This is a genomic window from Stutzerimonas stutzeri (assembly GCF_024448935.1).
GTDB classification, from domain to species: Bacteria; Pseudomonadota; Gammaproteobacteria; order Pseudomonadales; family Pseudomonadaceae; genus Stutzerimonas; species Stutzerimonas stutzeri_AO.
Map to the genome: position 1 here is coordinate 1 of NZ_JAMOIE010000016.1, position 56595 is coordinate 56595.

Annotated in this window: 52 protein-coding genes, 6 pseudogenes and 1 riboswitch (1 of these 59 only partly in view); of the genes and pseudogenes, 23 read left to right on the forward strand and 35 right to left on the reverse strand. The window is 60.8% G+C overall.

Features of this window, described 5'->3' with window-relative positions:
* Positions 1-93: 93 nt before the first annotated feature.
* The 4 genes from NA637_RS06785 to NA637_RS06800 form a co-directional block, all read right to left on the reverse strand.
* On the reverse strand, positions 94-870 hold the full coding sequence (locus NA637_RS06785) for an amino acid ABC transporter ATP-binding protein (protein ID WP_256071564.1): 777 nt from the start codon (positions 868-870) through the stop codon (positions 94-96).
* Between the two features lie 10 nt (positions 871-880).
* Positions 881-1978 carry an amino acid ABC transporter permease gene (locus tag NA637_RS06790; RefSeq protein WP_256071565.1) on the reverse strand — a complete coding sequence of 366 codons (1098 nt, stop codon included), beginning with the start codon at positions 1976-1978 and terminating at the stop codon, positions 881-883.
* A 10-nt stretch (positions 1979-1988) separates the two neighbouring features.
* The gene (locus NA637_RS06795; protein ID WP_256071566.1) at positions 1989-3173 is read right to left on the reverse strand and encodes an amino acid ABC transporter permease; all 1185 of its coding nucleotides are present in this window, start codon (positions 3171-3173) and stop codon (positions 1989-1991) included.
* An 88-nt stretch (positions 3174-3261) separates the two neighbouring features.
* Entirely contained in the window at positions 3262-4290 is a 1029-nt protein-coding gene (locus NA637_RS06800; RefSeq protein WP_256071567.1) for an amino acid ABC transporter substrate-binding protein, read from the reverse strand.
* 343 nt (positions 4291-4633) lie between these two features.
* On the opposite strand from NA637_RS06800, the gene NA637_RS06805 reads away from it, so the two are divergent.
* Both NA637_RS06805 and rhlB read left to right on the forward strand, forming a co-directional pair.
* Positions 4634-5290 carry an alpha/beta hydrolase gene (locus NA637_RS06805; RefSeq protein WP_256071568.1) on the forward strand — a complete coding sequence of 219 codons (657 nt, stop codon included), beginning with the start codon at positions 4634-4636 and terminating at the stop codon, positions 5288-5290.
* Between the two features lie 140 nt (positions 5291-5430).
* Positions 5431-6849, forward strand: a complete 1419-nt coding sequence (gene rhlB, locus NA637_RS06810) for an ATP-dependent RNA helicase RhlB (protein WP_256071569.1) — start codon at positions 5431-5433, stop codon at positions 6847-6849.
* A 48-nt stretch (positions 6850-6897) separates the two neighbouring features.
* On the opposite strand, the gene moaE is transcribed toward rhlB, so the two are convergent.
* The 5 genes and pseudogenes from moaE to NA637_RS06835 all read right to left on the reverse strand — a co-directional run.
* Positions 6898-7398, reverse strand: coding sequence for a molybdopterin synthase catalytic subunit MoaE (gene moaE / locus NA637_RS06815; protein ID WP_256071570.1), 501 nt, complete (start codon positions 7396-7398; stop codon positions 6898-6900).
* A 2-nt stretch (positions 7399-7400) separates the two neighbouring features.
* Positions 7401-7649 carry a MoaD/ThiS family protein gene (locus tag NA637_RS06820; protein ID WP_256071571.1) on the reverse strand — a complete coding sequence of 83 codons (249 nt, stop codon included), beginning with the start codon at positions 7647-7649 and terminating at the stop codon, positions 7401-7403.
* Positions 7646-8116 carry a cyclic pyranopterin monophosphate synthase MoaC gene (gene moaC, locus NA637_RS06825; protein WP_256071572.1) on the reverse strand — a complete coding sequence of 157 codons (471 nt, stop codon included), beginning with the start codon at positions 8114-8116 and terminating at the stop codon, positions 7646-7648. The genes NA637_RS06820 and moaC overlap by 4 nt, the downstream gene beginning before the upstream one ends.
* A gap of 173 nt (positions 8117-8289) precedes the next feature.
* Positions 8290-9678 carry a PhoH family protein gene (locus NA637_RS06830; RefSeq protein WP_256071573.1) on the reverse strand — a complete coding sequence of 463 codons (1389 nt, stop codon included), beginning with the start codon at positions 9676-9678 and terminating at the stop codon, positions 8290-8292.
* 419 nt (positions 9679-10097) lie between these two features.
* Positions 10098-10251, reverse strand: a pseudogene (locus tag NA637_RS06835) (cation transporter); the annotation flags it as partial.
* A 133-nt stretch (positions 10252-10384) separates the two neighbouring features.
* On the opposite strand from NA637_RS06835, the gene yaaA reads away from it, so the two are divergent.
* The 3 genes from yaaA (at position 10385) to NA637_RS06850 (ending at position 13908) form a co-directional block, all read left to right on the forward strand.
* Positions 10385-11161 (forward strand): peroxide stress protein YaaA, encoded by a 777-nt coding sequence (yaaA, locus tag NA637_RS06840; protein WP_256071574.1) that lies wholly within the window; start codon positions 10385-10387, stop codon positions 11159-11161.
* Between the two features lie 720 nt (positions 11162-11881).
* Complete coding sequence (locus NA637_RS06845) at positions 11882-13327, forward strand: mannose-1-phosphate guanylyltransferase/mannose-6-phosphate isomerase (RefSeq protein WP_256071575.1); 1446 nt, start codon at positions 11882-11884, stop codon at positions 13325-13327.
* A 371-nt stretch (positions 13328-13698) separates the two neighbouring features.
* Positions 13699-13908: a hypothetical protein gene (locus NA637_RS06850; protein WP_128121065.1), complete on the forward strand. Its 210-nt coding sequence runs from the start codon at positions 13699-13701 to the stop codon at positions 13906-13908.
* 250 nt (positions 13909-14158) lie between these two features.
* Here NA637_RS06850 and NA637_RS25650 read toward each other — a convergent pair.
* From NA637_RS25650 to purU, 3 genes and pseudogenes are all read right to left on the reverse strand, one after another.
* Positions 14159-14254: pseudogene (locus NA637_RS25650) on the reverse strand (helicase HerA-like domain-containing protein); the annotation flags it as partial.
* Positions 14255-14321: 67 nt separating this feature from the next.
* Positions 14322-14540: a hypothetical protein gene (locus NA637_RS06860; RefSeq protein ID WP_256071576.1), complete on the reverse strand. Its 219-nt coding sequence runs from the start codon at positions 14538-14540 to the stop codon at positions 14322-14324.
* Positions 14541-14567: 27 nt separating this feature from the next.
* Positions 14568-15419: a formyltetrahydrofolate deformylase gene (purU, locus tag NA637_RS06865; protein ID WP_256071577.1), complete on the reverse strand. Its 852-nt coding sequence runs from the start codon at positions 15417-15419 to the stop codon at positions 14568-14570.
* Between the two features lie 365 nt (positions 15420-15784).
* Here purU and mvaT point away from each other — a divergent pair, with 365 nt between their 5' ends.
* A complete protein-coding gene (gene mvaT / locus NA637_RS06870) occupies positions 15785-16162 on the forward strand; it encodes a histone-like nucleoid-structuring protein MvaT (RefSeq protein ID WP_256071578.1) in 378 nt (125 codons plus the stop codon).
* 75 nt (positions 16163-16237) lie between these two features.
* On the opposite strand, the gene sbcB is transcribed toward mvaT, so the two are convergent.
* Positions 16238-17662, reverse strand: a complete 1425-nt coding sequence (gene sbcB, locus NA637_RS06875) for an exodeoxyribonuclease I (RefSeq protein ID WP_256071579.1) — start codon at positions 17660-17662, stop codon at positions 16238-16240.
* Here sbcB and NA637_RS06880 point away from each other — a divergent pair.
* The gene (locus NA637_RS06880; protein WP_256071580.1) at positions 17649-17936 is read left to right on the forward strand and encodes a hypothetical protein; all 288 of its coding nucleotides are present in this window, start codon (positions 17649-17651) and stop codon (positions 17934-17936) included. The two genes, sbcB and NA637_RS06880, sit on opposite strands and share 14 nt — an antisense overlap.
* A gap of 222 nt (positions 17937-18158) precedes the next feature.
* Here the strand turns inward: NA637_RS06880 and NA637_RS06885 are convergent, their stop codons facing one another.
* Genes NA637_RS06885 through NA637_RS06895 form a run of 3 tightly spaced genes read right to left on the reverse strand, consistent with a single transcriptional unit; the run spans position 18159 to position 19484 of the window.
* The gene (locus tag NA637_RS06885; protein WP_256071581.1) at positions 18159-18593 is read right to left on the reverse strand and encodes a PilZ domain-containing protein; all 435 of its coding nucleotides are present in this window, start codon (positions 18591-18593) and stop codon (positions 18159-18161) included.
* A gap of 50 nt (positions 18594-18643) precedes the next feature.
* On the reverse strand, positions 18644-19069 hold the full coding sequence (locus tag NA637_RS06890) for a DUF4124 domain-containing protein (protein ID WP_256071582.1): 426 nt from the start codon (positions 19067-19069) through the stop codon (positions 18644-18646).
* A 37-nt stretch (positions 19070-19106) separates the two neighbouring features.
* On the reverse strand, positions 19107-19484 hold the full coding sequence (locus NA637_RS06895; RefSeq protein WP_256071583.1) for a tetratricopeptide repeat protein: 378 nt from the start codon (positions 19482-19484) through the stop codon (positions 19107-19109).
* A gap of 178 nt (positions 19485-19662) precedes the next feature.
* On the opposite strand from NA637_RS06895, the gene pyk reads away from it, so the two are divergent.
* Positions 19663-21114 carry a pyruvate kinase gene (gene pyk, locus NA637_RS06900; RefSeq protein WP_256071584.1) on the forward strand — a complete coding sequence of 484 codons (1452 nt, stop codon included), beginning with the start codon at positions 19663-19665 and terminating at the stop codon, positions 21112-21114.
* 509 nt (positions 21115-21623) lie between these two features.
* Here the strand turns inward: pyk and NA637_RS06905 are convergent.
* Positions 21624-22820 carry a GGDEF domain-containing protein gene (locus NA637_RS06905; RefSeq protein ID WP_256071585.1) on the reverse strand — a complete coding sequence of 399 codons (1197 nt, stop codon included), beginning with the start codon at positions 22818-22820 and terminating at the stop codon, positions 21624-21626.
* Between the two features lie 326 nt (positions 22821-23146).
* Between NA637_RS06905 and NA637_RS06910 the strand changes: the two genes are divergently transcribed.
* Positions 23147-24670: a fumarate hydratase gene (locus NA637_RS06910; RefSeq protein WP_256071586.1), complete on the forward strand. Its 1524-nt coding sequence runs from the start codon at positions 23147-23149 to the stop codon at positions 24668-24670.
* Positions 24671-24731: 61 nt separating this feature from the next.
* Here NA637_RS06910 and NA637_RS06915 read toward each other — a convergent pair whose 3' ends face one another.
* The 6 genes and pseudogenes from NA637_RS06915 to NA637_RS06940 form a co-directional block, all read right to left on the reverse strand.
* A complete protein-coding gene (locus NA637_RS06915) occupies positions 24732-26297 on the reverse strand; it encodes a methyl-accepting chemotaxis protein (RefSeq protein WP_256071587.1) in 1566 nt (521 codons plus the stop codon).
* A 158-nt stretch (positions 26298-26455) separates the two neighbouring features.
* Positions 26456-26677 (reverse strand): VF530 family DNA-binding protein, encoded by a 222-nt coding sequence (locus NA637_RS06920; protein WP_256071588.1) that lies wholly within the window; start codon positions 26675-26677, stop codon positions 26456-26458.
* An 82-nt stretch (positions 26678-26759) separates the two neighbouring features.
* Positions 26760-26931 (reverse strand): annotated as a pseudogene (locus tag NA637_RS06925) (protease); the annotation flags it as partial.
* Positions 26932-27026: 95 nt separating this feature from the next.
* Positions 27027-28187, reverse strand: a complete 1161-nt coding sequence (locus NA637_RS06930; RefSeq protein WP_256071624.1) for a phospholipase D-like domain-containing protein — start codon at positions 28185-28187, stop codon at positions 27027-27029.
* A 204-nt stretch (positions 28188-28391) separates the two neighbouring features.
* A complete protein-coding gene (locus NA637_RS06935) occupies positions 28392-28658 on the reverse strand; it encodes a hypothetical protein (protein WP_256071589.1) in 267 nt (88 codons plus the stop codon).
* The gene (locus NA637_RS06940; RefSeq protein ID WP_256071590.1) at positions 28655-28879 is read right to left on the reverse strand and encodes a hypothetical protein; all 225 of its coding nucleotides are present in this window, start codon (positions 28877-28879) and stop codon (positions 28655-28657) included. Before NA637_RS06940 ends, NA637_RS06935 begins: the two co-directional genes overlap by 4 nt.
* A 514-nt stretch (positions 28880-29393) precedes the next feature.
* Between NA637_RS06940 and NA637_RS06950 the strand changes: the two genes are divergently transcribed.
* A complete protein-coding gene (locus tag NA637_RS06950; RefSeq protein ID WP_256071591.1) occupies positions 29394-29966 on the forward strand; it encodes an ACP phosphodiesterase in 573 nt (190 codons plus the stop codon).
* Positions 29967-30000: 34 nt separating this feature from the next.
* Here the strand turns inward: NA637_RS06950 and NA637_RS06955 are convergent, their stop codons facing one another.
* A complete protein-coding gene (locus tag NA637_RS06955) occupies positions 30001-30453 on the reverse strand; it encodes a flavodoxin (protein ID WP_256071592.1) in 453 nt (150 codons plus the stop codon).
* Positions 30454-30655: 202 nt separating this feature from the next.
* Between NA637_RS06955 and NA637_RS06960 the strand changes: the two genes are divergently transcribed.
* The 3 genes from NA637_RS06960 (at position 30656) to folX (ending at position 32545) form a co-directional block, all read left to right on the forward strand.
* Positions 30656-31303, forward strand: coding sequence for a PilZ domain-containing protein (locus tag NA637_RS06960; protein WP_256071593.1), 648 nt, complete (start codon positions 30656-30658; stop codon positions 31301-31303).
* Between the two features lie 140 nt (positions 31304-31443).
* Entirely contained in the window at positions 31444-32154 is a 711-nt protein-coding gene (folM, locus tag NA637_RS06965; protein ID WP_256071594.1) for a dihydromonapterin reductase, read from the forward strand.
* Between the two features lie 16 nt (positions 32155-32170).
* The gene (gene folX / locus NA637_RS06970; protein ID WP_128121041.1) at positions 32171-32545 is read left to right on the forward strand and encodes a dihydroneopterin triphosphate 2'-epimerase; all 375 of its coding nucleotides are present in this window, start codon (positions 32171-32173) and stop codon (positions 32543-32545) included.
* Between the two features lie 11 nt (positions 32546-32556).
* Here the strand turns inward: folX and NA637_RS25655 are convergent.
* Positions 32557-33016, reverse strand: a pseudogene (locus NA637_RS25655) (sensory rhodopsin transducer).
* A 63-nt stretch (positions 33017-33079) separates the two neighbouring features.
* On the opposite strand from NA637_RS25655, the gene NA637_RS06980 reads away from it, so the two are divergent.
* The 4 genes from NA637_RS06980 to NA637_RS06995 all read left to right on the forward strand — a co-directional run bounded on the left by NA637_RS06980 (position 33080) and on the right by NA637_RS06995 (position 35365).
* Positions 33080-33373, forward strand: coding sequence for a DUF1244 domain-containing protein (locus tag NA637_RS06980; protein ID WP_256071625.1), 294 nt, complete (start codon positions 33080-33082; stop codon positions 33371-33373).
* Positions 33370-33729, forward strand: a complete 360-nt coding sequence (locus NA637_RS06985) for a HopJ type III effector protein (RefSeq protein WP_045429560.1) — start codon at positions 33370-33372, stop codon at positions 33727-33729. The genes NA637_RS06980 and NA637_RS06985 overlap by 4 nt, the downstream gene beginning before the upstream one ends.
* A gap of 211 nt (positions 33730-33940) precedes the next feature.
* Positions 33941-34699: a sulfate transporter CysZ gene (gene cysZ / locus NA637_RS06990; RefSeq protein WP_256071596.1), complete on the forward strand. Its 759-nt coding sequence runs from the start codon at positions 33941-33943 to the stop codon at positions 34697-34699.
* Positions 34700-34753: 54 nt separating this feature from the next.
* Positions 34754-35365: a flavodoxin family protein gene (locus tag NA637_RS06995; RefSeq protein WP_256071597.1), complete on the forward strand. Its 612-nt coding sequence runs from the start codon at positions 34754-34756 to the stop codon at positions 35363-35365.
* A gap of 62 nt (positions 35366-35427) precedes the next feature.
* Here NA637_RS06995 and NA637_RS07000 read toward each other — a convergent pair whose 3' ends face one another.
* The 4 genes from NA637_RS07000 to NA637_RS07015 all read right to left on the reverse strand — a co-directional run bounded on the left by NA637_RS07000 (position 35428) and on the right by NA637_RS07015 (position 37867).
* A complete protein-coding gene (locus NA637_RS07000; protein ID WP_256071598.1) occupies positions 35428-36537 on the reverse strand; it encodes an NADH:flavin oxidoreductase in 1110 nt (369 codons plus the stop codon).
* A gap of 60 nt (positions 36538-36597) precedes the next feature.
* Complete coding sequence (locus tag NA637_RS07005) at positions 36598-36738, reverse strand: hypothetical protein (protein WP_423836704.1); 141 nt, start codon at positions 36736-36738, stop codon at positions 36598-36600.
* Between the two features lie 62 nt (positions 36739-36800).
* Positions 36801-37283: a glutathione peroxidase gene (locus NA637_RS07010; protein WP_256071599.1), complete on the reverse strand. Its 483-nt coding sequence runs from the start codon at positions 37281-37283 to the stop codon at positions 36801-36803.
* 98 nt (positions 37284-37381) lie between these two features.
* Positions 37382-37867 carry an FKBP-type peptidyl-prolyl cis-trans isomerase gene (locus NA637_RS07015; protein WP_256071600.1) on the reverse strand — a complete coding sequence of 162 codons (486 nt, stop codon included), beginning with the start codon at positions 37865-37867 and terminating at the stop codon, positions 37382-37384.
* Between the two features lie 239 nt (positions 37868-38106).
* On the opposite strand from NA637_RS07015, the gene NA637_RS07020 reads away from it, so the two are divergent.
* From NA637_RS07020 to NA637_RS07030, 3 genes are all read left to right on the forward strand, one after another.
* Positions 38107-39294 carry an acetate kinase gene (locus tag NA637_RS07020; RefSeq protein ID WP_256071601.1) on the forward strand — a complete coding sequence of 396 codons (1188 nt, stop codon included), beginning with the start codon at positions 38107-38109 and terminating at the stop codon, positions 39292-39294.
* A gap of 99 nt (positions 39295-39393) precedes the next feature.
* Positions 39394-41496, forward strand: coding sequence for a phosphate acetyltransferase (pta, locus tag NA637_RS07025; protein ID WP_256071602.1), 2103 nt, complete (start codon positions 39394-39396; stop codon positions 41494-41496).
* 123 nt (positions 41497-41619) lie between these two features.
* The gene (locus NA637_RS07030) at positions 41620-42540 is read left to right on the forward strand and encodes an acyltransferase (protein ID WP_256071603.1); all 921 of its coding nucleotides are present in this window, start codon (positions 41620-41622) and stop codon (positions 42538-42540) included.
* Between the two features lie 15 nt (positions 42541-42555).
* On the opposite strand, the gene NA637_RS07035 is transcribed toward NA637_RS07030, so the two are convergent.
* The 4 genes and pseudogenes from NA637_RS07035 to NA637_RS07050 form a co-directional block, all read right to left on the reverse strand.
* Positions 42556-44697, reverse strand: a complete 2142-nt coding sequence (locus NA637_RS07035) for a putative bifunctional diguanylate cyclase/phosphodiesterase (protein ID WP_256071604.1) — start codon at positions 44695-44697, stop codon at positions 42556-42558.
* 93 nt (positions 44698-44790) lie between these two features.
* A pseudogene (locus NA637_RS07040) lies at positions 44791-48495 on the reverse strand (CHASE domain-containing protein).
* Between the two features lie 152 nt (positions 48496-48647).
* Entirely contained in the window at positions 48648-49304 is a 657-nt protein-coding gene (locus NA637_RS07045) for an OmpA family protein (RefSeq protein ID WP_256071605.1), read from the reverse strand.
* Between the two features lie 121 nt (positions 49305-49425).
* Positions 49426-49656: pseudogene (locus NA637_RS07050) on the reverse strand (MBL fold metallo-hydrolase); the annotation flags it as partial.
* Positions 49657-49677: 21 nt separating this feature from the next.
* On the opposite strand from NA637_RS07050, the gene NA637_RS07055 reads away from it, so the two are divergent.
* The gene (locus tag NA637_RS07055) at positions 49678-51768 is read left to right on the forward strand and encodes an ATP-binding protein (protein WP_256071606.1); all 2091 of its coding nucleotides are present in this window, start codon (positions 49678-49680) and stop codon (positions 51766-51768) included.
* A gap of 200 nt (positions 51769-51968) precedes the next feature.
* Here NA637_RS07055 and NA637_RS07060 read toward each other — a convergent pair whose 3' ends face one another.
* Together NA637_RS07060 and NA637_RS07065 are read right to left on the reverse strand one after the other, a co-directional pair.
* Entirely contained in the window at positions 51969-53651 is a 1683-nt protein-coding gene (locus tag NA637_RS07060; protein ID WP_256071607.1) for a fatty acid--CoA ligase, read from the reverse strand.
* A gap of 154 nt (positions 53652-53805) precedes the next feature.
* Complete coding sequence (locus tag NA637_RS07065; protein WP_256071608.1) at positions 53806-54435, reverse strand: LysE family transporter; 630 nt, start codon at positions 54433-54435, stop codon at positions 53806-53808.
* A gap of 62 nt (positions 54436-54497) precedes the next feature.
* On the opposite strand from NA637_RS07065, the gene NA637_RS07070 reads away from it, so the two are divergent.
* Positions 54498-55460: a 2-hydroxyacid dehydrogenase gene (locus NA637_RS07070; RefSeq protein ID WP_256071609.1), complete on the forward strand. Its 963-nt coding sequence runs from the start codon at positions 54498-54500 to the stop codon at positions 55458-55460.
* A gap of 57 nt (positions 55461-55517) precedes the next feature.
* A complete protein-coding gene (locus NA637_RS07075; RefSeq protein WP_256071610.1) occupies positions 55518-56516 on the forward strand; it encodes a class I SAM-dependent methyltransferase in 999 nt (332 codons plus the stop codon).
* Between the two features lie 35 nt (positions 56517-56551).
* A riboswitch (yybP-ykoY riboswitch) is annotated at positions 56552-56595 on the forward strand (it continues 56 nt past the right edge of the window).

A 56595-nucleotide genomic window follows, 5' to 3' on the forward strand; every position in this document is an offset into this window, starting at 1 on the left:
GAGGCTTGAGGCGTTATCAGGGTGGGTGGTACGGAAAACCCGTCAAGTGTTCTTGCGGCCGCTCTGCGCTTTACTTGTCGCTTGCAGCTGCTTTTAATGCAGGATCTGGCTGAGGAACAGCTTGGTGCGCTCGTTGATCGGATTGGTGAAGAAGATCTCGGGTTCAGCTTCCTCAACGATCTCCCCCTTGTCCATGAAGATCACCCGGTCAGCGACGGTGCGTGCGAAGCCCATTTCGTGGGTCACGCAAAGCATCGTCATGCCGCTTTCGGCGAGGCCGACCATGGTGTCCAGCACTTCCTTGACCATCTCCGGGTCCAGCGCCGAGGTGGGCTCGTCGAACAGCATGATCTTCGGCTTCATGCACAACGCCCGGGCAATCGCAACGCGCTGTTGCTGGCCCCCGGACAACTGCCCCGGAAACTTGCCGGCCTGCTCCGGAATCCGTACGCGTTCCAGATAGTGCATGGCCACTTCTTCGGCCTGGCGCCGCGGCATCTTGCGCACCCACATGGGCGCCAACGTACAGTTCTGCAGCACGGTGAGATGCGGGAACAGATTGAAATGCTGGAACACCATGCCGACTTCGCTGCGGATCGCTTCGATCTGTTTGAGATCATTGGTCAGCTCTACACCGTTGATCACGATGCGCCCTTGCTGGTGTTCCTCCAGGCGGTTGAGACAACGAATGGTCGTGGACTTGCCTGATCCCGAGGGCCCGCACAGGACGATGCGCTCGCCTTGGGTCACGGTGAGATTGATGTCCTTGAGCACATGGAACTGGCCGAACCATTTGTGTACGCCCTGCATCTGAATGACCGGTTCACCGGCCTGCTCAGGCTGTTCGGGTTGCAGAGATGTGTCGTTCATGTTGCCTCTCCTAATTCCGGTGACCGGTATCGAGCCTGCGTTCCAGGTGCATGGAATAACGCGACATGCCAAAACAGAAAATCCAGTAGACCAGCGCCGCAAATACGTAACCCTCGGTCGACATGCCGAGCCAGGCAGGGTCCGAGGTGGCGCGCTTGATGCTGTTGAGGAAGTCGAACAGGCCGATGATGATCACCAGGCTGGTGTCCTTGAACAGCGCAATGAAGGTATTGACGATGCCCGGTATGACCATCTTCAGCGCTTGCGGCAGAATCACTAGCACCATGCTGCGCCAGTAACCCAGGCCCATCGCCGCGGCCGCCTCGTATTGACCTTTGGGGATCGCCTGCAGGCCTCCGCGAACCACTTCGGCGATATAAGCCGCCTCGAAGAACACCACCATCACCATGGCACGCATCAGCTTGTCGAGGTTCATGCCCTCCGGCAGGAACAACGGCAACATCACCGAGGACATGAACAGCACGGTAATCAGCGGCACGCCGCGCCAGAACTCGATGAAGGTGATGCACAGGACACGGATTGCGGTCATATCCGAACGTCGACCCAGCGCCAGCAGAATCCCGAGCGGCAGCGCGCCGGCAATACCGACTGCGGCAATGACGATGGTCAGCATCAAACCACCCCAGCGGCTGGTCGGAACCGTCTCAAGGCCCAGGAAGCCGCCATGCAGCAGCCAATAGGCAAGTAGTGGATAGATCAGCAGAAAAGCGATGCCGTAGCGAGCTTTGTGTCGCATCTGCCGCAAGAACAGCGGCGCGGCACCAATGATGGCGAGCCAGGCCGTAGCATCCACCCGCCAGCGCAGCTCCGGCGGGTAAAAGCCGTACATGAACTGGCTGAAACGCGTCTGCACAAACACCCAGCACGCACCCTCACGCGAACAGTCCGCCCGGGTTTCGCCAGTCCAGTCGGCCTTGATGATCGCCCAATCGATGATGGGAGGCACTATCAACCAGATCAGATAGAGGCCGACCAGGGTCAGCAACGTATTGATCCAGCTGGAGAACAGATTGGCCCGCATCCAGCCCACCACACCAATATTGGTAGAGGGCGCCGGCAGGTCCGGTTTGAAAGTATGGATCGCCATGCGCTCGTCCTTACCGCTCGATCAGCGCAATGCGCTTGTTGTACCCGTTCATCAGCAGCGAGATGCTGATGCTGATGGCGAGGTACACACTCATGGTGATGGCCATGGTTTCGATCGCCTGACCGGTCTGGTTGAGCACCGTCCCTGCAAACAGCGAAACCATGTCGGGATAACCGATCGCAGCCGCGAGCGAAGAGTTTTTCGCCAGGTTGAGGTATTGGCTGGTGAGTGGCGGAATGATCACCCGCATGGCCTGGGGGATAATCACCAGACGCAACACACGTCCCGGACGAAGGCCCAACGAAGCGGCCGCTTCGGTCTGCCCGTGGCTGACCGACTGGATACCTGCACGGACTGTCTCACCGATGAAAGCTGCGGTGTAGACCGATAATGCAAGCACAATCGACACCAGCTCGGGGATCACAACCCAGCCGCCGCGAATATTGAAACGCTGAAGCTCGGGCACTTCCCAAAGAAAAGGCGCCCCCATCACCAGCGAGCAGAGCGAAGGAATTGCGATAAACAATGCCAGGCTGGCTGAAAAGACCGGAAACGTCTGGCCGGTGGCGTGACGCCGCGCACGTGCCCAGCGATTGAGCATGACGATCGCCACCAGCGCGACGAACAGCGCCACCCAGAACGACCAGAAGCCTTCCCCAGCATTGGGCGCGGGCATCTGTACGCCTCGATTGTTGATGAACACCGCATCCCAAAGACTCAGGCTTTCTCGCGGTCCCGGCAGCGGGCTGAGCACTGCGAAGTAGACGAAGAAAATCTGCAGCAATGGCGGGATGTTGCGAAACGTCTCTATATAGACAGTCGCGATCTTGCGTATCAGCCAATTGGGTGAAAGCCGCGCCACCCCGAGAATGAACCCGATAATAGTGGCCAGGATGATCCCGATGATGCTGACCAGCAGCGTATTGAGCAGGCCAACCCAGAAGACACGACCGTAAGAGTCGCTCTCGCTGTAGTCGATCAGATGCTGGGAAATGCCGAAACCGGCAGCGTTATCGAGAAAACCGAAGCCTGACGTAATGCCTCGGTGGGCGAGGTTGGTCTGGGTGTTGTGAAATAGAAACCAGCCGATCGCTACCACTGTTATTACGGCGATGACCTGAAACAGAAAGGCACGCGCCTGCGGGTCCGTGAGCAACGAGCCGCGGGCGGCTCCTGCTTTGGCAATGGTTCGCATCAAGAAACCTCATACGGCGCTGCCGGTGCACAGGCACCGGCAGCGCTCATCCTTGAAACAAGGTCGGCAGAGCGCCGACCCAGCTCGGTCAACGCACCGGGGGTGCGTACTGCAGACCTCCATTGGTCCAAAGCGCGTTCAGGCCGCGTTCGATCTTCAGCTCGCTACCGGAGCCGATATTACGTTCGAAAATTTCCCCGTAGTTGCCAACCTGCTTGACGATCTGCACCGCCCAGTCCTTCGGCAGTTTCAGATCCTTGCCGTACTCACCTTCGGCACCCAGCAGCCGCGCCACATCAGGGTTCTTGGTATTTTTTGCAGTATCCTCGACATTTGCAGCGGTTACGCCCAGCTCCTCGGCATTGATCATCGCCAGCAACGACCAACGCACGATGTCGAACCATTCCTCGTCGCCCTGGCGCACGGCTGGACCGAGTGGCTCCTTGGAGATGACGTCAGGCAACACGATGTAATCGTCCGGCTTGGCCAGCTTGATGCGCTGCGCGTACAGCTGGGACTGGTCAGAGGTGAGCACGTCGCAACGCCCCGACTCCAGCGATTTCGCGCTTTCGTCGGAGGTGTCGTAAGTGATCGGGGTGTACTTGAGGTTATTGGCGCGGAAGTAGTCGGAGAGGTTCAGTTCGGTGGTGGTGCCCGCCTGGATGCAGACGGTCGCGCCGTCGAGTTCCTTGGCGCTGGAAACACCGACCGCTTTGTTGACCAGAAAACCCTGCCCGTCGTAGTAGGTCACGCCGGTGAAATTCAACCCCATTGCAGCATCACGCGAACTGGTCCAGGTCGTGTTACGCGACAGCATGTCGACTTCACCGGACTGCAGCGCCGTGAAGCGTTCCTTGGCGGTCAGCGGGCTATACTTGACTTTGCTCGCATCGCCAAACAGCGCCGCCGCAACGGCACGGCAGACATCCACGTCGATTCCCTTGTACTCGCCCTTGGCATCGGTGTAGGAAAAGCCCGGCAGCCCGTCGCTGACGCCGCACTGCACGAAACCCTTGCTCTTCACCGCGTCCAGAGTCGCCCCTGCCTGAGCCAAGCCGCTTGCGCTCAAAAGTGTCGCGGCACCAAGCACGGCCAGTGTGGATTTAACCCTTATCATCGAAACCTCCAGTTTGCTTTTATTCTTCAGGTCGGAGTCTTCTGCCTGGATCACAGGTTGCGCCCCGATAGCAATCGAGAGGACAAAGAAGAACCTGACCTGAGTCTAGCCGCCGTTTGGTTATCAGCAACACTTCCCACACGCAGCTTGCAGAAGTGCCGATGACTTCCGGCGCATTGGGCACAACGGACAAAGCAAGCGGCGTACCAGAACCCTGAAAGCCCCTTACGAGCCGCCGTGCGCTTCATTGCCGAGCTCAGTAAAGGTAACCTCGCCACAGATTGCTGCATTTTTTCTCTGCGCCCGCACCAACCTGGCGCGTGCCGCCCGAACGGAGTCCAACATGAGTGACCCACTGATCATCGAACCATCGATTGCCGCCGACGCGTGCGTCATCTGGTTGCATGGCCTCGGCGCCGACCGCTACGACTTCCTGCCGGTCGCCGAAGCCTTACAACAACGTCTGACGACGACACGCTTCGTGCTACCCCAGGCACCGACTCGCGCGGTCACTATTAATGGTGGCTGGGCCATGCCGAGCTGGTATGACATCCTCGCGATGAGCCCCGCTCGCGCCATCGACCAGGCGCAACTGGAACAGTCAGCGCAATGCGTGATCGACCTGATCGAGGCACAGCGCGACAGTGGCATCGATCCGGCTCGCATTTTCCTGGCCGGCTTTTCTCAGGGCGGTGCAGTCGTCTACCACACGGCCTTCCTGCGCTGGCCCGGCCCGCTGGGTGGCGTCCTTGCCCTTTCCACCTACGCACCGACCTTCAATCCCGACCTGAAGCTGTCGCCCTTGCAGGCCGCGCTCCCGGTACTGGCGCTACACGGCACGCGAGATGGCGTTGTGCTGCCGGCGATGGGGCGCGCCGCCTATGACTGCCTGATACAGAACCAGGTCCAGGCACAATGGAAGGACTACCCGATGGCCCACGAGGTGATACCCGAGGAAATTCGCGATATCGGCGAATGGCTGGCCGCTCGGCTGGCTTGATGTCCTCAAAGGAACTGGGCCGGAATCGCGTCTGCAGCTGAAACAGCGCTGCGACCGACCATCCCTGAGCAAGTCTTCGCCGTATCTGCTTCTTGCATTACACTGGCGGGCAAACCTTAGAAGACACAGACGAGAAGACCGTGCTCAAAGCACTAAAGAAGATGTTTGGCAAAGGCTCGAATCAGCCTGCGACCACCGAAGCTGAAAGCAGCACCTCAATACACCAGGGCGCCAGCGACCCGGCGTACTTCGAAAAGACCAAAACGCAACAGGATGATGCCCCCAAGGTCAGCCCCAAGCCGCGCCGTGAACGGGCAAGCAAGCCTGCCGCCCCGCCGGCGCCAGCCTGGAAGCTGGACGATTTCGCAGTCGAGCCAGCCGAAGGCAAGACCCGGTTTCATGACTTCAAGCTCGCCCCCGAGCTTATGCACGCCATTCACGACCTTGGCTTTCCTTATTGCACGCCGATTCAGGCTCAGGTTCTCGGCTTTACCCTCAAAGGCCGCGATGCTATTGGCCGGGCCCAGACCGGCACCGGCAAAACCGCCGCGTTCCTCATTTCGACCATCACTCAGCTGCTACAAACCCCACCACCTGCGGATCGATACATGGGCGAGCCACGTGCCCTGATCATCGCGCCGACTCGTGAGCTGGTCGTGCAAATCGCCAATGACGCGCTGAACCTGACCAAATACACCGGTTTGAACGTCATGAGTTTTGTCGGCGGCATGGACTTCGACAAGCAACTCAAGGCGCTCGAATCCCGCTATTGCGACATCCTGGTAGCAACGCCCGGACGCCTGCTGGACTTCAATCAGCGCGGCGAAGTGCACCTGGATATGGTTGAGGTGCTGGTGCTCGACGAAGCGGATCGCATGCTGGACATGGGCTTCATTCCTCAGGTCCGCCAGATCATTCGCCAGACGCCACCCAAGAGCGAACGCCAGACGTTGCTGTTCTCGGCCACTTTCACCGAAGACGTGATGAATCTGGCCAAGCAGTGGACCACGGACCCGGCCATCGTCGAGATTGAAGCGATCAACGTGGCCAGCGACACAGTCGAACAACACGTGTACGCCGTGGCAGGCAGCGACAAGTACAAGCTGCTCTACAACCTCATTACCCAGAATGACTGGACCCGCGTGATGGTCTTCGCCAACCGCAAGGATGAGGTGCGTCGCATCGAGGAACGCCTTACCCGCGATGGCATCAGCGCTGTTCAAATGTCAGGCGATGTCCCACAACACAAGCGCATCCGAGCCCTGGAAGGCTTCCGCGAAGGCAAGATTCGCGTGATGGTTGCCACCGATGTCGCCGGCCGCGGGATTCATGTCGATGGCATCAGCCACGTGATCAATTTCACCCTGCCGGAAGTCCCCGACGACTACGTCCACCGCATCGGCCGTACCGGCCGGGCGGGGGCCAGCGGCACTTCGATCAGTTTTGCCGGGGAAGACGATGCCTTCGCCCTGCCGGCGATCGAGGCATTGCTGGGCCGAACGATCAGTTGCGAAATGCCGCCTGCCGAGCTGCTGGCAGCCGTCCCACCCAAGCGCTAAGGACAGAAAAAAAAGGCGAAGCAGGATCCGGCTTCGCCTTGTGTACACCTAGAGTCTGGTCTGCGGATCCTGGTTCGCATTCGGCTGGTCGGTCGGACCCTGTTGCCAGCGATCGGCTGCATCCCGGTCGCTGCAGCGACCTTCGACCCAGCGCGTTCCCTCCGGGGTGTCTTCCTTTTTCCAGAAAGGCGCGCGGGTCTTCAGGTAATCCATGACGAATCGACACCCATCAAAAGCGGCCTCGCGGTGAGCGCTGGCGGCACCGACAAACACGATCGGCTCCCCCAGCTCCAAGCGCCCTACCCGGTGCAGAATCTCCAACCTGAGCAGCGGCCAGCGCCCAGCGGCCTCGTCGATGATTTTCTGCAGCGCCTTCTCGGTCATTCCCGGGGCATGCTCGAGGAACATTCCGGCAACATCGCGACCCTCGTTGAAATCTCGTACGTAGCCGACGAAACCGGTGACCGCACCGATACCGAGATTGGCCGCATGCAAGGCATTGAGCTCGACGCCAGGGTCGAATGGACTCTGCTGGACTCGTACACCCATGGTCAGCCTCCCGTCACGGTGGGAAAGAATGCCACTTCATCGCCATCGGCGAGGGGCTCGTCGAGGCTGCACAGCTCCTGATTGCGCGCGCACATCAAGTTCTGTTCGCCAAGCACCGTCCACTCGGCCCCGCGTTCCAGCAACCTCAAGCGCAGGTCGTCGACCTGTTGCCAGGAGGCGTCCCATTCCAACTGTTCGGAATCGCGGCCCAGAGCCTCGCGATAACGCGCAAAAAACTGCACCTGGATCATGCTGGCACCTGCCAGTGGCCACTCTTGCCGCCCAGTTTTTCCAACAGTCGAACACCCTCGATCACCATGCCCTTGTCGACCGCCTTGCACATGTCATAAATCGTCAGCGCTGCGACGCTCGCAGCGGTCAAGGCCTCCATTTCCACACCGGTCTGGCCCGCCAGCTTGCAGCGTGCCTCGATCCTCACGCAATCGTCGCCTTCCGGCTGCAGGTCGAGGCGGATGCTGGTCAACAATAAGGGATGGCAGAGGGGGATCAGTTCGTGAGTCTTTTTTGCTGCTTGAATGCCCGCGATACGGGCGACCGCAAAGACGTCGCCCTTCGGATGCCCGCCTTGCTGGATCATCTGCAGGGTTTCGGGAAGCATGCGAACCCTGGCTTCCGCAACCGCCTCGCGCGCCGTGACGGCCTTGGCAGTAACGTCGACCATGTTGGCCCGCCCTTGGGAATCGAGGTGCGTGAGCATTTCTAATCCTGCTGAGACTGTGAGGTCTCGCAGTTTAGCTCAGCTGGAAGCTGGAAGCTGGAAGCTGGAAGCTGGAAGCTGGAAGCGAATCAGTGTCCGGACCGAGGCCCGGCGCTATCAAGCTTTTGCTTCAGTCTTCCAGCTCATGGCCTACAGCTCCCCGCCCAGCGGGCCTACATATGGGCCTCGGCGTATTCGGCCAGGACCGAACGAGGAACGCCCTGCAAGGTGATGTGCATCCCGTGCGGGAAGTCCTTGAATCGTTCGGTGAGGTAGGTAAGCCCCGAGCTGGTCGCGGACAGGTACGGCGTATCGATCTGAGCCAGGTTACCGAGGCAGACCACCTTCGACCCGCTGCCGGCCCGGGTGATGATGGTCTTCATCTGGTGCGGCGTCAGGTTCTGGCATTCATCAATGAGGATCAGGCTCTGCTGGAAGCTGCGCCCGCGAATGTAGTTGAGGGATTTGAACTGCAACGGCACCTTTTGCAGGATGTAGTCGACGCTGCCGTGGGTGCTCTCGTCGTCCATGTGCAGCGCTTCGAGGTTATCGGTGATCGCACCCAGCCACGGCTCCATCTTTTCCGCCTCGGTGCCTGGAAGGAAGCCGATGTCTTCATCCAGGCCCTGCACGCTGCGCGTGGCGATGATGCGACGGTAACGCTTACTCACCACTGTCTGCTCGATGGCGGCTGCCAGGGCCAGGATTGTCTTGCCGGACCCCGCAGCGCCGGACAGATTGACCAGATGAATATCCGGGTCGAGCAGTGCAAAGAGCGCCAATGCCTGATGGATATCGCGCGGCCGCAGCCCCCAGGCTTCCTGATGCAGCAGGGGCTCCTGATGCATGTCGAGCAATAGCAATTCGTCGGCCTTGATGCCCTTGATCCAGCCAACGAAACCTTGCTCGTCGAGAATGAATTCGTTGACGTGCACGGCGGGCAAGTTGTCGATCAACTGCACCCGATGCCAGGTGCGGCCATGCCCCTGATGGGTATCGACCTTGCTGACCCTGTCCCAGAACGACCCGCTGAGGCTGTGATAGCCGCGGGACAGCTGCCCGACATCGTCGACCAGTTTGTCAGTGTGGTAATCCTCCGAGGCGACGCCGCAGGCACGCGCCTTGAGCCGCATGTTGATGTCGTTGGTAACCAACACCACCGGAGCGCCCGCGCTACGTCGCTGCAGATCGACGACCTGATTGATGATCTTGTTGTCGTTGAGGTCCTCTGGCAGCCCGTTTGAATCGGCGACTTTGCTCATCAGGATCGACAGGCTGCCGCACGGGCCGCTTTTCTCACGCTGAATGGGGACGCCAACTTCGACTTCTTCGGGGGTAGCATCACCCAGCACCTTGTCGATCAGGCGGATCACCTGTCGACACTCTGCAGCCACGCTGTGCTTGCCGGTCTTGAGCTGATCCAGCTCTTCGAGCACGGTCATCGGGATGGCGACCTGATGCTCCTGGAAGTTCAACAGCGCGTTGGGGTCGTGAATCAGGACGTTGGTATCAAGAACGTAAAGGGTGGGCTGAGTTGCGCGGGGTCTGCCGTAGTCATCCATACGCGATCACCTTTTCGGAGCCGGATCGACGGTGCGCCAAAGCGCTCCGCCGCAGAAAGAACCACCGTGCGCAAGGTGAGCGGACTTGGGCGGCAGGGGCTTGGGGCCACCCAGAGGCCGCCACCTGTGAGTGCAGGTTTCGGCGGTCTTGCATCAGGTAATACCGCAAAAAAGATGACAGGAAAAAGTCTTTTTCAAACTGATGACGTTTTTTTATCGGAACGACGAATAGCGCTTGGCGCAGACCGGAACCAGGATTAGTCTCGCTAATCGACCTGTGCGTTTTCGCCGCACCGGTTCACCTCCGCCGTCACCTGTACCAGGTCAGGCCATCCGTCAACACATGGATGAAAGCTGCATGACGGTTCAGGTCCTTTCCTGGCGCCGCGCGCTTGAATGCTCGTGATCGTCGCCATGGCCGCCAGCAAAGCCATCGAGTTGAACCAATAGCCGGCGACGATCTCGGCGACCATGGCCAAGCCCGTCAGCAACACCACAACCCAGGTCTGTTTTTCTGCGCCCTTCAAGAGGACGATAATGGTGCGAGGGTCGCCAGTGCGAGAGGTCGGTCATGTGTCCTCCTTGGTCAAATCACCGATAAGCGTGCCCCTCGCCCCGAGTCAAGCTCAACAACTAATCGAGGCCATAGCTGGAGCGACAACGGTTATACCGCCTAGAATCCGCAGACATCAAAGGAGACCGTTGCATGCTGATGGTGATTTCCCCAGCCAAGACTCTGGACTACGACACCCCACCGACGACCCAACGCTTCACCCAGCCCGAGCACCTGGACCACGCGCAGGCGCTGATCAGCCAGTTGCGCGACATGTCGCCTCAGCAGATTGGCGAATTGATGCACCTATCCGACAAGCTCGCAGCGCTGAACGTCGCCCGCTATGGCAGTTGGGACGCGGCCTTCACACCGGGCAATGCCAAGCAGGCGCTCCTCGCGTTCAAGGGCGATGTCTACACCGGCCTGAACGCCAACGACTTCACTGAAGAGGATTTCGATTTCGCTCAGCGCCACCTGCGCATGTTGTCCGGGCTCTACGGCGTCCTGCGACCGCTGGATCTGATGCAGCCCTATCGCCTGGAAATGGGCACGAAGCTGGCTAACCCACGCGGCAAGGATCTGTACGCCTTCTGGGGCGAACGGATAAGCGAATGGCTCAACGAAACACTGGCCGCACAGGGTGACGACGTCTTGCTCAACCTGGCTTCCAACGAGTACTTCGGCGCCGTGAAACGCAAGGCGCTGAACGCGCGGGTGATCAATGTCGACTTCAAGGATATGAAGAACGGCCAATACAAGATCATCAGCTTCTACGCTAAGAAAGCCCGAGGTTTGATGAGCCGCTATGTGATCAAGGAACGCATCGAAAAACCCGAACATCTGACAAACTTTGACTACGACGGCTATCGCTATTGCCCTGACAGTTCATCGCCTGATCACCTGGTATTTCTGCGAGACGCTCAAGCCTGACCCCATCGGCTTGGCCGTACCCCTTCGCTTTCCAGGCGCCGGAACCCGGCCATCACGCTTCCAAAGCCAGTCTATCCTGCACACCCGCACGGAACCTGCCCGCCAATCAAAGCGTACAGCGCCAGCAGCCCGTCGCATCCTCCGCCCCCGTCAAAAACTCCCCGATCGACGGCACGCCAGCGGGGAACTATCCGAAGGCACCAGCAATCATAAGCGCGTACCGGCATTTCCAGACGGAAAGGGACGTCGCACATGAACGTGCAGTGGAATTCAAAACAAGGCTTTCAGCGTGTCAGCCAAGGCAGACCCGTTTGGTCGCCGAGGGTGTTCAAGCGAGAACAGACGGGCCGGTTCAGTGCAGTATCGGTACTTGTCAAATCAACGACTATCAGGCGCATCAGCCTCAGGCAGATAGAGCGCAGCCGAACGGCATGCCCCTCTGCCTGCTCAAGATTGTTCAGGCGCTCGCAGGCGGCGGTCCCGGAACCGCTATCAGCCCCGCAATATCAAGTGCGGCGCCCACCGACCACCAGGCAGCACCTCCCACGTCCAGGCTCGGAGCACGCAGTTCGCCTGGAAAGCGGTTGTCCTGCAGGACAACTGAACTTGACGGCACGCGGCACCTGAAGGCCGACCAAGAAGCGTATGGCGAGCACAGACCTCTGGCCGCCCACATGGACAAGAAGAACTTCCCCTTCTCAACGATTCAGGAGAAACAACATGATTCCGGTCATCCTCTCAGGCGGCAGCGGTTCTCGACTCTGGCCTCTTTCGCGGAAGGCATTCCCCAAACAGTTTCTCGCCCTTACGGCGGAGCAGACACTGTTTCAACAGACCATCGAGCGCCTGGCCTTCGAAGGCATGCAAGCACCCCTGCTGGTCTGCAACAAGGAACACCGGTTCATCGTCAAAGAACAATTGGCCGCACGCAAGCTTCAAACTCAGGGCCTCATGCTTGAACCGTTCGGCCGTAACACTGCTCCGGCAATTGCCATTGCAGCGATGAAGTTGCTTGCCGATGAGCGAGACGAGTTGCTTCTAGTGCTGCCGGCCGATCACGTCATCGAAGACCATAAAGCCTTCCAGCGCTCCCTCGCCCTGGCGACCAATGCAGCCGAAAATGGCGGCATGGTCCTGTTCGGTATTCCTGCCACCAGTCCGGAAACCGGCTACGGCTACATCAAATGCGATCACGAGGAACGTAACGGGCTGCCAGAAGGCGTCAACCGCGTCACACAGTTCGTCGAAAAGCCGGATCAAGTGCGTGCCCAGGAATACGTCAATTCCGGCGACTACTACTGGAACAGTGGCATGTTCCTGTTCCGTGCCAGCGTTTTCCTAAACGAGCTGAAGAAGCACGATCCGGATATCTACGACACCTGCTGGGTCGCGCTGGAGCGCAGCATCAAGAACGGCGAAGAGCTGCTTATCGATCCCGCCACCTTTGCCTGCTGTCCGGACAACTCCATTGACTACGCGGTCATGGAAAAAACCGAACTGGCATGCGTCGTTCCCCTGTCTGCGGGCTGGAGCGATGTTGGCTCCTGGTCATCGCTTTGGGATGTACTGGAAAAGGACGAAAACGGTAACGTGACCAGAGGCGATGTGATCGTCGAAGACAGCCGCAACTGCCTGGTTCACGGTAACGGCAAGCTGGTAACTGTGGTCGGCCTGGATAACATTGTAGTGGTCGAGACCAAAGACGCGACCATGATCGCTCACAAGGACAAGGTCCAGGACGTCAAGAAGCTGGTGAACAAGCTCGACGCCATGAACCGCTCCGAAACGCAGAACCACTGCGCCGTCTACCGCCCCTGGGGCTGGTACGACTCGGTCGATATGGGGGGTCGCTTCCAGGTCAAGCGGATCTGCGTCAACCCGGGTGCGCAGCTGTCGTTGCAGATGCACCATCATCGCGCCGAGCACTGGATCGTCGTTTCCGGCACCGCCCAGGTGACCTGCAACGACAAGACGTTCCTGCTAACCGAGAACCAGTCCACCTATATCCCGGTGACGTCCATCCACCGTCTGGCCAACCCTGGCAAAATCCCGCTGGAAATCATCGAGGTCCAGTCGGGCAGCTATCTGGGCGAGGACGATATCGAGCGTCTGGACGACGTATATGGCCGTGCGCCGAATGATGTGGCCAGCCAGTCGGCTCGCTGACTGAACTACGATGTGGCAAAAAACCGCGCCCAATGAGGCGCGGTTTTTTCGTAAGCCCCTGCCGGGGATACACACTGCTGAACCAGCTGGCTCCTCAATCAACTACCCCGACCGCAAAACCTGTTCTTGCAGCTCAAACCGCCAGCCCGCCGTTAGCGATAACTTGCGCGGGCATGCTTTATGATATGACTCGATATTGCACTGCTACCGGACAGTGTTACGGGCACGCTTGTTTAGCCTGGCCCGCTTGCAGTAATGTTGCCCCTATCGCACACACCCAACCCGAGCCGGGCCTCATTCGAGCCTGGAGCTCGCACCCTTTAGCGCGCCGCGCTGCAGACAGACCTAACTAAAGAGAGGCAAAACAAGACGTGACAAAAGAAGAACTACGCGCCGAACTGGAGAAGCAAGCCAACCGTTTCCAGGCTGTGTATGGCGGGGAAATAACGACCTATGCCGCGCAGCCCGATCCCGAGCGGAAGCCATGGCGTAAAAAGCCGACCGTTCACGATCAGGTATTCAAGGCGGAGTTGCAGAAAATCGAGAAAGAGTTGTCAGAGCAAGCCGCTCAAGCCAAGTAACCCGCAGCGTTGTAATACGCACTGCACGCCCTGCCGTCAGCAACCGCTTAGCCATCGCAACTGATCGCTTCTGATCACCGCTTAGCGCCCAACCGCCCAACAAAGAGCCCAGAAGCCCCCGTGCCAACGGCCGGCCCAGCTGCATCGCAGCCTGGCGCAATGCGCCCTTGAACACCCGCCCGGCAGCGTCACCTGGCGCATCGGTGACCCCGCTTCTTGGCGTAGCGGCCTTCACTGGCGCTTGGTTACCGGAGGCCGTTTTGCCAGTACCCGTCGCACCGGCGATCAGACCGTGACGATTGGCCAGATGCAGCGGGTGGACGCTGGGTTCGCCCGTCGCGTCCACCTGATACCCAGGCGGCCTGTCTGTTTCACCGCAGCCTCGCGAGCAGTGGATCGGTCTGCAGCCCTCGCTAGCCCGCCGGCGTCGAGCTGCCGGGTTCAGCATCCTCACTCGGGCTGTCACCGTCTGCGTCATCGAGCGCATTCAGATAACGCTTCCAGAGTGTTTCGGCATCCGCAAAGTCAGTCCCCAGCTCAGGGCCCATCCGGTCAGGGTCGTAGCGCTGGGTGCAACCACTACCGATAATCGGTGGCGCCTTCGCGCCAGCCTTGTCCAGTGGGTTGCCCATCTTGCCTCCCGCGCCAGTCGTGATGGATCAGTTGAATACCAGCGTCTTGTTGCGATGCACCAGTACTCGCTCTTCGAGGTGATAGCGCAAACCACGCGACAGCACCATCTTTTCCACGTCCTTGCCCAGCCGAACCATGTCCTCGATGCTGTCACGATGGCTGACGCGCACCACGTCCTGCTCGATGATCGGCCCGGCATCGAGCTCTTCGGTGACGTAGTGGCAAGTCGCACCGATAAGCTTGACACCCCGCAACGAGGCCTGGTGGTAAGGCTTCGCACCAACGAACGATGGCAGAAAGCTGTGATGGATATTGATCACCCGCTGCGTATATTCCTCGCAGAGTTCGGCCGGCAGAATCTGCATGTAGCGCGCCAATACGATGGCGTCGGCGTGGTGCTCACGAACCAGGCGCGACACCTCGGCAAAAGCCTCGTCCTTGCGTCCCGGCTGGACAGGCACATGGAAATACGGAATGCCATGCCACTCGACCATGCTGCGCAGGTCGTCATGATTGGAGATCACACAAGGAATGTCGCAATCCAGTTCCCCACTGTGCCAACGGTGCAACAGATCAGCGAGGCAGTGCGACTCGCGGCTGGCCATCAGCACTACCCGCTTGCGCTGAGCTGAGTCGGTAATGCGCCATTCCATGGAAAACTCGCGCGCGATTGGCGCAAAGGCTTGGCGAAAGCCATCAAGATCGAAAGGCAGCGAGTCGGCCCGAATCTCGTGCCGCATGAAGAACCAACCACTCTGATGATCGGAATGGTGGTTGGCTTCGGTAATCCAGCCATTGTAGGTCGCCAGGAAATTACCAACCTTGGCGACAATGCCGACGCCGTCGGGACAGGCGATAACCAGCCTGAATGTGCGCATTTTTTAAGTTAACTCCGGCTTACCCATAAAGACCGGGCATTCTAGCGCAGCGAAGAAAACCGCCACCATATTATTCGGCCGGACCAAAGCATGGCCCGGACTGCGCCCGCACGCGGATCGCGTCGACCCTGTAGAGCGCAAAGAAACACTGGGCGAGACGGCATATTAAGCGTGACGGGGTCCGTCGCGACCTTCTATTATGTGCAGTACTTCACCGAAGCCAGGTTTAACTAGAGCACTTCGAATCGCCCTGCACCGCGATGAAACAAAGTAAGCAAAACTTTACCCAGGCCGACATTTACTTGTCCGCGGCAGCTGTCTATGATTGCTGTCACTTGCGTTCAACCCTATACCAAGGAAGTGACATGTCGCTGATCAATGAATACCGCGCTACTGAAGAAGCTATCAAGGAACTACAGGAACGCCTGAAGTCCCTGTCAGAAGATGACAAGCTGAAAAAGGAACTTGAGTTTGAAGGCAAACTGCGCGAGCTGATGGGCGAATATCAAAAGTCGCTTCGCGACATTATCGCTCTACTCGACCCGGATGCGCGCAGCAACAAGCCGCAGCGTGCATCCAAGGCGCCTGCCACAATCAAGCGCGCCCGCCGCGTCAAGCAGTACAAGAACCCGCACAACGGTGAAGTGATTGAAACCAAAGGCGGCAATCACAAAACGCTGAAAGAATGGAAAGCACAATGGGGCTCCGACGAGGTTGAAAGCTGGGCCACCCTGTTGGGCTAAGTTTTACGCCACACCCCTAAAAGCCATCTGACGCAGCCTTGCTCAGATGGCTTTTTTTGTTCTCTGACCCAGCATTCAGAGCATGTATCGTTCACGCAAGCTGCGCGCATGGAGCGACCATTGCTGCAGTAGACGTGCTTGTTCGGCTGTGGCCGATGGCAATAAAGCCAGCACCGTTTGCTCAAACTGTTCCAAGGTATTCGGTGCGCCAAATTCGGGCACCAGCAGGCGCTGCCTACAGAACGCTTGCCATTGCTGGGCTTCGCCCGGCGATAGACACTCTGGATAGTTACGTGCGCGGTAGCGAAAATGCAGCTCTGACAAGCGCGGATCATCAAACGGCGGGGTGGCGTCACTCGCAAGCGGCGGAACGTTTCGTACTTGCTCGCATAACCGCCGGTCACGCTCACTGAAGAATCCGTCATATAACTGCTGCTCCGGATCCGATGACGCCACAAACGCATCCTTCTGATAGATATCGGCAAGCTTCCAGCGCCATTCCGGTTCCCGCCTGCGTAACTCGGCCGCTCTCGACTCATAACATTGGATATCCAGTCCCAGCCGCTCGATATCCGAAGGGCGCAGCACGCTCATGGGCGCCAGCACCGGGCAACGGTTCATATGCACGAGTTTCAAGGGGATCGGAAGTTTCTCGCCCAAGTCCTCCCGACGAGTATAAAGCCGCTCGCGAATAACCTCGACCTGCTCCTCCCAAAGGGGCGCACATTCGGCGTTCAGGTCGTAGACAACTAACGCGTTACGGTTGCGAGGATGCCAGGCCAGCGGCAATACCACCGATAGAAAATGACGCGCCGCGGAAAACCGCCCCGATATGTGCACCATTGGCCTGAGCAGCTGGACCTGCTCGATCAATGCATGTTTGCGACGTAGCCTGTAGAGATAGTCGTAAAGCCGCGGTTGACGCTCACGAAGCAATCGAGCCAAGGCAATCGTTGCCCGCACATCGGACAGGGCATCGTGCGCATTCAAATGTTCGAGCCCATTGGCTGCAGTGAGCCGCTCCAACTTTAACGTGACCCGTCCCTCCTCTTCTGGCCAGACAATCCCTTCCGGCCGCAACGCGTAGGCGGTGCGCACCAGGTCAATGATGTCCCAGCGGCTATTACCGCCCTGCCATTCGCGGGCATAGGGGTCGAAAAAGTTGCGATATAAGCTGTAACGCAGCACTTCATCATCGAAACGAAGGCTGTTGTACCCCGCACCACAGGTACCCGGCACAGCCAGTTCATGGTGCAGCCGGGCCACGAACTCCGCCTCGCACAGACCTTTTTCCGCCAGCGTGGCGGGCGTAATGCCCGTGACCAGACACGCTGCGGGGTGCGGGAGAATGTCGTCGCTCAAACGACAGTAGATGTTCAGCGGCTCGCCAATCTCTTCCAACGCCTCGTTGGTGCGAATACCGGCCACTTGCACAGGCCGATCGCAGCGAGGGGAGATGCCGGTTGTTTCGAAGTCGTACCAGAAGATGCTGGAGGTCAAGGGAGCTTCCTTCTCGATTGTCGCCCCCAGTCTAGCGCGCCAGACCGCCCGCAACGAATGCACCGACCATGACGGTCTGCTGCAAAGGTTGCTGCGTTATTTTCCCGAAGCCTTGTCCGCCGCGCTTTTGTTACTGCTACTGGCCTGCTGGCACGCAGCGCAGCGCCAAGGCCCGCTGCCGGAGCCCCGCCGACCCGAGGTCGCCAACAGCTTCGAGAGCATTTGCGAGGCAGTGCAGATTATCGCTACCGGCGCGCCGGACAGCGGCATCTGATCGCCACCCTGCAGGCCGACATTCTCCGTCAGGCTCAGCACCGTCGTCCCGATCGGGCGGCGCTCGACCCTGCGGACCGGTGCCAGGCCCTCGCGCAGCCAAGCCGAACTCCCATTGAAGCCGTTACCCATGCCAGGCGATCGGCGCTGGATAAAAGGTGAGTCACGCCGATTTCAGCCGCCAGGTTGCCCGCCTGCAAAGCCTCAGGAATGCAGATCGGGTTCAGCTACCTTGACAGCAATCCTGATCGGCGGCCTTGTTACCGGCTGATTCGACACGGGGCAGTCGCGCCGGTGGAATGTGCTGCATGGGACGAAAGCTGAAGTAATGGTTCAGCGCATCGATCATTTCGCGAATTTCCCGGGGCGGTGAGACAAATACGAAACCTGAATCGAAGCTGCCGGGCGTAACGTCTTCGCGTGACCAACGACAGATTGCGCTGAAATCGACGTAGCGCAGCTGGCTATGCTGGCCCGGAATTTTCAGGCGCATATCGAAACGTACCGCAGTCATCATCGGATAGGGGCTGATGAGCATCAGCCCGGACTCGGACAGGTTGCCAATGAAACCCAACGGCTTGTCCGTGAAACAGTTGAATACGTTGAGGTAATACGGCAACTGGTGCCGTTGAATACTGCGTTGATTGTGCATGTCCATCGCTTGCGGGCCCGCCGCCAAGTTTTATCGCTGCCGCCGTCTCCGACCACTCAGCTGCAGCTCTGACTGATACGACTGGCCAACTGCCGCCGCGCCGCCCCTATTTCTTCATCACTGTAGTAGACACGCTCACCCTTTGCATCGGCACTGAAATAGCGCCCGCCGTGAGACAGGCGCGACATACGGTTTTGCAGTTGCCGGCACTCTCGCTCTCGTTGCGCCTGCCTGGCGCTCGCCGCCACGTTGGCCGCCTCCTGCTCTTCGCGACGAGCCTCGAAAAAGCGCTCCGTGCGCGCCTGGCGCTCGCGGGTCGCGTCGTCTCTACCGATCACCTGCGGCCGAACCTCGACCGGCTCCGCACCCGGCTGCGGTTTCGCGCTGAACTGCACATGGCCGTCGGGATCAACCCAGCGGTAGATATCGGCGGCCGCCAGCGGGGCCAACAAAACGCTGACTGTCAGTACGGCGATACGCATGGGGTCTCTCCCTGCCGGTTTGTTGGGCGGCCTCATGTCAGGGTTTGACGGCGTGAGTCACCACCCGTTCCTCCGGCTCATAGTGGCCCAACTGACGCAGCGTCTCCAGCCTGGCACGACTGCGAAAGGCGTATTCACTGGCTGGATAGCGCGACTGAATGAACTGATAGGTCTGTGCCGCGTCAACAAACAGGCCCTGACGTTCCAGGCACTGACCGCGCAACAGCGATATTTCCGGTTGTAGATTATCCCGTGGTCGGCTGCGCCGCTCGGCCTGGGAGAGTTCGAGCATGACTTTGCCGCAATCACCCAACTGGTATTGCGTATAGGCCGCATCGAGATAGCGATCAAGGGCATTTCGGCTGCTGCAGCCTACGCTGAGGGTGGCCAGAACAAGGATAAACGGGGTGCGCATGGGTGATTCCTCCGATGCCGAATTTATCGACCGTCGTTGCGAAAACTGCAGTCCATCCATCCCGCTAAATGGCCGTTGCGCGCCTCTCCAGGCCCTGCCGAAAGAGTAGTGCAGCCCGACGATGACTACAGCCGCCCGGCATAGTAGCCTCGCGGCCATTCTGAAAAAGGAGCATTGAATGACTTCGCGCCGTACCAAGATCGTCGCCACGCTGGGTCCAGCCAGCAGTTCGCCTGAGGTGCTGGAAAAGATGATCGTTGCCGGGCTCGATGTGGCCCGCCTGAACTTTTCCCACGGGACGCCAGATGAGCACCGCGCACGGGCGCAGCTGGTACGGGATATCGCCGCGAAGCATGGCCGCTTCGTCGCGCTGCTGGGTGACCTTCAAGGACCGAAGATCCGTATCGCCAAGTTCGCCAACAAGCGCATCGAACTGGCCGAAGGCGACAGCTTTCGCTTCTCCGTCACCTACCCCCGTGATGCTGGCACCCAGGAAGTGGTCGGCATCGATTATCCGGATCTGGTGAAAGATTGCCGCGTCGGCGACGAACTGCTGCTGGACGATGGCCGGGTGGTCATGCGCGTGGACAGCACTACGGCCGATGAGCTGCACTGCACCGTACTGATCGGCGGGCCGCTGTCGGACAACAAGGGCATTAACCGTCGCGGTGGCGGCCTGACCGCGCCGGCATTGACCGCCAAGGACAAGGCCGACATCAAGCTGGCCGCCGACATGAACCTGGACTATCTCGCCGTCTCTTTCCCGCGTGACGCGGCGGACATGGAGCTGGCTCGGCGCTTGCGTGACGAAGCCGGCTCGAGCGCCTGGCTGATCGCCAAGATCGAGCGTGCCGAAGCCGTGGCCGATGACGAAGCGCTGGATGGTCTGATCCGGGCAAGCGATGGCGTGATGGTCGCGCGCGGCGACCTTGGCGTGGAAATCGGTGATGCCGAGCTGGTGGGCATCCAGAAAAAGATCATTCTCCACGCGCGCCGCAACAATAAGCTGGTGATCACCGCGACCCAGATGATGGAGTCGATGATCCACAACCCGATGCCGACCCGCGCCGAAGTGTCCGATGTAGCCAATGCCGTGCTCGACTACACCGACGCGGTGATGCTTTCAGCTGAAAGCGCCGCTGGCGAGTATCCGATCGAAGCGATCAAGGCCATGGCGCGCGTGTGTGTCGGTGCCGAGAAGCATCCGACCAGTATCAAATCCGGCCATCGCCTGGGTCAGCGCTTCGAGCGCAGCGACGAAAGCACGGCGCTGGCGGCGATGTACACGGCAAACCACTTCCCCGGCGTCAAGGCGATCATCAGCCTGACCGAAAGCGGCTACACCCCGTTGATCATGTCGCGGATTCGCTCGTCGGTACCGATCTTCGCCTTTTCGCCACGTCGCGACACCCAGGCGCGTGTCGCCATGTTCCGCGGCGTGCAGACCATTCCCTTCGATCCGGCGGCCCTGCCCGCTGACAAGGTCAGCCAGTCGGCAGTGGATGAGCTGCTCAAGCGCAACATCGTCCATGCTGGCGACTGGGTGATCCTGACCAAGGGCGACACCTATCATGGCACGGGCGGCACCAATACCATGAAGATCCTGCGTGTGGGCGATTCCCTGATCTGATAGGCGCGGCGTGGCGTGCCAGCCCAAGTTCCGCCTGGCGCGCCTTTCCCCTGGCGAGGTCGATGCCTCCCGGCTTCTTGGAACTCCGGGCTGGCGCGTAAGAAAGGCATCACTCAGATCTGCCCGCGCGGCAATCCCGCCAGAAACATGCGCTTGGCGCAGTCTTCGACAAAAGCCCTCCATCGCAGATCAGTATAATTTCCTGGCGTGACGTGGCGTGACTGAAGGCGGCTGCCTGCCTGCTCCCGATCAACGCATCAACGCATCAACGCATCAACGCTGAGGTTGTCATTTAGCTCTGCAAGGTCCTCAAGCGGTTCTCGCAAAGGGCACGCCCCGGCAGCAGTGCAGCAGCCTAACCGGCCCCGGTGCCCTTGGTCAGTGCTTCGCACACCAAGCCCCCCAGCGGGGCAAGTCCCGTACCGGCAGCCAACAACAATAAAAGGTCTCATCTGCCCTCGGGCTCGTAACGCAGCGCGCCCGTATGCAGTTGGCCCAGGCGCAGACTGTCACCGACGGCCAGCAGGGTGCGAGCCGATTCGCAGAACCTCGCCAGGTCCGCCCCCCGTGAGTGGTCTCGGGCATTCCGTCGCCCAGCTGGTCTCGCACCGATTCCGACCGTTGCCCTTGGCCCGGTACAGCGCGTCGTCAGCACGCTGCAGGGATTCGTCCAGATCATCGCCTTCATGCAGCAGAGTCAAACCAACTGAAAGACTCAAATGACCGGCCTGCATATTTCCTTCCGGCAGCTGGGCATTGGCGAAGGCCTCGCGCAAGCGCTCGCAACAGGCGCGGAATTGCTCGGCATCGGTGTTCGGCAACAACAGTACGAACTCTTCACCCCCGTAGCGGGCAAGTATGTCGCCGTCTCGCAGGCAGGAGCGCGCCACGGACGCAAAGGTTTGCAAGACGCGGTCGCCCGCCGCGTGCCCGTGCAGATCGTTGACCCGCTTGAAGTAGTCGAGGTCGATCAGGGCCAGGCCAGACTGATGCCCCGCCCGCAGCCGGCTCAGCTCGGCTTCCGCCTTCCGCAGGAAATACCGGCGGTTGTAGAGACCCGTCAGTTCATCGGTCGAGGCCAGGTCTTCCAGCTGTCGCATCATGCCGCGCAGCGTTTCTTGATGCGCCTGCAGCGCAAAGCGGCGCTGACGCATGCGTTGACGCAACCTGTAGACAAAGCCGACCAACAAGCACATCCAGACCAGGGTTACCAGCAGCACGCCGATTTGCAGCAGTGCCGTCTGCGGGTCGTTCAGGTAGCCCGTTTGCGCGTCGAAAAACACCATGCCGACGAAGCTGAACAGTGCCAACACGGCGTAACGGAGGAACTTTCTCGGTGGCAGAAACACGGCAAACATCAGCGCCAGCACGTACAGCACCACCAGCGATCCACGGTTATCGCCGAGATTGAACAGAAAGAAGGTCAGCCAGACCAGGGCAACCAGTACCTGTGGCTCGGTCAGACTGGGGTCGCGAAAGTGCAGGTTATGGCCTCGATAGAAGACCCAGAAAAAAGCCAACTGGCTGGCCGCAATCATCACCGACCCCGCGATTGCTGTCTCGACCGGCGCCTGATAGAAGCCCGCAGCCACGGTGATCCAGGTAAGCAGCAACGCCAGGCCGTAGGTGGCGGCCGCCATGCCGAAGCGCTTGGTCACCAGTAACTGCAGCGCTTGCTGTTCGCTCTCGTCACGACTAGCGCGCATGGAATCCTTCCCATAGTGGCGATTCGTCACACTTTACGCCGGCCCTTGTAAAAAACCTATACGCAGTCGCGTTGGGCAAGCGAACCACCCCCTTAAACAGGGCCGTCTTCATTGCGCTCGCGCCAATGCGCAGCCGATGCCTCAGCCCTTCGCGCAACGCCAAGTCGCAGGCAGCGTCATGACAGTTTCCCCTGTGCATCCCTTCACCTTCGGTCTGTCTGTGTTCCGGCTCTACGGCAGGTTATACTGCCGCGCATTTTTTACCTGAGCGTGTCGGTCGCTGTCTCGACACGCGCTGTTTCCGCCCCGCCAAGAGGACGCGCTGCATGACCGTGATCAAGCAAGACGACCTGATTCAAAGCGTCGCTGACGCTTTGCAGTTCATTTCCTACTACCACCCCGTGGATTTCATCCAGGCGATGCACGAAGCCTACCTGCGCGAAGAATCCCCGGCAGCCCGCGACGCCATGGCGCAGATCCTGATCAATTCGCGGATGTGCACCACCGGTCATCGCCCGATCTGCCAGGACACCGGCATCGTTACCATATTCGTGCGCGTGGGCATGGACGTGCGCTGGGACGGCGCGACCATGAGCCTGGACGACATGATCAACGAAGGCGTCCGCCGCGCCTACAACCTGCCGGAGAACGTTCTGCGGGCTTCGATCCTCGCCGACCCCGCAGGTTCCCGCAAGAACACCAAAGACAACACGCCGGCGGTCATCCACTACTCCATCGTTCCGGGCGACAGGGTCGAAGTAGACCTCGCGGCCAAGGGCGGCGGTTCGGAAAACAAGTCGAAGATGGCCATGCTCAACCCGTCAGACTCGATCGTCGACTGGGTGCTGAAGACCGTGCCGACCATGGGCGCCGGCTGGTGCCCGCCGGGCATGCTCGGCATCGGCATTGGCGGCACCGCCGAGAAAGCCGCGGTGATGGCCAAGGAAGTGCTGATGGAATCCATCGACATCCACGAACTGAAGGCCCGTGGCCCGCAGAACCGCATCGAAGAGCTGCGTCTGGAGCTGTTCGAGAAGGTCAACCAACTGGGTATCGGCGCTCAGGGCCTCGGCGGCCTGACCACCGTACTCGACGTGAAAATCATGGATTACCCGACCCACGCGGCCTCGCTGCCGGTGTGCATGATCCCCAACTGCGCTGCCACACGCCACGCCCACTTCGTGCTCGACGGCTCCGGCCCGGCCGAACTGACCCCGCCACCGCTTGACGCCTATCCGGAAATCGTCTGGGAAGCCGGTCCGAGCGCGCGTCGCGTCAACCTCGACACCATCACGCCGGAAGACGTGCAGAGCTGGAAGCCGGGCGAAACCGTTCTGCTCAATGGCAAGATGCTCACCGGTCGCGACGCCGCGCACAAGCGCATGGTGGACATGTTGAACAAGGGCGAAGAGCTGCCGGTGGACCTCAGGGGTCGCTTCATTTATTACGTCGGCCCGGTCGATCCAGTCGGCGACGAAGTGGTTGGCCCCGCCGGCCCGACCACCGCGACACGCATGGACAAGTTCACCCGTCAGATCCTCGAGAGCACCGGCCTGCTGGGCATGATCGGCAAGTCCGAACGCGGCCCGATCGCCATCGAGGCCATCAAGGACAACAAGGCGGTGTATTTGATGGCGGTCGGCGGCGCGGCCTATCTGGTCGCCCAGGCGATCAAGAAGTCCAGGGTGCTGGCGTTCGCCGAGCTGGGCATGGAGGCGATCTACGAGTTCGAAGTGAAGGACATGCCGGTCACCGTCGCGGTCGACAGCAACGGCGAGTCGGTGCACATCACCGGTCCGGCGATCTGGCAGAAGAAGATAGCCGACAGCCTGGCAGTCGAAGTGCAGTAAGCGAGACGTCAACAAAAAGCCCGGCTCATTGCCGGGCTTTTTGCCGCTTCTCAGAGCACCATCAGCGGTTGAAGCGTTCCACCAGCGCGCGCAATCCACGTGCAGCGCCTTCCAGCTCGCGACCGCGCTGCATGGTCAGGTCGGCTTTACTGACATTACTGTCCATCGTCACTGCGATACCGGTGACCTGCCGCGCAATATCCTCAGCCACATGCGCCTGCTCGTCGGCGGCAGCGGCCATTTGCTGGCTCATGCCGGTAATACGGCTCACAGCATCACGAATACCTTGCAGCGCCTGCTGCGCCTCAATGACCTGAGCCAGCCCATGCGCCGCCTCCTTGTCGCCCACCTGAGCAATTGCGACAGCCTCATCGGCCTTGCTGGTCAGCGTCTGAATGATGGACTGGATCTGCTGCGTCGAGTCGCGAGTCTTGCTGGCCAGCGCACGCACCTCGTCCGCGACCACTGCGAAGCCCCTGCCATGCTCGCCCGCCCGAGCGGCTTCGATAGCGGCGTTGAGTGCGAGCAAATTGGTCTGTTCAGCGATGCTCTGGATGATGCTGGCAGCGGACATGATTTGCTGGGTCTCCCCAGCCAGTTCGTTCACCGTATTGCCAATGTTATTGACCGTATTGGCCAGCATCTCCATTGCTTTACGGGTATTGACAGCCACCCGATCGCCGTCGTTGGCAAGCGAGTTTGCCGTGGTTGCCTCCTCTGCAGTCTGTTGCACATGACTGGCAACCTCGGTAATCGACGCGGTCATCTCGGTCACTGCTGTCGCCGTCATGTCCGTCTCACCACGCTGTTGGCGCAGGTCGTTTTCGGTCTGGCTGGCCAGCACCGACGTTTCAGCCGAGGCGCTTTCAACCTGTCCTGCGAGATCGGACAGGCGTGTCAGGGCGGTACGCAGGCGTGCGTCTTCGCTGATGAGTGCCATTTCCAACCGCGCGGCATTGCCATGCTGATGTGTGTAAGTCAGCGCAACGATAGGATCGGCGAAAGCCTGCGGGACACTCTGGATGATTCGCTCTAATTGCCGCTCGGTAGCGGCATGGCAACTGAGGCCAAGCGCGAAAAAGAGCCCAAGCACAAGCGCTACCTCGACCGCCGTCGGCAGCCAGAGGATACCCGCAGTGGCCAGAATCGCAGCGCCGACAGGTAGCGCCAGAATGCGCGCCCAGCCCTGGCATCGGCGAGCTAAGGAAACCGCTGCTTTGCCAGTACGCAGGCGTTCGTATAACGCCGTGGCCTGTGCCACTTGGTCTGCAGTCGGCTTGACCCGTACCGATTCAAAGCCGGTCAGCTTACCGTCGTCGAAAACAGGCGTGACGTAGGCGCTGACCCAGTAGAACTCGCCGTTCTGACACCGGTTCTTGACCACTCCCATCCAGCTTTTGCCAGCTTTCAGGTAGCGCCACATGACTTCGAACACGGCGGGTGGCATGTCTGGGTGGCGGACCAGGTTGTGGTCGCTGCCGATCAGCTCGGCTCGTGAGTAGCCACTGATGGCGACGAATTCGTCATTGCAATAAAGGATCTTGCCCTGGGTATCCGTCTCCGAAATCAGCCGCCGATGCGCCGGAAAGGTCCGTTCGGTATTGCTTAGCGGCCCGTTGTTTCTCATCGTTCTGAATTCCATGGGGGCGATCAATGCCATTGAGATTCGTCAGTCACAACGAATCAAACTGTTACAGGAATCGGACCGAGTTCGGCGAACTTGAGGATGGCCAGATTTATTTAGACGAACGTCGACCAACGGCGTCGGTCAGCGGCGATACGCGATTAGCTGGCGGACCGACGAAGCTGAACGAACAACCCCTCTACCTTCGCCCGCGCCCATGGCGTCTTGCGCAGGAACGTCAGGCTCGACTTGATACTGGGGTCGCGCTTGAAGCAACGGATATCGACCCGCTCCGCCAGCCCTTCCCAGCCATAGTGAGCCTGCAGCTCGACGAGTATCGACTCCAGCGTCACGCCATGGAGCGGGTCTTGGGGTTGGGACATTGCAGCCTCGGAGCTTGAGCAGGCAGCGCCTGCAATTGAATAAAAAGACCCGCCGGAGCGGGCCTTCGATCGGAGCGGCATATTACAGGCTGATGCGGGTACCGAGCAGCCCGAGGAATGCTGCCAGCCAGACGGGGTGCGCCGGCCACGCCGGAGCGGTCACGCGATTGCCCTCGGTATGCGCCTCGTCGACACCGATATCGACGAATTCACCACCAGCCAGAAGAACCTCCGGCTGCGCATGCGGGATAAGCTCGACGTAGTCACCCGGCATCAGCGTTTTCTTCGCAGCCATCAGAACGCTCTCCCTTTTCAGTTGGACACTTTATAAACGGCTCGGCCTGTGCCGTCACCCGCTTCGGTTGAAGATATTGATTACGAGCCGGTCGAGCAGGCCCCACAGCCGCTGGTACATCCGCAGGTACAGGGGTCGCGCGTGCCACTGATGCAGGTCGATCTCGAGGCTCTGATTGAAGTCCTGCTCGAAGCTCTTGGCAACGTCCGCGCTTAGCTGCGAGTCGACCGCCTCCAGGTTCGCCTCAAGGTTCCAGCGCAGGTTCCAGTGATCGAAATTGCACGAGCCGACACTCACCCAGTCATCGACCAACACGAGTTTCAGGTGCAAAAAGCGTGGCTGATATTCATGAATCCGCACGCCTGCCCGAAGCAATCGTGGATAGAAACGCTGCCCGGCATAGCGCACGGACGGATGGTCGGTGTTGCGGCTGGTCAGCAGCAGTCGAACCTCGACGCCGCGGCGAGCCGCGCGCATCAGCTCCCGCCTGACCTTGCCCGTCGGCAGAAAATACGGAGTTGCCAGCCAGATACGCCGCTCAGCCCTTCGCAGATTGCGCAACAGGCTATGGAGAATGTCTCGATGCTGACGCGCAGCGGAATAGGCCACTCGCCCTGCTCCATCGAGCGCATCGGGCGCGGCGGGTATCTTCGGCAGCTGCCGAGGCAATGGCAGCTGCCAGATCCGGCGCTTGAGGCACAGGGTCCACTGCACGTCGAACAGGCACTGCCAGTCCTCCGTCACCGACCCGCAGATTTCCACCATCGCCTCGTGCCAATGCTCGTCCGGCTTGTCCGGGTTCCAGAACTCGTCTGTCGCACCGGCACCTCCGACAAAGCAGCACAGATCATCGATCAGGATCAGCTTGCGGTGATCGCGGTGAAGGTTGCGGAATTTCAGCTGTAGCTTGAGCGGGTTGTATTGGCGCAGGTCGACCCCTGCGTCGAGCAGCCGCTGACGCGTCTTCTGTCCGAGTTTCAAGCAACCGAAGCCATCGAACAGGCAGCGCACGCGTACGCCACGCCCGGAAGCGGCAATCAGCGTGTCAACGAGCCGATCGGTACAGCGCCCGTCCTCGACCAGATAAAGCTCGATGTCCACACGCTGCTGCGCAGTATCGATACGCTGCAATATCTGCGGAAAAAACCGCGGGCCGTCGAGCAGCAACTGAAAACGATTACCTTCGCGCCATGGAAACACCTCGCCGGCGAGCATCACGCTTGTACGCCTCGGGCAGACCACACTGGGAAGCAACTACGGATACAGCTGGAAGCCATTGAAATCCTTGTCCGGTGAACATTCAGGCATGGAATCTGCCTCGCCAGGATCGACGGCTCCTGTCGTAAGCCGTGATGGCACGCCTGTTATAGGTTCGCGCCGCCGCACAGAGTTCCCGCCTCGGTGGCCTTATCGCATCGCTCAGTCCCGGTCCTGCTGAGGTGTCAGTGCGAAAGCCGCCGCTGCCTTGTCCAGCCGCTTGGCCTGTGCCTGACGCGCCAACTGCAATATGCCGCGATCGCGCTGCCATAACTCGGCCCAATGGCCCGGACCTTCAGCAAGGGCCGTATCCAGCGCAGCTAAGGTTGCGGCCCATTGTGCACCGAGCGCAACCAGCAACAACTGCGTCGAAACCTCAGCAGGCGGCAGGCGCGATACTTCGGCTGCAGCCGCCAGCAGACCGATCAACCTGAGCTGCAGCGCCTGCGGCCATGCGCACCCAAGGCGATTCCATACAGCCAGCTGACCATGGCGACCAGCACGTACAGGTCTTCCAGCGTGCGGAACGGCTTGACGTAGTCGTCCCAGCCGTCACCCGCCAAGCGCTGACATGGCCCCCGCTGGAGGCGCAAGCGCCCATGCACGCTATCCGGGACCAGCGGCAGCGGCGGCATGTCCTCGATAGTCACGCGCCGAGCACCGCACCCCACGACGCACAGGCTGAGCCTTGCCGGCTCGCCTGGCGCCTCGTCTCGTGCCGGAACCGGCTTTACTCCCACTCAAGCTGCGCGCCAGCAGTTGTGCCGTTGGTTTCTAGGGCGGCTCGCAGCGGCATTGCCATTTCAGATTCGTGTGACAGGCGATTTGCCAGACAAGCCGATGTTGTGGGTCTCCAACCACCTGTTGTGGACCGACATCCCCCTGCCGGGCTTGTTGCAACCGATGACCTTCCTCGCCAAAACCGAGACCCGTCATAGGCCGGTGATTGGCTGGCTGCGTAGCTCCCTTCATCGGCGGCGACGACCTGCTTTGGCGTCTGTTTCGGCTATTGGCTCCGCTGTCCAGCCATGACATGACGCGCAACATAACCCACTCGTCCGGCGTTGCCACAATGCGATCGCCGAAGCGCTTTCGGTCGCCGCTGTTGCCGGTCGCCAACGCTGCCTGATGCAGGCTGAGCGCAAGCGCTGCTAGACTCGCCTCATGAATTATCTTGCGCACCTTCATCTCGGCGGCGAGCGGCCCGGGCAGCTGCTCGGCAGCCTCTATGGCGACTTCGTCAAAGGGCCCTTGCAGGACCGTTGGCCAGCCGATATCGAAGCGGGCATCCGCCTGCACCGACAGATCGATGTATTCACCGATAGCCACCCGATTGTCCTTCAAGCCAAGCAGCGCTTTCCCCGCGAGCGACGACGCTACGCAGGCATCCTGGTCGACCTGTTTTTCGATCACTGCCTGGCGGCGCACTGGCCCCACTACGCCAACGAGCCTCTTCAGCACTTCACCGCGCGGGTGTATCAGGTGTTGCTTGGGGAAGCCGAGCTCCCCGCCAAGCTGGCGCTGATCGCGCCGCGCATGGCCGCTCAGGACTGGCTCGGCAGTTATCGCGAGTTCTCCGTGATGGAGCAGGTTGTGGCCGGCATGAGCCTGCGCTTGTCATGCCCGGACGGGCTGATCGGCGGTGTCGAGGAAATGGAACGTCTATATGAGCCGCTGCTGCAGGACTTCCAAGCGTTCTATCCGCACCTGCAAGCCTTCGCTCGCCGCGCAGACTGACCGCCGCCAGGCCACCGCCGGCCTTGCCTACCTATCAGCCGCGCAGGGCTGTAGCAAAGCTTTCCAGCCAGGGCTCGGCATCGGTCTCCGGCGTTACCGTTTCGCTGGCATCAAGGCGCAGCATTTCCTGGACTTCGCGTACACCCAGCTCGGCGTACAACTCCCGAACCAACTCCCCGGCGCCGCAGAAGGTATCGCCATAGCTGGCGTCGCCCAGTGCGATTACCCCGCCTGGCAAGCCTTGCCAGGCCGGAAATCGATCACGAATCGCCGTGTAGAGCGGGACGAAACTGTCCGGTAGTTCGCCCATTCCGGTGGTGGCAGTCACCACCAGCAATGCTTGCGGTCCGAAGTCCAACACCTGCCCCAGCTGCGCGCGTGGATCATGCCAGGCGTCGAACCCGGCCGCCTTGAGTACCGCCGCAGCATGGCGGGCAACGTCTTCAGCTGTGCCATAGACAGTACCGGAGAGGATGGCCACTTTCATGATGAGCTCCGTTTCAGATTAAAGCCGAGCATTATGCCGCATCCGACACACTAACCCGACCGAGCGGTTCTACACTTCGAAACGCTGCCGCCGCCAGGCACAAGGGAACTCCATCAGGCTGGCGTTGTCGCAGTGCCGACCTGGTAAAGATCTCGCAGAGGCCTGTGCTGCAATCTGGAGCGACCAGGCGAGGGAAATCGGGATGCCGAGCAAAACTGCGCTGACCAGTGCCGAACTGGCCTACATCAACGAACTTGTCAGCGGCTCGCCAGCAGAGCCGGGCGAAACGCGGGCTGGCTTCCGCGTCGACGGCGGGGAAACGGCCAACGGCCTGCTCTTGCAACTGGCTGCGAAGGCCAACCTGACCCTCGAAGCGGAGCTCGAGGATTATTGCATGTCGTTCTCGCTGCAGTTGAAGCAGGATGAATTCCAGGCGGTGCAATTGCAGCTGGCGCCGCCGACCATCTATGAACGCGGACCGGTACTGCGCGCCTGGCGATTGCACTTGGACGAGCCGCTGCCACTACTCTCCGACGATGGCAACGAAACCGCGCTGAGCGTGCATGAGCTGTCGCCCAACGGCCTGTTGGTGAATGCCGGAGCCAAGCATCAGGCACCCAAACATCTGCATATGCGCCTGGCGTTGCCGGGCGAAGACTCTTTCCAGATCGACGCGCACCGGATCCGCCATGCCGAAGGTGGAATGACTGCCTACGAAGTCGAATATCCGCAGGACAAAGATGCCGAACGCATCCGCTCCTATCTGTACGAGCAGCATCAGCGTCTGCATCCCGAGCTGCAGCCAGAGCTTGCCACGCAGACCACCTCCGACGCGCCCGAGAACCCTTAGCAGCACCACCGATGCCCGCCTTTACATGCACGGAAATGCCCGCATAGAGTCGGGTCGTTGCGTACCCTGGTGTAAGCTGACAAGGTATTGCTGCCTTGCACAGGCGGCGCGACCTTCACCGTCCCACCCGGTATCCCAGCATGACCCAGCCGATGGCCCCGATACTGATTACCGGTGCCAGCCAGCGCATCGGCCTGCATTGCGCCGAACGCTTGCTTGATGAACGCCAGCCGGTGATCGTGAGCTACCGCACCCCTCGGGCAAGTCTGGCTCGGCTTCGTGAGCGCGGCGCGGTGACCTTGCATGCCGATTTTTCCGCTGCAGCGGGCATCCACGCCTTTATCGCTGTACTCAAGCAGCACACCAGCGCCCTGCGTGCGATCGTTCACAACGCATCGGACTGGCACCCGGAGACACCGGGTGAGGAAGCTGAAACATTCCAACGGATGTTCGAGGTGCACATGCTCGCGCCTTACCTGATCAACCTTCATTGTACTGAACTGCTGCAGCATGGCGGTCCGGCAGACATCATCCACATCGGTGATGACGTCACCCGCGTCGGCAGCAAAAAGCACATCGCTTATGCAGCCAGCAAAGCCGGCTTGGACAACCTCACGCTGTCGTTTGCAGCCAGGCTGGCACCGGCGATCAAGGTCAATGGCATCGCGCCTGCCTTGATACAGTTCAACGAAGGCGATGATGAGGCTTACCAGCGCAAGGCGCTTGCCAAATCCGCCCTTGGCATCGAGCCCGGCGCCGAGGTGATCTACCAGAGCCTGCGCTATCTGCTGGATAATCCCTATGTCACCGGCACCACGCTGAGCGTTAACGGCGGCCGCCACCTGATCTGATACGCGAAGGAATCCCATGCCCCGACTGGAACCTGCCATGGCGCGCATCCGCGTCAAAGACCTGCGCCTACGTACCTTCATCGGCATCAAGGAAGAGGAAATCCTCAACAAGCAGGATGTCCTGATCAATCTGACGATGCTTTATCCTGCGGCCGAGGCCGTGCGTGACAACGACATCGACCATGCACTGAACTACCGAACCATCACCAAGGCGATCATCCAGCACGTCGAGGACAACCGTTTCGCCCTGCTCGAACGGCTCACCCAGGAAATCCTCGACCTGGTCATGGCACATCCGCAAGTGCGTTACGCCGAAGTCGAAGTGGACAAGCCACACGCCCTGCGCTTTGCCGAGTCGGTATCGATTACCCTCGCCGCGCATCGGGACTGACCCTGCGCGCGTCAATCGCTGCCATAGGCCAGGGTCGTCATCGTCATCAGCGCACGGTCACCGCTGCGTGCGTCCAGCCGAGTGTGCTGAATGACCACCGGTACGTTGGACATGAATACGCTGGCATGGTCAGTCTCGCGCGGCACTGCCTGGGGCGTCTGCAGGTCATCGAAACGGAGATGCAGTTCGCCGCGCGGGGACCCGTCTCGCGTACGGCCCGGCCGGCTCACGGTCAGCGAAGTACAGCGTCAGCTCGATCACCGCCTCCAACGGGCCAGCGTTCAAAGTGCACGCCGCCTCATGGCTGCGCAGCGCCGGCTCATCGGGTTTCGGTCCCAACGCCGGCAGGCACCCTTCGGCTATCACCCAGTGTTTTCCCCAATCACATCCAGTCTCCTCGACAGCCGGATGGCCGGCCGGCCATCCTGTTTGGCGGAAACGGTTCAAGCCGCTAAAGTTCCCCGTCGCCATCTGGCCCACGGTCTGCGTCAAGGTTATGATCGCGCCGAAGTCTGCAACGTCGAGACCCTTGAAATGAATGAACAAGAACGCACCGAACTCGAAGCCGCCGCTTTCCGCCGCCTAACCCAGCACCTGCGCAGCCGCCCGGACGCACAAAACATCGACCTGATGAACCTGGCCGGCTTCTGTCGCAACTGCCTGTCGAAATGGTACAAGGCCGCCGCCGATGACCTGGATATCGAAGTCAGCCTCGACGAGGCGCGCGAAGAGGTCTATGGCATGCCATACGCGGAATGGAAGAAACGCTATCAGAAGGACGCAACGCCAGAGCAACAAGCTGCGTTCGACAAGGCCCAGAAACCATGAGCAGCCTCAGGGACTTTCGCGCCAGTCTGCGCAACCGAAACCACCCATTCAGCGAGACGCTGGCATTCATCGCCAGCGCCTATGACTACCAGCCAACCCGCTTTTTCAATGGCAACGTTGAAAACGCTGCCGGGCAGAACGAGGGCTCATGCAAGACGCTGGGGCTGGCCGTACTGGAAGGCTTCACCACAGAAGAAGCCTTGCTTGCGTTCGGGGAGCACTATCAGTCAGTGCTGGAGAACCCCAGTGGATCCGACCACCTGAACATCCGCGCCCTGATGGATACCGGACTCCCGGGCGTGCGCTTTGATCAGCAGCCGCTGAGGCGCAAACCAGTGAATTTCGAAGAGAAATAAAAAAGGGCCGGCCAGGCACTTGGGGAAGGCTTGAAGCGGACGGCCCTGAAAACCAAAAGGAGATTTCGCGGCTAGCCTAAAAGCCAAGCGCAACGCTGGCTATTGCATAAAGCCGATCGGCCTGATAGTGCAGTCCTATCGATTGCGATGTCGCTTTTCCCACCCCGATAAAGCCAGTAAGGTCCGGAGCGTCCTTTGCGGAGTATCGTCAATGCCCGTCGCTGCCCTATCCGGCCCCCAATACCTACGTGAAGGCCTGAAACTGATTCTTAGTCCTGGTCTCAGGCTGTTCGTCATCCTGCCGCTGACGGTCAACCTGTTGCTGTTCGGCGGGCTTATCTACATCGCCCTGCGCCAGTTCAGCGGTTGGGTCGACGCCTTCATGCCTAACCTCCCCGAGTGGTTAATGTTCCTCGAATACATCATCTGGCCGCTGTTCGTAGTGCTGGTGGCGCTGATCGTGTTCTTCACCTTCACCATGCTCGCCAACATCGTTGCCGCCCCCTTCAATGGCTTTCTCGCCGAAAAGGTGGAAACCGTGGCACGCGGAATCGATAGCGCCCCACCGTTCAGCTGGAGCGAGCTGCTGGCCATGCTGCCACGAACCATCGGCCGTGAGGCACGCAAGCTGACGTACTTCGTACCCCGTGCGCTGGCACTGCTGATCCTGTCATTCATCCCGGTGGTCAATCTGGTCGCAGCGCCGCTCTGGCTTCTGTTTGGCGTCTGGATGATGGCGGTGCAGTACATCGATTATCCAGCGGACAACAACAAGCTGAGCTGGGCCGAAATGATGGTCTGGCTGCGCCAGCGCCGCTGGAAGAGCCTGAGTTTCGGCGCAGTGACCTACGCAGCATTGCTGATTCCCTTCGTCAATCTTCTGATCATGCCGGCAGCCGTGGCAGCCGCAACGCTGTTCTGGGTGCGCGAAGGCGGCAAGTCGACAGTGCCTATCGTGATCGATCCGTGAACTGCGAGACGTTGAGCTGTCTAGATTTGAACACCTCACACCGGGAGACCCGCAATGGCGCTTACTGCCCTCGCAATCAATTGCACCCTCAAGGCATCGCCCCAAGAGTCGTCCTGTAGCCTGTTGCTGAGCCAGGCCCAGGGCGAGCTGGAAAAACTCGGCGTCAGCTGCGAGCAGGTCCGCGCAGTGGACTTCAACATCAAGCCTGGCGTGACGTCAGACGAAGGCGAAGGTGACGACTGGCCGATGATTCGGAAAAAGTTGCTTGCAGCGGACATCCTGATTCTCGGCACGCCGATCTGGCTCGGCCATCCATCCAGCGTCTGTCAGCGCGTACTGGAGCGCCTGGACGCGTTCCTGGGTGAAGTGGACGACGAGCAGCGGATGGTCTCGTACGGGCGGGTTGCGTGCGTCGCTGTGGTGGGTAACGAGGATGGCGCCCATCATGTGGTAGCCAGCCTCTATCAGGGACTGAACGATGTAGGCTTCACCATCCCTGCCAATGGCTGCACCTATTGGGTCGGACCGGCGATGGGGTCGACGGATTACAAGGATGTGCAAGACCCGGGCGAGAAGATCGGCAAGACCAACGCGATGTTGGCGCGCAACGCCGTGCACTTGGCCAGGCTGCTGAAGCAGGCCGGTTATCCCGGTGCCTCGCAATAACGGCGCGCAAAAAGAAGCCATCCCAAGGATGGCTTCTGTGCAGCTAGAGAGTGCGTCGCGCGTCAGGCCAGCGTTTTCAGCGCTTCACGACTAAAGGGCAGGATGTCCTGCATACGCCCTTCTTTCACCTTCAACGCCCAGTCCGGATCGCAAATCAGTGCGCGTCCAACCGCCACCAAATCGAACTCCTGCTTGTTCAGGCGCTCGAGCAACCCCTCGATGTTGGCTGGCTGCGCCACCTTGTCAGTCTTGACCATGAACTGCAGGAACTCTCCATCGAGCCCCACGCTGCCGACGGTGATGGTGGGTTTGCCGGTCAGCTGACGGGTCCAGCCAGCCAGGTTGAGGTCGGACCCCTCGAACTCCGGCTCCCAGAATCGGCGTGTCGAGCAATGGAAGATGTCCACACCCGCCGCAGAAAGCGGCTCGAGGAAGTCGCCAAGCGCTTGCGGCGTGGTGACCAGGCGCGCCCTGTAGTCCTGCAGCTTCCATTGGGAAAAGCGGAAAATGATTGGGAATTCCGGACCGACCGCCGTGCGTACCGCCTCGATCAGCTCGATGGCGAAGCGGGAGCGATTGGCCAGACTGCCACCGTACTCGTCGGTACGCTGGTTGCTGCCCTCCCAGAAGAACTGGTCGACCAGGTAGCCGTGCGCCCCGTGGATCTCGACACCATCCATGCCTATGGCCTGGGCATCCTTGGCAGCCTGGGCGAATGCTGCGATCACGTCCTGAATATCCTGTTTGGTCATGCCGTGCACCACGACCTCGCCGTCCTTCACCTTCTCCATCGGACCGTAACCCGGCACTTCCGGCTCCGGCTCGGTTCCCTTGTGACGAACATTGCCCACGTGCCACAACTGCGGAACGATCTTGCCACCGGCGGCGTGCACGGCCTCGACCACCGCCTTCCAGCCGGCCAGTGGGGCTTCGCCGTAGAAGCGCGGCACTTGCGGATAGCCATTGGAGGCCTTGTGGCCGACCGTGGTGCCCTCGGTGATGATCAACCCCACACCCGACGCGGCACGGCGGCGGTAGTACTCGACGACGTCCGCGGTTGGCACACCGTTAGGAGAGAAGGAACGGGTCATCGGCGCCATCACGACACGCGTTGGCAGTTGCAAGCTACCGAGTTGGAAGGGTTGGAACAGGGCATTCACGGCTGCAGTCATTGCTGTCTCCTCTGGCTTGAAGCAAAAGCGACCGGTCGTCTCACCGATCGCCACAAAAAATCAGCGGGGCGTCAGCAGACGCTCCAGCTGGGTCAGAAATATCTTCAACGGCGTGACACTGCGGCCAACCTTCATGCGCAGCAAGGCGCCCCCAGGCATTGCCGATGAATTCAGCCAGCGCCAGGCAATCGGTATCGGCATCGCGCTCGCTGGCCGCGCAAGCCTGTTCGAGGCAGTCGGCGCTTTGACAGGAGACGGCACGCTTAGGTGAGCGCGCTTTCGATGGCCTGGATCAGCGCAGGATCATCCGGAGCAGTGCGCGGCGAAAAGCGCGCCAGCACACGTCCGTCCTTGTCCACCAGAAATTTCTCGAAGTTCCAGCTGATGTCGCCCGGGAAGTCAGCGCCCTCTCCTGCCAACAGGCGGTACAACGGATGACGCTGCGGGCCGTTGACCTCGAGCTTGCTGCTGATCGGAAAGGTGATGCCGTAATTGTCGTCGCAAAACTGCAGGATTTCCGCGTCGTTGCCCGGCTCCTGAGCAGCGAACTGGTTGCAGGGGACGCCCAGTACGCCGAAACCACGATCCTGGTAACGCTCATGCAGCGCTTGCAAGCCTGCGTATTGAGGTGTGAGACCGCACTCGGAAGCCACATTGACCACCAGTGTCACCTGGGATTTCAACGGCGCCAGGGGAAGTTCCTGGCCCGCCAGGCCGGGCAGAACCAACTCGTGAAACGCGCTCATGCCTTTGTACTCCAGTAAAAAAGCGCTCCAGCAGAACCGGAGCGCTTCCATGGCCCGTTCGATACGGGCTTCTTCCTGACCAGCCGCTTGCGCGCCAATCAGTGTTGATGACCACCTTCGCCATGCACATGACCATGAGCGATTTCTTCTTCGCTGGCTTCACGCACCTCAACAATCTTGACTTCGAAGTTGAGGCGCTGCCCGGCCAGCGGATGATTACCGTCAACGATCACATCGTCGCCTTCGACATCACGAATGGTGACGATCTGCATGCCGCCGTCCGGGCCGGAGGCGTGAAATTGCATGCCGACTTCCAGCTCGTCGACGCCTTCGAACATTGCACGATTGAGGGTGGCGACCAGCTCCGGGCTGTACTCGCCGTAGGCATCCTGCGGTTCGATGGCGACCTTCACTTCATCACCGCCTTGCTTGCCTTCCAGCGCCTTCTCCAGACCGGAAATGATGTTGCCCGAACCGTGCAAATAGACCAGCGGCGCGCCGCCGGCCGAGCTGTCGATCACTTCACCGGCATCATTGGTGAGTGTGTAGTCGATTGACACAGCCTTGTTAGCGGCAATCTGCATGAGGCAAAACCTTTGTTGGGGAATGTGTGTGAAAGTCTAACCGCGAGCTGCATTGATTGCGAACCGACGCACGATTTAGGGGACCATCGGCAGCTGACCCACCCCACGCGACTTCATGGCCTAGGCAGTGACGAATACAACCTTTGGAGAGCATCGCGCCTCTCAAGGTTATGCAAGAATTCACGCCTGCAAATGCAGGCGACTTATTTCAACAATTAATTTGCATCCAAGGAGCACCGATGTCAGCTCGTAACATCCTGGTGATTAACTGCGGCAGCTCATCGATCAAATTCGCGCTGGTCAACGAAGACCAAGCCACGCTCCCCCTGCAGGGCCTGGCCGAACGTCTCGGCTCCCCCGAAGCCGTGGTGCACTGGCAGCTGGGTGACACCAGGCAGAGCCTGAACATTCCGGGTGCCGATCACCGTGCCGCGCTCGAAAAATTGCTGCCGGTGGCCCATGAGGCCGCAGGCGGCAAACTGGACGGCATCGGCCATCGTGTGGTCCATGGTGGCGAGCATTTCACCGGTTCCAGCCTGATCGACGAGCCGGTGCTGAAGGCGATTCGCGACAGCGCCCAGCTGGCGCCATTGCACAACCCGGCCAACCTGGTCGGGATCGATGCAGCCATGGCGCTGTTCCCCGGCCTGCCGCAGGTCAGCGTGTTCGATACCGCCTTCCACCAGACCATGCCGGAACATGCGTTCCGCTACGCCGTGCCGGAATTCCTTTACCAGGAACACAGCGTCCGCCGCTACGGCTTCCACGGCACCAGCCACAACTACGTCAGCACGCGTGCCGCCGAGATGACCGGGCTTCCGGTCGATGACAGCAGCTGGCTGACGGCTCACCTGGGCAATGGCTGCTCGACGTGCGCCATCGTCAATGGCGAGAGCCGCGACACCAGCATGGGGCTGACCCCGCTGGAAGGCCTGGTAATGGGCACTCGCAGCGGTGATGTCGATCCCAACCTGCACAGCTACCTGAACCGCACCCTGGGCTGGAGCCTGGAGCAGATCGATCACATGCTCAATCACGACAGCGGTCTGAAAGGTCTGTCCGGGCTGTCCAACGACCTGCGCACCCTGCAGGAGGCCCGTGTCGCCGGGCATGCCGGCGCCGCCCTGGCATTCGAAGTTTTCTGCTACCGCTTGGCCAAGTCACTGGCAAGCATGGCTTGCGCCCTGCCGAAACTCGATGGACTGATCTTCACCGGCGGCATCGGCGAGAACTCGACGGCCGTGCGTACCCGTACCCTCGAACACCTGAAACTGTTCAACTTTACGCTGGACGAAGAAGCCAACGAACGCTGCACGCGCGGTGTGGCCGGGGAGATCCAGGCGGCAGGCAGCCCCCGTGTGTTGGTGGTACCGACCAATGAAGAACGACAGATCGCGCTGGACACGCTGGCGCTGCTCGACGCCTGATAGCGCGCCGACAGCCAGACGCACCGCACGAACCCGACGACCGCAAACGGTGTCGGGTTTCGTCTACTTGGCATCGCCTTCGCCCGACAGGAGATCATCATGCATACCTTATTCCTCGCCCCCTGCGGTTTTGGCGGGGGCCTCAACTCCATCAGCCTTGGCCTGATCAGCGCGCTCGAGCGTGCCGGCCTCAAGGTCGGCTTCTTCAAGCCCATCGCCCAGCCCTTTCCGCATGACCAGGGCCGTGAGCGCTCCTGTGTGCTGGTTGAGCGCACCCTGAATATCGTGTCACCCGAGCCGCTGCCGCTGGAGCAGGTCGAGCGCCAGTTGGCCGATGGTGAACTCGGCCTGCTGCTCGAGGACGTGGTCAGCCGCTATCAGGAGGTTGCGGCGGGCAAGGACGTGGTCATCGTGGAAGGCATGGTGCCGACCCGTGAGTTCAACCACTCGTCGCGGATTAACACGCACCTGGCGAAAAGCCTGGACGCGGAGGTCATCCTGATCGCCGCGCAAGGAACTGACACGCTCAAGCGCTTGGCCGAGCGCATCGAGATCCAGGCCCAGCTGTTCGGTGGCGCCAAGGATCCGAAGGTGCTGGGCGTCATTCTCAACAAGGTCAAGTGTGAGGACGGCACGCCGGCCTTCATCGAGCGCCTCAAGGCCCAGTTGCCGGTACTGGACACCGCGGACTTCCAGCTGCTCGGCGCGATCCCCTTCGCCGACAAACTCAACGCCTTGCGGACCCGTGACATCGCCGAGTTGCTCGACGCCAAGGTCCTTCACGCCGGTGAAGCGGAGCAGCGTCGCGTCGAAAAGATCGTCCTGTGCGCCCGAGCCGTCCCCAACACAGTGCAACTGCTGCAACCGGGCGTACTGGTGGTTACGCCGGGTGACCGCGACGACATCATCCTGGCGGCGAGCCTGGCCTCGCTCAATGGTGTCAGGCTCGCAGGTTTGCTGCTGTGCAGCGACTTTGCGCCCGACCCGCGGATTCTCGAGCTCTGCAAAGCGGCACTGGATGGTGGCCTGCCGATGATGACCGTGCAGACGGGCTCCTACGATACGGCGACCAATCTGTTCGGGCTGAACAAGGAAACCCCAGCGGACGACATCGAGCGTGCCAGCCAGGTTACCGACTTCATTGCGCAGCACCTGCAGTCCGAACTGCTGCATACCCGCCTCAGCGTACCCCGCAGCGAGTTGCGCCTGTCGCCTCCGGCGTTCCGCTACCAGCTGGTCAAGCGCGCACAGCAAGCTAACAAGCGCATCGTCCTGCCGGAAGGCAACGAGCCGCGCACCATCCGCGCCGCGGCCATTTGTCAGGAGCGCGGCATCGCGCGCTGTGTACTGCTGGCCAAGCCTGAAGAAGTCCAGGCAGTTGCTCGCGAGCAAGGTATCCAACTGCCGGCAAGCCTGGAGATTCTCGATCCGGAGCTGCTCATCAACCAGTACGTCGAGCCGATGTGCGAAATGCGCAAGGCCAAGGGGCTGACTCCGGACGATGCGCGTGAGCAGCTCAAGGACACGGTGGTCCTTGGCACCATGATGCTGGCGCTCGACGAAGTGGACGGTCTGGTGTCCGGCGCCGTACACACCACCGCCAACACCATTCGCCCGGCGCTGCAGCTGATCAAGACGGCGCCCGGCTACAGCCTGGTCTCGTCGGTGTTCTTCATGCTGCTGCCGGATCAAGTACTGGTCTACGGCGACTGCGCTGTAAATCCGAACCCGAGTGCCACCGAGCTGGCAGAGATTGCCCTGCAGAGCGCCGAATCGGCCGTCGCGCTGGGCGTCAACCCGCGCGTGGCGATGATCAGCTATTCCACCGGCACGTCCGGCAGTGGCGCCGAGGTGGAAAAGGTTGCTGAAGCCACACGCATCGCCCAGGAACGCGCACCCACCCTGCCAATCGACGGTCCGCTGCAGTACGATGCCGCATCGGTCGCCAGTGTCGGCAAGCAGAAGGCACCTAACAGCCTGGTGGCAGGTCAAGCCACGGTGTTCATCTTCCCTGACCTGAACACCGGCAACACCACCTACAAGGCGGTTCAGCGCAGCGCCAACGTGATCAGCGTCGGCCCGATGCTGCAAGGCCTGCGCAAGCCGGTGAATGACCTGTCCCGCGGCGCATTGGTGGACGACATTGTGTTCACCATCGCGCTGACCGCTCTGCAGGCTGACAACCAGAAGCAGAAGGCCTGACCTGCCCCGCGCCCGGCCAGCCTGGCGGGGCGCTTCGCAATGTTCGGGCCTGCTTATTGCCTTGCAGTTCAACCCACAGCCGGTACTCTTGCGGCCATTGTTGACGGATACAAGATCCAATCGATGCTGAGCGTTCTTCCTGCCCCACTGCGGGGTATCCTGGCTGGCTTGACCCTGGCGTTGAACACGCTGTTCTGGTGCTGGCCGCTGTTTGCCCTGTCATTGTTCAAGCTTGCGCTACCGGTTCCGCGTATTCAGCGCGCATTGCGCTTTGGCATGCACTGGATCGCCGAATCCTGGATGGCCGTGAACAGCTTCTGGATGGATCAGGTGCGGCGAACCGAGTGGGACGTGCAGGGACTCGAAAAGGTCGATCTGCAACACTCCTATCTGGTCACCAGCAACCACCAGAGCTGGGCTGACATCCTGATGTTGCAATACCAGTTCAACCGGCGGATGCCGATCCTGAAGTTCTTCCTCAAGCAGGAGCTGATCTGGGTCCCGGTCATCGGCCTGTGCTGGTGGGCGCTGGAGTTTCCCTTCATGAAGCGCTTCAGCAAGGAATACCTGACCAAGTATCCGGAGAAGCGCGGCGAGGATCTGGCCACCACCCGCAAGGCCTGTGAACGCTACCGGACCAACCCGGTGTCGGTGTTCAATTTCCTCGAAGGCACCCGCTTCACCGAGGACAAGCACACTGAACAGGCATCGCCCTACCGCTACCTGCTCAAACCCCGGGCCGGCGGCATTGCGTTCGTGATCGATGCGATGGGCGAGCAACTGACGGCACTGATCAACGTCACCATTCACTACCCGGACGGTAATCCGAGCTTCTGGGACCTGCTCTGCGGCCGAATCGGCCGGGTCGTGATGCGCATCGACTCGCAGCCAATCCCTGCCGAGTTCCTACACCGTAGCTACGACCAGGACGACGCCTACCGGTTGAAATTTCAGGAGTGGGTCAATGAGCTCTGGAGCGACAAGGATGCCGAGCTCGAAAAGCTACATGACCAATACCCGCCTCGTCATGGCGCCTCAGGTTAGCCCAACAGGCCGGCACTAGCCGGCCGGTCGATGCTCAAGCTGTAGCCAGTCGATTGTTCGCGGGAATTCCAGAGCGTCCTCGACGGCCAGCCCTGGCGCGACCAGAAACCCTTGCATCACCTGGCAGTCATGGTCGATCAGCCACTGGCGCTGGGCCAGCGTTTCAACGCCCTCGGCAATCACCTCCAGTCCCAGGTTTCGCCCCAGATCGATAATGGTGCTCACCACTGCAGCATCGCGGGGTGAATCGAGCATGTTGGCGATGAACAATCGATCAATCTTCAGCGTGTCCAGGTCGAAATGGCGCAGGTAAGCCAGCGATGAGTAACCGGTGCCGAAGTCGTCCACCGCCACCCTGACCCCCAGCTCACGCAGTTGAAGAAGCTTGTCGCAGCTCTGTTCCAGGTCCTGCATCAGTGCGCCCTCGGTAACCTCCAGCTCCAACTGGCGGGGATCAAGCTGATACTCATCGAGCAGCCGGCGCAACTCGTCGATCAAGCCGGCTCGGCGGAACTGCACCGGGCTGACGTTGAAGCTCAGCACCAGCTTGTCGCCGAATCGCTCACGCCAGCCGCGGCACTGGGCCAGGCCTTCACGCAGCGCCCATTCGCCGACCCGGTCAATTAGCCGGGTTTCTTCCAGCAAGGGGATGAACACACTCGGCTCCACCGAACCGCGCCCGGCGTAATCCCAGCGCAGCAAGGCCTCGAACCCGCGCAGCTCACCGGTCGCGAGCACGACCTGTGGCTGATAGGCCAACGCGAAACCATTACGCTCGATGGTGCTACGCAAGTTCTCTTCCATCATCAGGCGCGCGTGGGCCCGCCCGTTCATCTCACGGGAGAAGAAGCGATACTGCTGCCGGCCGTTGCGTTTGGCCTCGTACATGGCCATGTCCGCCGAGCGAAGCAATTCCTCGACGCTCTGGCCGCAATCCGGAAAATTCGCAATGCCAATACTGGCACCGAGCGTGACATCGGTGCCTTCGATGGTATGTCGAACCGAAATCAACTCGATGAGTTTTTCCGCCACCTTGGCGGCATCTTCCGGATGATCCAGAGAATCCAGCAACGCAGTGAACTCGTCACCCCCCATTCGGGCGATGATGTCGTACGGACGCATGCAGGCTTCCAACACGCGCGCCACACGACAGAGAATCTCGTCGCCGGCATCGTGCCCCAGCGAATCGTTGATGCGCTTGAAACCATCGAGGTCGATATAGAGGATGGCCATGCGTTTGCCGTTGCGATCGACCCTCGCCAGAGCCGAATCCAGCGCCTGATGAAAACCGCGACGATTGAGCAGGCCCGTGAGCGAGTCGGTTACCGCCTGGGTTTCCAGCTGCACGTGCAGGCTGCGCACCACCGACATGTCCAGGGCGATCACCACCATTGAACGCTGCTGACGAGGCAACGGTGATGAAGACAGTGCCACTGGCAGCGTGTCTCCGTTGGCGGTGAACAGCTGCGCCTCATGCAGACGATAGGTATTGCCGCCACGCCAATGTTGGTAGAAATCGGTGTCGCGCCAGGCCAGCGGCATCTGCGGCGAGGCCAGATGCTTGATCAGCGCGGTACCTTGCAGATCATCGACGCTGGTGTGCAGCATTTTGGCGATTGCCGGGTTGGCGAAGCTGATGAATCCGTCCTCACCCACCACCAGGATGCCTTCGGCAGCATTGTTGAGTACGGAAGCGTTAAACGCTCTTGCACTGTCGAGCTGCTGGCTGAGCAGCTGCAAGTCACGCCGATTATGCTCATGGCTGAGCAATGTATTGATCTTGTGCTTGAGCACCTGCGGATCGAACGGCTTGAGAATGAAATCCACCGCACCCGTCGCATAACCACGCAACACCGACTCTCGCGTATGCGCAATGGCCGATACGAAGATGATCGGCGTGTAGCGTGCGTGCGGACTGCCGCGCATCAGGCGCGCCACTTCGAATCCGTCCATGCCTGGCATCTGGACGTCCAGCAACACCAGCTCGACGTCCAGATCGAGCAACGCCTGCAACGCGGCTTCACCAGAATTGACCGTATGGACCTGCCAGTCGCCATCGCCGAGCAGGGCCTCCATGGCCACCAGGTTCGCCTCGCGATCATCGACGACCAGCAATGTCCGGGTCCGAGGCTTTGATTGGGGTTGCGACCATGCCATCAGCCGCGCCCCCGGCACAGCGTGATTGGGCTTCCGCTACCGACGCCTGCAGGGACGCCAGTTCGGCTTGAACGATGCGTCATACACTTCTCCTTAGGGACTTGCATGAGGGTCATCAGTACGTTCCAGACGCCGCAGCAGCTCGGCCAGCCTGGTGCCGTCGACCGGTTTGAACAGGATGTCGTCGGCACCGGCCGGGAGGCTCTGTTCCGAAACAGCCGCATCAGAGCCGACCGCCATTGCCACAATCGGCACCTGACAACCATAGTCGTTTCTGAGCTGACGGATCAGTTCGGGACCGCCATTATCCGGCATGGACAGGTCCACCAGCGCAAGATCAAAGGCATCTTGATCGAAGCGCTCCAGCGCCTCGGAACAGGTCGTGACTGGCACCACCTGCAACCCCTGCTCATCAAGCATGGCGCTGATGGCATAAATCGCCCGCACGTCAGAATCGACCAATAGCACCCGCTGCCCCAACAGGGGATGATCCAGTTCGTCTCTTGCTCACGCCGCAGTATCGACCCCGGCGGGCTTCAGTGCATCTTCCATATGCTCCAGTCCTTCTGTTTTCGACAACACAACCGATGAATAACGCTTAAGCCGCTGCAGATTCTTTTCCGATAGCGCCTCGCGACTGGTCAGGATCACCCTGACGTCTTTCAGCGGTCGCAGGCGGTCCAGCGCGTCCAGCAAGTCGAGCCCGTCTTCGCCGGGGAGGTCGAAGTCGACGATCAGCACCGCGTAGCTGTGCTCAGCATAGGCCAGCCGGGCCTCTTCGCTGCGCTGGCATTCGCTGACCCGGTAGCCGAGCCGCTCGAAATGCTCCCGCAGTTGACGGCGCCGATCCGGCTCGGTTTCCACCAGCAGAAGCCGAGTCCAATAGCCTTCCTGACGCGACAGATCGACAAACAGGCGCTCCAGTTCCGACTGAGCCACAGGCTTGAGCAGGTAGCGTGAGCCGTCGTCCGACCAGCCCTGCGGCTGTGGCACGCAGGAAATGATGTACACCGGCGTGTCCTGGTGCCTGGGGTCGGCTCGCAGCGCCCGGTGGACCTGCCAACCGCTGATGTCAGGCAGCAGGACATCCAGAATCACCGCTGCGAAACGGTCCTGAGCTGCCGCATCCAGCCCTTCTTGTCCGGTTCCGCAGATAACGCTGGAAAAACCGTGGGATTGGGCCACCTCGGCCAATACCGAGGCGAAATCGGCGTCGTCCTCGACAATCAGCAGCCCGCCACCCTGTCCGCGCCGCTGCAGTGGTCGCAGCGTGCGAATTTCTGGAGTTGCGGCAACTTTCAAGGGCAACTCGACCGTAAAACTCGAGCCCTGGCCTGGCGCGCTTTTAAGCCGGATGCCACCACCGAGCGCTTCTGCGAGCTGACGTGCTATGGCCAACCCCAGCCCGGTGCCGCCGTATTCACGACTGATGGAGCCGTCGATTTGCTGGAACGCCTGGAAGATTCGCTCGTGCTGATCCTCGGCAATACCGATGCCGGTGTCGGTTACGCAAATCTGCAGCATTTCTGGCTCGACAGCGCTTTCAGCCTGCCGGCTGGACACCTGTATATCAACGGAACCGTGCTCGGTGAACTTCAGAGCATTGGTAATCAGGTTTCGCAAAATCTGCTGCAACCGAGCCCGGTCGCTGACCAGCGAAGCAGGAACTCCCTCGTCGATCCGGGCCTTGAGGGTCAGCCCGTTTTGCGCGGCCATGGGCTCGAGGTTCGCAACCAGCTCCGCCAGCAATTCGCCGAGGTCGAGCGGCTCCGACTTGATCTGCATGTGCCCAGCCTCGATCTTGGCCAGATCGAGCACATCGTTGATCAACTGCAACAGATCGTGACCGGCCCGGTGAATGATGTCGGCATGGCGGACCTGCTTCTCGGTCAGGTTGCTCGCAGTGTTCTGCCTCAGCTGATCACTGAGGATAAGAATGCTGTTCAGCGGGGTGCGCAGCTCGTGCGACATGTTGGCGAGGAATTCGGACTTGTAGCGATTGGCGACCATCAACTCGTCAGCTTGGTCACGGAGACGCCGTTCCGCCGCCTTGCGGTGCGCGATATCGATCACGACTGCCTGCACCAGTTGCTCTTCTCCACTGCGCAACGGCGACAGCCCAACCTCGACGGGCAGCAGCCGACCATCGCGATGGCGACCGAACAGCTCCCGGTTTTCGCCCAGGCGGCGAGCCTCCGGTTCCTGCCCGAAACGGTAGCGCACCTCGTTGTAGATCTTGCGCATCGATTCAGGGATCAACAGCTCGATGGGCTGGCCCAGCAAGTCTTGCCGGCTGTAGCCGAACAGCAGCTCGGTTTGCCGGTTTACCATGACGATTCGCCCTTCATGGTCGAACAGGAGAAAGGCGTTCGGCGAAGCTTCGACCACATTGCGAAAACGCTCTTCGTCACGTTTGCGCTGCTGCAGGTCGACCAGATTGAGCAGATGGTGAACGGACTTGTCGCGCTTGAAACTGGTCAGGCTGAGCGAAACCGGGACCGGCGAGCCATCTTCGCGCAGCGCTTGGCTTTCCCGCTGATCGGCTTCAGGTTGTGGCCCGTTCGCGGTCTCGTCCAGGGCCCCCGGAACGTAGCGACTGAGGCGCTCGCCAGCGAGCAGGCCAGCACTGCTACCAAGCAGCGTAGCGGCACTCTGGTTGGCCAGTTCGATCCGCCCCTTATCACTGCAAAGCACAGTTGCCACTGGCAGTTGCTCAATCAGCTGACGAAACCATGCCTCGCGCTCCTGAAGTTGCGCGCCAAGCGTCTGGCTGTTGCGCAACGCCCGTTCACGCAAATACAGGTAGCCGCCAATCAACAGCGAAAACAGCACAGCTGCAGTCAGCGCCGCAACCAGATTGAAGGCCCTACCCACCCGGTTGAGGATGGCTTCGTATTCCGGTGTGCTGGCAACTTCCAGCTGCCAGCTACGGCCGTACATGTAGATATTGCGGGTGCGCTGGAAGCTGGCGTCGCTGCTCACCGTGGCTCGCCCGACCAGCAAGGGCTCGTCTGGGGCGGCGGCGTCGAACAGCTGCAATTGCAACAGCTTGCTGCGCGAACCCAGCACCCCCTCCATTAGATCGGTTAGCCGGAAGGCACCGTGAAGCGTTCCGGCAAAGGCTTCCTGGCGCTCTTCCGAGGTGGTGATGGGAGCACCGGCCCGGTAAAGAGGGAGATACAACAGAGTGCCCACTTGCGCGTTCTGCTCGGTCTCCTGCTGGAGCCGCAACGGGCCGGTGAGCATCGGAGTGCCGATGTCGCGCGCCGCCATCACGGCTTGCCTGCGCGTTTCCTCACTTAGCATGTCAAAACCCAGCACTCGACGGTTACGCCAATCAAGCGGATGAATGTAATCCACGATCAGGTATTCGCTGCGCTCACCTCGGGGATAGATGTGCAACTCACGCCCGCCCTGGCGAATATTCGCGAGCAGAACGCTGAGGTCCTCTGCGCGGGCATAGCGCGCCAGACCAATGGCCAGGATGCCAGGGTAGAAATCCTGGAGTTGAAGCTGATCGGACGCCCGATTCCAGTCCTGCAGGCTGGCTGCATCGCTCCCGACGAAAAGCCCCGCCAGACCTCGTAAAACCATCTCGTACGCGCGCATACGCTCACGCAGAGTGCTTTCAACGTCATTGACCGTCAGGTTGAATCGCTGGGCCTGCTCGGCGCGCAGCCGCATTTCCTGAACATGCCATTGCCAGCCAACCCATCCTCCGAGCCCTACCATCAGGGCCAGCGTCACTACCAATGGCAGCCAAGGCTTACGAGAATGGAGAGCGGAACGATCATCCATTCGACCTCCTCAGTGCCACTACATGGCCCGCTGTCACAAGCGTCAGAGTCGTGGATCGTTCAGAGGTTCAACTGAAGCGACAACTAGCCGTAAAGATGACGCCATCGAAATGGCGCAAGCGAGCCCTGGTAGTCTCGCCGGCGCTTCGCCGCTTACAATGGCCGCAGATTGATCTCTACACGACGGTTCTGCGCCCGCCCGGCAGCGGTATCGTTGCTGGCGATCGGCTGGCTCGAGCCCGCACCATAAGATGAGATACGTGAACCGGGCACGCCGTTGCCTTCCAGATAGGTGGCAACGCTATGCGCGCGCCGGTTCGAAAGGTCCTGATTGAGCTGCTGCGAGCCGGTACTGTCGGTATGGCCGATGATGTCGACACCGTTCTTGTTGAACTCTTTGAACACCTGGACCAGTGAATTAAGCGTAGGGTAGAAGCTACTGGAAATGTCAGCTGAATTGCTTGCAAAGGTAATGTTGCCGGGCATGATCAGCGTCAGGTTATCGCCTTGGCGCTGCACTTGTACGCCTGTGCCCTGCAGCGTCTGGCGCAACTTGGCTTCCTGGGTATCGACGTAGTAACCATAGCCGCCGCCGGCGGCCCCACCGACGGTGGCTCCGATCAATGCGCCTTTGGCACGGTCCTTTTTGCTGGAGGTAGCGGCGCCGATTACCGCACCACTGACCGCACCGATGCCGCCGTAAATGCCGGCCTTGCCCGCTTCTCGTTCGCCGGTGTAGGGGTTGTTGGTACAGCCGGCCAGCAGTGCGACGGTGGCGGCGAATGCGGTCAGGTTGCTGAATTTTTTCATGGTGACTTCCTTCATCTGCGGGACGCAGCCTGCCGGGTTAATCACCCGCAGACTGAAATGCGCCGCTAGGTTAACACTCAGTCAGTAGCAGAACCGGAACGTGCCGACGAACCTCGACCAATCAAGCACGGACAACGGGGTCCTCTCGCATCTCGTCACCCGATCGCGTTTGCGGTCCGTGCCCTATGATGACGATCGCGTCCTCGTCGAGGCGGTACAGCCGCTGTCTGATCCATCGTTCGATGGTGGCATAATCTCCACCCATAGACCGGTACGGCCGATTCCGCGGCAAAACAGCGTATCCCCCGGCAACCAGCAGCTTCGCCTCGGGGAACCAGAAGCACATCGAGCCCGCACTACTCACCTATACGGCATGCGCAGACGTGCCATTCAGACGGAGAGCCGAGCCATCGACATAGCGGATCTGCAGCGCATCTTCGATGCCCTGCCCGGAATCGTCCTCGTGGTTGCCAACGATGCCGACTACACCATGGTCGCCGCTAGCGACGAGCGCTTGCGGGCGACCATGACACAGCGTGAAGACGTCATTGGCCGTCCCCTGTTCGACGTCTTCAACGGCGGCGAGGCGGCGAGGCCGGGCTCGCCGGGCGTTAGCCTGTTGCGCGCTTCGCTGGCCGAGGTGGTGCGCACGGGGCGCCGACAGGAGATGAAGACAGTCGGCTACCCATTGCGACGCCCGCAAGACGACCGTTACGAAACCCGTTACTGGGACGTTATCAACATGCCGGTGCTGGATGTCCAGGGCCAGGTCCGTTACATCATCCATCAAGCCGAAGACGTTACCGAAAGCCTGCTCGAACAGGAGTCCGCAGCGCTGCGTCTGCGCGAGAGCGACGAGCGCCTGAACGCGGCCCTGCTGGCTTCCGGTACCGGCACCTTCTATTGGGATCTGCGCAACAACCGCCTGGACATGGATCTGCCCATGCAGCGGTTGTTCGGCCTGGAGGGCCTGACTTCGGGCTGGCTCGACGAGCTTCTCGACAGGATCCATCCGGAGGATCGCGACAGCATTGCCCAGCAGTGCGAACGCTGTGCGCGCTACGGAGACGACTTCGAGATGCAGTTCAGGGTCAGGCTGCCGGAGGGCAACGAGCGCTGGTTATTCGACAAGGGCCAGACCTTCACCGATGCCAACGGCAGGCCCTCGTACATGGTCGGAGCCTGTCTCGACATCACTCAGCACAAGCGTACCGAACGAGCGCTGCATCGCCTCAACGAAACCCTCGAGCAGCGCGTCAATGCCGAAGTCGCAGCGCGCGCCAAGACCGAGGCAGCACTGCGGCAATCGCAGAAAATGGAAGCGGTCGGCCAGTTGACTGGCGGCCTGGCGCATGACTTCAACAACCTCCTGGCGGGCGTGATCGGCTCGCTTGAACTCTTGTCGGTTCGCCTGGACCAGGGCCGCACCGATGATCTGCAGCGTTACATCCGCAGCGCGCTGACCTCTGCCACTCGGGCGACCGCGCTCACCCACCGCCTGTTGGCTTTTTCACGGCGTCAGACGCTCGATCCCAGCCCCACCGATCTCAACACCCTGATAGAAGGGATGATGGAGCTGCTGCAACGCACCATTGGGCCAATGGTGCGCTATTCGATGCAGTTGTCGGACCAACTCTGGCTGACCCTCTGTGACACCAACCAGCTGGAAAACGCCCTGCTGAACCTCACCATCAACGCCCGCGATGCGATGCCTGACGGTGGCCAGTTGACGCTGATCAGCGAAAACCTGCGGCTGGACGAGCCGCTCGCCCACGAAATCGGCCTGCAATCGGGCGAGTACGTCGCACTCGGCGTCCGTGATACCGGCGTCGGCATTCCCCAGGAAAAGCTCGGCTACGTCTTCGATCCGTTCTACACCACCAAACCTCTGGGTGAAGGTACGGGGCTCGGCTTATCCATGGTCTACGGCTTCGCCAAGCAATCGGGCGGGGGCGTGCGTATCGAGAGCACGGTGGGCGAAGGAACCAGCGTCTGGATCTACTTGCCCCGCCACCACGGCCAGTCGGCCAGCCTGCATGCGCCGTCCAGTACGGGCCTGCCAACCGCTTCGGTCGAGGGGCGTACCGTTCTGGTGGTGGATGACGAACCCAATGTCCGCATGCTGGTGACAGAGGTGCTGCAGGAAATGGGGTTGAATACCCTGGAGGCCGCCGAAGGCCCCAGCGGCCTGCGCATTCTCGACAGCGACGCACACCTGGACCTGCTGATATCGGATATCGGACTGCCCGGCGGCATGAACGGGCGGCAACTCGCCGATGCCGCCCGGGAAAAACGCCCTTCGTTGCGTGTGCTGTTCATTACCGGTTACGCCGAGAGTTCGGTGCTGCAGCGCAGCAACGCCTCGTACGACTATCAGGTCCTGACCAAGCCGTTCACCCTCTCGACCCTCGAAGACAAGGTCCGTAGCATGCTGGAGCCCGGTCAGGATAACGGCGAGCCCTAGCAGGCCGTCGAAAATGAAGGCGAGGCAGGCAAGACAAGGCAAAAAGGGCCGAGGAAGCGGACCGGGCTCGCGATCGACCGGGCTCGCGATCGACCGGGCTCGCGATCGACCGGGCTCGCGATCGAGTTTGCTGTTGCAATGAGCATCTCGGGGACCTTTTAAACGCAGGATTGCCAACCCAGGTTGTTTGCAACAGCCTGCTAGACGGACGATATGGCGCTGTTGCCCTGCTCCAACCAGCGTGCGATGTCGCCCCGGATGCGCTTCTTGTCCAGCTTGCCGACACTGGTCTTGGGGATGTCGGTGACCACCGCGATCTGCTGCGGAATCGCCCACTTGTTGATCTGCCCCTGCTCCACTGCCGGCTCAAGGAACGCTTGCAACGCGCGCGCGTCTAGCCGCTTGCCTTCACTGAGCACCAGCAAGGCGAAGGGTCGTTCGCCCCAGCGCTCGTCTGGCACGCCGACCACCGCCACGTCGCGCACCGCATCGTGGCGGCTGATCAGCCCTTCCAGCGCCAAGGATGAAATCCACTCGCCGCCCGTCTTGATGACATCCTTGATGCGGTCACGAATGTCGATGTTGCCCATTTCGTCGAGGGTGGCCACGTCACCGGTATGCAGCCAACCGCCCGCCCACAGTTCTTCACTCTTCTCCGGATTGCCCGCATAGCCTTGCGTCAGCCAGGGTGCCCGAAGCACCAGCTCACCTTGGGACACGCCATCGGCCGGAAGAAAACTGCCGTCAGCCGCCTGGATTGCGGCATCGACCAGCACCACCGGGATCCCGGCTTTGAGGCGGTAGCTGGTCTGTTCGTCTTCACTGGCGTTGCGCAGCTCGTCGTTGATATGGGCACCGGAAATCAATGGACAGGTTTCCGACATCCCATAGGCCGTCGCCAATTGCATCCCACATGCCCGAGCCGATTCGTAAAGGCCGCGGGTGAGCGCACTGCCGCCGATTATGATCTTCCAGCCGCCAAAGTCGGTGCCCTGCGCCGCCTTGGCTTTGAGCAGCATCTGCAAGATGGTCGGCACGCAATGAGAAAAGGTGACCTTCTCTCGACGCCAGAGCTCAACCAGCAGCTCCGGATCGTAGCGCCCCGGATAAACCTGCTTGAGGCCCAACATCGTCGCCACATAGGGCAAACCCCAGGCGTGTACGTGGAACATGGGCGTAATAGGCATGTACACGTCGCCCGCCGCCATCAGCTGAGGGTTGTCGCGGCAGCCGACCGTCACCGCACCGGCCAGCGTGTGCAGGACCAGCTGACGGTGCGTGAAATAGACGCCCTTGGGATCACCGGTGGTGCCGGTCGTGTAGAACGTGGTCGCCACCGAGTTTTCGTCAAAGTCCGGGAAGTCGTACTTGGCCTCTGCGGCCGCCAGCAAGCTCTCATACTCTCCGATGCAGTTCGGCAATTCGCACTGTTTGTCCTCGGCATCGGTGATCAGCAGGGTCTTGTCGACCGTTGTCAGCTGGCCGGCGATGGCGTGGTACAGCGGCGCGAACTCGCTATTGACGAGAACGAAGCGGTCCTCGGCATGATTCATGGTGTAAAGAATCTGCTCAGGTGACAGCCGCACGTTGATGGTATGCACCACTGCGCCGATCATCGGGATTGCGAACATGCATTCGAGATAGCGATGGCTGTCCCAATCCATCACCGCCACAGTGTCGCCGGCTTTGACCCCTGCGGCGGTCAACACGTTGGCAAGCCGGGCAATGCGCTCGCCCAGGGTGCGATAGTCGAAACGCAGCTGGTCGCGATAGACAATCTCGCGGGTGCGCTCGTAACGCTGCCCCGACAACAGCAGGCTCTTGATCAACAGGGGGTACTGGTAGGCGTTGGCGGCGGGTTTGATCACTCGTGTCTGCAACATAAGGCTTCCTGTTATTGATGTTATGGAGACAGCACGCTAGCTGTTGGCGCGGGCCGCTTGTGCGACCGGGCCGTACCGTTGTGCTCTTAGGCTATCTGGCTTCATGGTATTCAACCTGCAGAGACAGGCTTCACGCAAGGGCAGGCTCGGCCAATCAGGCGATCTCGCTTGCCGCCAGCCGAACGCCAAGACCAATCAACACCGCGCCGGTGACGCGATCGAACCAGTGCCCCATACGCGCGAAGCCGGCCCGCACGCGCGAGCGGCTGAACAGCCAGGCCACCAGGCAGAACCATAAGCCGGTAGCGAACGCCAGATATACCCCATAGCCCGCCTGAACGGCGAGTGGGGTATGGGGGTCGATAACCACTGTGAATAGTGACAGAAAAAACAGCGTGGCCTTGGGATTCAGGCCGTTGGTGACGAAACCCACCGTAAAGGCATGCCTGCGAGATTGCGTCTCGCCAGTGCCGGACGGTGGCAGATCGCCGACCGCAACGGGCTTGGCGCGTAGCGCCTGAATACCGAGATAGAACAGATAACCCGCTGCCAACCACTTGAACAGGTTGAACAGCACGATCGACTGCGAGACGATCAGACCGACTCCGAGCAATGAGTAGCCGACGTGGACCAAAATGCCAGCGCCGACCCCGATGGCCGTCCAGCTGCCGCTGCGCTGACCGCGGGTCACGCTTTCACGCACGACCACCGCGAAGTCCGGTCCGGGGCTGGCGACGGCGAGCAAGTGAACCAGCGCCACGGTGAGAAATTCCATCCAGTACATCCAGCGACTCCGTTATTCCCCGGGGCGGAACATTCGCCCAGTGATTCATACGAGTAAAGTCCATGAGCAATCGCCGCGCCGTGTTCCTTGATCTATCCCCACTCGACCAGGGCGACCTGGACCTGGCCCCCTTGCAGTCTGCCTTTGCTGAGCTGACCTGCCATACACAGACAAGGGAAACACAAATCGTCGACCGACTGCAGGGCGCCCAAGTCGCCATCGTCAACAAGGTGGCGCTGAACGAAGCAGCGCTCGCCGCCTGTCCGGACCTCAAATTGATACTGGTCGCCGCGACCGGCGTCAACAACATCGACCTTGCCGCCGCCAAACAGCATGGCATCACGGTCTGCAACTGCCAGGCCTATGGCACCGCCACCGTGGCCCAGCACACCTTGATGCTACTGCTCGCGCTGGCTGCGCGCCTACCCGATTATCAAGCCGCCGTGGCCCGCGGTCGCTGGCAGGAAAGCGGGCAGTTCTGCCTGCTGGATTTCCCCATCGTCGAGCTGGCCGGCAAGACCCTCGGCGTGCTCGGTCACGGCGAGCTGGGTAGCGCCGTCGCCAGACTGGCCGAGGCGCTGGGCATGCGTGTGCTGGTCGGCAACCTGCCAGGGCGCCCGCCTCGCCCGAACCGACTGGATCTCGACGAGCTATTGCCGCGGATCGACGCACTGACCCTGCACTGCCCGTTGACCGAACAGACACGCAACCTCATCGGCGCCCGCGAGTTGCGATTGATGAAGCCTTCAGCCTTCATCATCAATACCGCCCGGGGTGGCCTGATCGACGAGCAGGCGCTGGCCGACACCCTGCGCAGCGGCCACCTGGGCGGCGCCGCCACCGATGTGCTGATCAGCGAACCACCCAGCAATGATAACCCGCTGCTGGCTGCAGACGTACCGCGCCTGATCGTGACGCCCCACAGTGCCTGGGGAAGTCGCGAAGCCAGACAGCGCATCGTGGGCCAGCTGCGCGAGAATGCCGAAGCCTTCTTCGCTGGTACCCCGAAGCGTCAGGTGGGCTGACGCTTCTGCAGCCGGCGACAAGGCTGCTAAGCTCGCCAGCTTTTGTCCGGAGGCATCATGGATCCTCGAAGCGAAGTACTGCTGCGCCAGGCCGAACTGTTCAGTGGTGACCTGCTGCTCGCCGGGCTACCGGCTGACGATCTGCTTGGACAGCTACCGGGCGCCGTCGGCTGGAGTTGGCACGCCGGAGAACAGCACAGCCTGCAGACTCGCTTTGCCGGTCGTTGCTCATTTGCTGTCGAGCCGCCCACGGCTCCATTCGATAGTGCCGTTCTGTTTCTGCCCAAGTCACGAGAACTGACCGATTATCTGCTCAATGCACTGGCTGCCAGATTGCCGGGCCGCTTGCTGTATCTAGTGGGTGAGAAACGTGCCGGCGTGGAACGCGCCGCGAAACAACTGACCCCACTCGGCGAAGCGCGGAAGCTCGACAGTGCCCGGCACTGCCAGCTCTGGCAGGTCAAGGTCACACACAGCCCGCCAGCTCCGGAACTGGCGACCCTGGCTCAACGCTTCGAGCTTTCGCTTGTGGACGGACCGCTGCAGATCGTCAGCTTGCCAGGCGTGTTCAGCCATGGTCGTCTCGATCGCGGAACCGCCCTGTTGCTGGATCAACTCGATGGACTGCCCGCCGGCAAGCTGCTGGATTTCGGCTGCGGCGCGGGCATCGTTGGCGCCTCGCTGAAAAAACGTTATCCAGAGAGCGAAGTGGTGATGCTGGATGTCGATGCGTTCGCTGTCGAAAGCAGCCGCATGACCCTCGCCGCCAATGGGTTACAGGCTCAGGTGATCGCTGGCGACGGCATCGACGCCGCTCCGGAAAACTGCGCGGCGATCATCAGCAACCCGCCGTTTCACCAGGGAGTACACACCCACTACGGGGCCAGCGAGGCATTGCTGCAACGTGCTGCCAGCCACATCCGGCCCGGTGGTGAGCTAAGGCTGGTGGCCAATGCATTTCTCAAGTATCCCCCGCTGATTGAAGCGCATCTGGGCCGCTGCGAAACGCTGGTCACTGCCGACGGCTTCCGCCTCTACCGCGCGCAGCGTGCCTGACCGACTTGCACAACGCGCCACGCGCGGGCAAACTCGCGCCCGTCCTGGGGGAGTAGTCTCCGGCGCGCACCCAGCCCGC

Coding starts and splice junctions, on each gene's coding strand:
- NA637_RS06785 (WP_256071564.1), bottom strand. CDS start 870: ATGAACGACACATCTCTGCAACCCGAACAGCCTGAGCAGGCCGGTGAA.
- NA637_RS06790 (WP_256071565.1), bottom strand. CDS start 1,978: ATGGCGATCCATACTTTCAAACCGGACCTGCCGGCGCCCTCTACCAAT.
- NA637_RS06795 (WP_256071566.1), bottom strand. CDS start 3,173: ATGCGAACCATTGCCAAAGCAGGAGCCGCCCGCGGCTCGTTGCTCACG.
- NA637_RS06800 (WP_256071567.1), bottom strand. CDS start 4,290: ATGATAAGGGTTAAATCCACACTGGCCGTGCTTGGTGCCGCGACACTT.
- NA637_RS06805 (WP_256071568.1), top strand. CDS start 4,634: ATGAGTGACCCACTGATCATCGAACCATCGATTGCCGCCGACGCGTGC.
- moaE (WP_256071570.1), bottom strand. CDS start 7,398: ATGGGTGTACGAGTCCAGCAGAGTCCATTCGACCCTGGCGTCGAGCTC.
- NA637_RS06820 (WP_256071571.1), bottom strand. CDS start 7,649: ATGATCCAGGTGCAGTTTTTTGCGCGTTATCGCGAGGCTCTGGGCCGC.
- moaC (WP_256071572.1), bottom strand. CDS start 8,116: ATGCTCACGCACCTCGATTCCCAAGGGCGGGCCAACATGGTCGACGTT.
- NA637_RS06830 (WP_256071573.1), bottom strand. CDS start 9,678: ATGGATGACTACGGCAGACCCCGCGCAACTCAGCCCACCCTTTACGTT.
- yaaA (WP_256071574.1), top strand. CDS start 10,385: ATGCTGATGGTGATTTCCCCAGCCAAGACTCTGGACTACGACACCCCA.
- NA637_RS06845 (WP_256071575.1), top strand. CDS start 11,882: ATGATTCCGGTCATCCTCTCAGGCGGCAGCGGTTCTCGACTCTGGCCT.
- NA637_RS06860 (WP_256071576.1), bottom strand. CDS start 14,540: ATGGGCAACCCACTGGACAAGGCTGGCGCGAAGGCGCCACCGATTATC.
- purU (WP_256071577.1), bottom strand. CDS start 15,419: ATGCGCACATTCAGGCTGGTTATCGCCTGTCCCGACGGCGTCGGCATT.
- mvaT (WP_256071578.1), top strand. CDS start 15,785: ATGTCGCTGATCAATGAATACCGCGCTACTGAAGAAGCTATCAAGGAA.
- NA637_RS06880 (WP_256071580.1), top strand. CDS start 17,649: ATGCTGGAGGTCAAGGGAGCTTCCTTCTCGATTGTCGCCCCCAGTCTA.
- NA637_RS06885 (WP_256071581.1), bottom strand. CDS start 18,593: ATGGACATGCACAATCAACGCAGTATTCAACGGCACCAGTTGCCGTAT.
- NA637_RS06890 (WP_256071582.1), bottom strand. CDS start 19,069: ATGCGTATCGCCGTACTGACAGTCAGCGTTTTGTTGGCCCCGCTGGCG.
- NA637_RS06895 (WP_256071583.1), bottom strand. CDS start 19,484: ATGCGCACCCCGTTTATCCTTGTTCTGGCCACCCTCAGCGTAGGCTGC.
- pyk (WP_256071584.1), top strand. CDS start 19,663: ATGACTTCGCGCCGTACCAAGATCGTCGCCACGCTGGGTCCAGCCAGC.
- NA637_RS06905 (WP_256071585.1), bottom strand. CDS start 22,820: ATGCGCGCTAGTCGTGACGAGAGCGAACAGCAAGCGCTGCAGTTACTG.
- NA637_RS06910 (WP_256071586.1), top strand. CDS start 23,147: ATGACCGTGATCAAGCAAGACGACCTGATTCAAAGCGTCGCTGACGCT.
- NA637_RS06915 (WP_256071587.1), bottom strand. CDS start 26,297: ATGAGAAACAACGGGCCGCTAAGCAATACCGAACGGACCTTTCCGGCG.
- NA637_RS06920 (WP_256071588.1), bottom strand. CDS start 26,677: ATGTCCCAACCCCAAGACCCGCTCCATGGCGTGACGCTGGAGTCGATA.
- NA637_RS06930 (WP_256071624.1), bottom strand. CDS start 28,187: ATGCTCGCCGGCGAGGTGTTTCCATGGCGCGAAGGTAATCGTTTTCAG.
- NA637_RS06950 (WP_256071591.1), top strand. CDS start 29,394: ATGAATTATCTTGCGCACCTTCATCTCGGCGGCGAGCGGCCCGGGCAG.
- NA637_RS06955 (WP_256071592.1), bottom strand. CDS start 30,453: ATGAAAGTGGCCATCCTCTCCGGTACTGTCTATGGCACAGCTGAAGAC.
- NA637_RS06960 (WP_256071593.1), top strand. CDS start 30,656: ATGCCGAGCAAAACTGCGCTGACCAGTGCCGAACTGGCCTACATCAAC.
- folM (WP_256071594.1), top strand. CDS start 31,444: ATGACCCAGCCGATGGCCCCGATACTGATTACCGGTGCCAGCCAGCGC.
- folX (WP_128121041.1), top strand. CDS start 32,171: ATGCCCCGACTGGAACCTGCCATGGCGCGCATCCGCGTCAAAGACCTG.
- NA637_RS06980 (WP_256071625.1), top strand. CDS start 33,080: ATGAATGAACAAGAACGCACCGAACTCGAAGCCGCCGCTTTCCGCCGC.
- NA637_RS06985 (WP_045429560.1), top strand. CDS start 33,370: ATGAGCAGCCTCAGGGACTTTCGCGCCAGTCTGCGCAACCGAAACCAC.
- cysZ (WP_256071596.1), top strand. CDS start 33,941: ATGCCCGTCGCTGCCCTATCCGGCCCCCAATACCTACGTGAAGGCCTG.
- NA637_RS06995 (WP_256071597.1), top strand. CDS start 34,754: ATGGCGCTTACTGCCCTCGCAATCAATTGCACCCTCAAGGCATCGCCC.
- NA637_RS07000 (WP_256071598.1), bottom strand. CDS start 36,537: ATGACTGCAGCCGTGAATGCCCTGTTCCAACCCTTCCAACTCGGTAGC.
- NA637_RS07005 (WP_423836704.1), bottom strand. CDS start 36,738: ATGCCGATACCGATTGCCTGGCGCTGGCTGAATTCATCGGCAATGCCT.
- NA637_RS07010 (WP_256071599.1), bottom strand. CDS start 37,283: ATGAGCGCGTTTCACGAGTTGGTTCTGCCCGGCCTGGCGGGCCAGGAA.
- NA637_RS07015 (WP_256071600.1), bottom strand. CDS start 37,867: ATGCAGATTGCCGCTAACAAGGCTGTGTCAATCGACTACACACTCACC.
- NA637_RS07020 (WP_256071601.1), top strand. CDS start 38,107: ATGTCAGCTCGTAACATCCTGGTGATTAACTGCGGCAGCTCATCGATC.
- pta (WP_256071602.1), top strand. CDS start 39,394: ATGCATACCTTATTCCTCGCCCCCTGCGGTTTTGGCGGGGGCCTCAAC.
- NA637_RS07030 (WP_256071603.1), top strand. CDS start 41,620: ATGCTGAGCGTTCTTCCTGCCCCACTGCGGGGTATCCTGGCTGGCTTG.
- NA637_RS07035 (WP_256071604.1), bottom strand. CDS start 44,697: ATGGCATGGTCGCAACCCCAATCAAAGCCTCGGACCCGGACATTGCTG.
- NA637_RS07045 (WP_256071605.1), bottom strand. CDS start 49,304: ATGAAAAAATTCAGCAACCTGACCGCATTCGCCGCCACCGTCGCACTG.
- NA637_RS07055 (WP_256071606.1), top strand. CDS start 49,678: ATGCGCAGACGTGCCATTCAGACGGAGAGCCGAGCCATCGACATAGCG.
- NA637_RS07060 (WP_256071607.1), bottom strand. CDS start 53,651: ATGTTGCAGACACGAGTGATCAAACCCGCCGCCAACGCCTACCAGTAC.
- NA637_RS07065 (WP_256071608.1), bottom strand. CDS start 54,435: ATGTACTGGATGGAATTTCTCACCGTGGCGCTGGTTCACTTGCTCGCC.
- NA637_RS07070 (WP_256071609.1), top strand. CDS start 54,498: ATGAGCAATCGCCGCGCCGTGTTCCTTGATCTATCCCCACTCGACCAG.
- NA637_RS07075 (WP_256071610.1), top strand. CDS start 55,518: ATGGATCCTCGAAGCGAAGTACTGCTGCGCCAGGCCGAACTGTTCAGT.